Consider the following 57,671-nt stretch of genomic DNA (forward strand, 5'->3'; position numbering starts at 1 on the left):
ATGGCAAGCTGACCTTTGACCGTTTATCTTCAGTATTCGTATCCAATACGGTGCATGAAGAAAACCAGCCTGCTCACTTGAAACTGACAGATGCGTCTATTCCTGTAGATGTAAACCTGCCGAAATGGGATGAGCCTGCACAGCGCTACTGCCCAGCTGGTGTGTATGAAATCATGGAAAATGATGACGGTTCGAAGCGTTTCCAAATCAACGCGGCCAACTGTGTGCACTGCAAAACCTGTGACATCAAAGATCCGTCTCAGAATATCACTTGGGTAACGCCGGAAGGCGGCGGTGGTCCGAACTATCCAAATATGTAATTTGGAACATCCTCACAGAGCGGGCAGCACATTGCATAGCCGGCTCTGCTGAAGAATGACTGAACTACGGTCATAAAAAAATCCCTGCTTGATGAAGGGATTTTTTTATTTGAGCAAACGGTTTAACCTTTCTGCACCAAATAATGAAATTCTTTATTGCCGTTTTCATCTAAGCGTTCTTCCTGCAGCAAAAGTTCATGGCCCAAATGCATACAGAATTTTGGAATATCCCAAGAGGTTGAGTTATCGGTTGCAAAAACTTCAACCACATCGCCCGATTTAGACTTGCGAATCGCCTGATGCAACATCATCACAGGCTCAGGACAGCGCAGGCCGCGGGTGTTTAATTGAATGCTCGGCGTAATTGCAGGTTCAGACATTACATAACTCAGAAGATAAAAACCCTGCTAGTTTAACATGCCTCCCCTGATGCCGCATCTTCGGCGCTTTTGTATTATAGCCAGTGCTTGCCGCATCCAAACGATGACGCTGCCGCTTAAAAAGATCACTGTAAAGATGAGTCTGCAACCCTCAAGATGCGCCCGATGGCTATACATCAAATATGCTTTTGATCTGATCATTCAATTTTCACCGCGCAAAGGACATAGACAACTGTATTTTCTGCGGTATGATAAAATCCTATTTTTTAGATATTAAGAGTCTTCAGGAAACATCATGCACGAGGAATCAGGCCCGTCGTGGGGCATGCGCGGCTTACGAAAATGGTTAGGCACTGCGCCAGAAACCCGCGACGAACTGTTAAAATTAGTACAAGATTCACGTCGTTTCTTAGAACCCGATACTGTTGCCATGCTTGAAGGCGTTCTTGACCTTCCGGCAACAAAAATCCGTGAAGTGATGACCCCGCGCACTGCAATGATCAGCCTGCAGGAAGATGATGAACTGCTGGATATTTTGCATGTTCTGATTGAATCTGCGCATTCGCGCTTCCCTGTTTTCTCTTCAGACCAGCCGGATAACGTGGTCGGCATTTTACTGGCCAAAGACCTGTTGCCATTTTTGACAGACCGGACAGCGAAAGTAGATATCCGCGCTTTAATGCGTCAGCCGCTGTTTGTCCCGGAAAGCGCGCGTTCAGACCAAGTGCTGCGCATGCTGAAAAACACCCAGACTCACATTGCCATTGTCATTGATGAATACGGCACAACCTCAGGTTTAGTGACGCTTGAAGACATTTTGGAAGAAATTGTCGGTGAAATTGAAGACGAGCACGACAATGTCGATGAAGAAGCTGAGTTCATTGTGCTGGATGCTGACCCGAAAACCGCAAATACATGGCTGGTTCAAGCGCTTACACCAATTGAACATTTCAACAATGTTTTAGATGCAGACTTTTCTGATGATGAAGTAGAAACTGTGGGCGGCCTTTTGCTTCAGGAAATTGGTTTAGTAAGCGATTTGCAAGGTCAAGTGATTGAAATTGGAGATTGGGAATTTACGATTCTAGAAGCAGATGCGCGCACTATTCATCTGATTCGAGCTGTCCGTAAATGAGAACCTATTTTGACAAGCTGTTAAATTCCGCAGAACAACAAAAACAGCTGCCTTTAATTTTTCCTTTGCTGATTGCGCTATTTTCCGGCGCAATCTTCAGTTTTGCCTTAGCGCCTTATCATTACTGGTGGCTGGCAATCCTTTCACCGGCTTTGCTGTATGCCTGCCTGCGCAAACGCAGCGCTAAACAGGCCTTTGGCATTGGCTGGGCTTATGGCATCGGCCTGTGGTTTGTCGGCGCATTTTGGCTGTATACCTCAATTCATGTCTATGGTGATACCAATTCATTTTTAAGCGTCTTGATGATTGCCATCATGGCCCTAGTAATGGGGCTGTTTACTGCCGTGCAAACATGGCTTTACCGCCGCTTTTTTCCAGAAACACCGCTGACCTTTGCCCCGCTTTGGGTGCTGTTTGAATGGTCTAAAACTTGGGTGTTCACCGGCTTCCCGTGGCTGTTTGCAGGCTATGCCTTTACTGAACGCTTTTTGGATGGCTACGCGCCGCTGTTTGGCGTGTTCGGCGTATCCTTTGCAGTCATTCTGCTGGCTTGCGCGCTGGTCGAAATTCTCAATAAAAAAGTCTTTTGGATTGTTCCTGCTGCTGTAATGCTGCTGGGCGCATGGGGCGCCGCTCAGCTGGATTTTGTCGAACCCAAAGCAACTAAACCGCTGTCCGTTTCCCTCATTCAGGGCAATATTCCGCAAGATTTAAAATGGCTGACCGAATATCAAACCAAAACCTTGATGATATATGCCCAGCTCAGCCGCACAGAATGGGGCCGTGATCTGATTGTTTGGCCTGAATCTTCCATTCCGCTGTTTCAAACCGATATCGAACCCTTTTTAGACGCCATGAATGCACAAGCGGAAAAAACCGGTACGGCTTGGGTGACTGGCATTCCCTACTGGGACTTGGCAGAATCCAGCCGTGCAGGCTACCCGATGTATTACAACAGCATTATGGCCAGCGGCGATGAATCTGAAGGCTTATACAAAAAGCAACGCTTAGTGCCCTTTGGTGAATATATTCCATTATCAGGTTTGCTGAGCTGGGTGCTACCCGCACTGCAGAATGATCCGTCAATGAGCGGGTTTTCCCGCGGCGCCAGCGACCAGAAGCCTTTATCAATCAAAAATCATGATCTAGGCGCAGCGATTTGCTACGAAGTGGCCTATCCGAATCTGACACGGCGCAATGCGCAGCAAAGCGATTTTTTAGTGACCGTATCCAATGATGCATGGTTCACAGGTACTGCAGGCCCATTGCAGCATCTGCAAATGGTGCAGATGCGCGCAAAAGAAAACGGCCGCTGGTTTATCCGTGCGACCAATACAGGTGTAACTGCATTTATTGACCATAATGGCCATATCGTCAAACAGGCGCCGATGGATAAAGAAGCGGTACTGCGCGGCAATCTGCCGGCAATGCAGGGCGAAACGCTGTATACCCGCCTCAGTGACTGGCCTGTACTCGGGTTCTCCGTATTGCTGCTGATTTTGGGCTGGGTTTACCGTCCACGCAAAGTCGACATATCGTTTAAATCACGCCGTTAAATGCCGTCTTTAAAATTCAAATAATGCAATAAAAAACCGAGCCGATGCTCGGTTTTTTATTGCAGGTCAAGAACGCTTCACATTTTATTTGACCATTCAGATTAAAGCAGTTTGGTGCCCAAAGGCACGTCTCTATCTGGCACACACAATGCCACCTGCCCTGATGCGTTATGAAAACCCGTCACAAGGCACTCGGACTGAATCGGCCCAATCTGTTTTTTAGGAAAATTCACAACAGCTGCCACCAGCTTGCCAATTAATTGCTCTGGCTGATACAGCTCGGTAATTTGCGCACTGGATTTTTTGATGCCCAGCTCCTCCCCAAAATCCACATGTAAAATATAGGCTGGGTTTCTGGCTTCTTTGAAAATTTCTGCCTGAACAATCCGTCCAACACGGATCTCTACTTTAAAAAAGTCATTCCATTCAATCTGCTGCATGGTGCCGCACGCTCCTATTTATTTTTCATGATCAGTATAGAAAAAGAAAAACCGATTGCGCTGCGCTGAAATAGACAACACGTGCTGTAATTCAGACAATTCATGCTGCCTGCATAGCAAGGGTCAACGGAGTTCAGAGGCAATAAAAAACCGAAGTGATGACTTCGGTTTTGAATATTTTACTGCAAGTTCTAATCTGTGCAGTTTTAGAACTTGCCCAGATTAAAACTGGCTGACGATATATGACATCATTGCCGCTAGGGACAGCATAGGAATATAGCGGTAGACTTTCACCACTGCCTGCTCAAACACAGACTCATGCGCCTGTTTTAATTTGGCTACAGTGGCTTGCAACGCGGACCAGAAACTGAGAACCAATAACGTGCTCATCATACTCAAAGCAAAGAAACCCACCATAATTTGGCTGCTGCCTTCAGTGCTTTGCCATAAATGCACAATGCCTTGGCTCACGGGAAGAATGCTGAGAATTAAAAGAACAGATTTCAGCATAGCCCAATGAAATTGATTGATTTCATCGTTTAACATTAATGCTTTCATACTATCCTCCTAAAATAAATAAGCGCCATAAGAAGTATTATGCAAGGTTTTATTTAAATTAAAAGCTTATATTTCTTCATCTTTTACGATTATTGTAATCAATAATCTTGGGAATAATTCTTATTATAACTATCAAATAGAAATATTATTTAAATTTTATATTTTTCAGTCATTTATATTATAAAAGATAATTAAGAAAGATTATCACTTCACTCAATATTGAAACAACCTATTAAGTGAAGTGTTTATTTCCATCAAAGCCGAATAAATAATTATTCTCAATTAATGCTGATAAAAAATATCGGCGTCATTGCCTTCACCGCCAGACTGGCCATCTGCGCCAAATGAATACAGGTCATAAGGACGGCCTTCAGAGCCTGGAATCACATATTGAATGTCATTTTCCCAGCTGTCTTTTGGATAGCCGCCTTTCACATAGCCGCCCGGCAGCCAGTTCTTCGCTGATTCAGGCTTATTCACTAAAGCGCCTAAGCCGCCATCCTGCATTGAAGGATATTTGCCGTTGTCCATTTTGTACTGATCCAAAGCGCCAGCTACGCTTTTCAGGGTGATCGCACTGGTATCCACTTTGGCTTTTTCGCCGCGGCCCATGACGTTCGGCACAATCAGCGCAGCCAATACGCCTAAAATCACAATCACCACCATGACTTCAATTAAAGTGAAACCATTCTGCCTGCTGTTTAATCCATTTGATTGCATCTATTTAATCTCGTGTTCTATAGCACTGAAAAAGTTTGTTTAAATCATATTATTCATATTGACGATCGGCAGCATCACTGCAATCACAATCACTAAAACAATGCTCGCCATCAGCACCAGCATGAGCGGTTCCAATAGCGCCAGCAAGGTTGAAATAAGCGTTGTGACTTCCCGATCCTGCATGTCTGATGCACGCTCCAGCATTCGGTCCAATTCGCCTGAAGCTTCACCGCTTCGGATCATTTGTACCATCATTGGTGGGAAATATCCACTGCGCTCCAGCTGCGTCGCCAGATTGCCGCCTTCAGTCACTTTTTCCGCAGCCAAATTCACAGAATCGCGGATCACCCAGTTATTGCTGACCGCCGCGCCAATTTTTAAGGCATCCACCAGCGGCACGCCGGATTTGGTTAGAATAGACAGGGTACTGGCAAAACGCGCAGCATTAATGCCCTTGGACAATTTACTGAAAAGGGGCAGCTTTAAGGTTAAGCGGTCAAAGGCATAGTGCCCCGCCGCTGTTCTTAAAAACCGCGCCAGCAGAAAAATGCCGACAGCCGTTCCAGCCAGCAAAAAAGGCCAGGCCACGCGGATAAAATCGCTGGCATTCATCAGCGCCACAGTAATCCAAGGCAATGCGCCTTTATCCTGATCAAAGGTTTTAACAATATCCGGCACGACATAGGTCATCAGCCCCATCACAATCGCGAAAGACATCAGCATTAAAATAACCGGATAAATCATCGCGCCCTGCACTTTCTTCTGCATGGCAAAACGGTTTTCGGTGTAATCCGCCAATTGATCTAAAATTAAATCCAAATGGCCTGAGCGTTCGCCTGCGGCAATGGTTGCAATATACAGTTCAGGAAAGCGGCCGGATTGACTCAGCGCATTGGCTAAGGAATGGCCTTCCAGTACTTTTGAACGCACAGACATCAATAAATTCTGCACATGGGCTTTTTCATTTTGCTTGCCGACTGCGCGGATGGCTTCTTCCAAAGGAATCGCGGCGGCCACCAAAACTGACAGCTGTCGGGTCAGCAGGGCCAAATCATAAGAGGTGATGCTTTTTTGAAACCAGCTGTTTTGCGCATGCTTGTCCTTTTGCTCTACAGGGTCCACTGTGACTGGGATCAGCGACTGGTCACGCAGCTGCTGACGGATTTGACGCGCGGAATCCCCTTCAAGTACACCCTTTTGCTGCTTCCCTGAAGCATCTATGGCCGTAAACTGATATGCTGGCATTGGTATGCTCTAATTGTCCAAAAAATTAACTCGCGCTGTTGCGCCCAACCTATAAAATCATTCATATTCTTAGATATAAATTATCTAATTACTCTACCACAACTCCCGTTCGATCACGACGACTTTAAAATAGGATCAGATCGCTTTTTTATGCAAGTTTCCAACCCTGTTTCACATGCTGTATACCGCGTTCGCGTTGCCGTTCCAGTTTATCTGTATGACTGCTTTGATTACAGCCTCAGCGCTGAACAATATCAGCAAGCTGAAGCAGGCGCTCGGGTCGCGGTATCGTTTGGGCGGCAGAACTTGGTCGGGGTCATTACTGAAAAACTGGCGCCTGATGCTCCGCTTGATCCTAAAATAAAACTCAAAGCCATTACTGAACTGCTGGATGATCAGGCGATTTTAGACAGCAAAGTTTTAAGTTTGCTGACATGGGCTGCGCAATATTATCAATTTCCCATTGGCGAAGTCATTCAAGGCGCCTTACCGGGCTTACTGCGCCAAGGAAAACCCTATAACTTACTGGCGCGCACATGGAATCTGCTGGATCAGCAGGCCGAAGATAAGCTCAAGCGTTCAGAGCGCCAGCAAGAAGCCTATAAAGTGCTGAAACTGCATCCTTCAGGCACATCAGAAAACCTGCTGAATCTCGCAGGAGTTGAAACTGCAACCTTAAAGGCGTTGGAAAAAAAAGGCATTTGTGAATGTGTGCTGGAAGCACAGGATTTCAGCCCCATGCCGGTCAGCATGGCGCAGATGCCTTTAATAGCCAATCATGAACAGAAAAAAGCCATCGATACCGTCATAAAAGCGCAAAAAAAATATCAAGCTTTTCTGCTCGATGGCCTGACAGGCAGCGGTAAAACGGAAGTCTATCTGCAGATCATGCAGGATGTATTGAAACACGGTAAGCAAGTTTTGGTGCTGGTGCCTGAGATTGGACTGACGCCGCAAACAATTAGCCGTTTCCAATCCCGCTTTCACTGCAATATCGCGCTGCTGCATTCCGGATTAAATGATTCCAAACGCCTGCAGGCATGGCAAGCGGCACAAACAGGCAAAGCCTCGATTATTTTGGGCACACGCTCTGCTATTTTTTGCCCGCTGCCAAATTTAGGCTTAATCGTTTTAGATGAAGAGCACGATCTGTCATTTAAACAGCAGGAAGGTTTCCGTTATCATGCGCGCGATATTGCCCTATACCGCGGACATTTAGAACAGTGTCCCGTGGTTCTGGGATCTGCCACGCCCAGCATAGACAGTTACGCCCTAGTGCAAAACGGTAAAATGAGCGTACTGGAGCTGAATCAACGGGCAGGCTCAGCATTGATGCCGAAAATTCATATTCTAGATTTAAAAATTGCGCAAAAGCAACACGGCATCAGCCAAATGCTGCTGGACGAAATGAAAAGACGCTTGGAGAAAAAAGAACAGGTTTTGGTCTTTTTAAACCGCCGCGGCTATGCGCCTGTGCTGATTTGCGAAAGCTGCGCATGGCAAGCCAAATGCCCGCATTGTGATGCCAATTTCACTGTGCACCGCACACCTTATCAGCACCTGCACTGCCACCACTGCGGCACCATTCACCGCATGCCGGATCATTGCCCGCAGTGCAATCATACTGAGTTAAAATCAATAGGCATGGGCACAGCCAAAGTTGAAGACAGCCTCAATGAACTGTTCCCAGATTTTGAAGTGATCCGGGTTGACCGGGATTCAACCAGCCGGGTGGGCAGCTGGCAGAAAATTTACGATAAAATTCAAAAGAGCGAACCGGTAATTTTACTGGGAACACAAATGCTGGCCAAAGGCCATCATTTTCCCTATGTTACTTTAGTGGCTATTCTGGATATTGATTCTGGATTGCTCAGTGTCGATTTCCGCGCGACAGAACGCACGGCGCAGCTGGTGGTGCAAGTCTCTGGACGCGCAGGACGCGGTGAACGCAAAGGCGATGTGTATCTGCAAACCCTGCGCCCTGAACATCCGCTGCTCAATACGCTGGTGCAGGAAGATTACCGCCAGTTTGCCAAACTGACATTGAAGGAACGCCAAGCCGCGCTGATGCCGCCTTTCCGATATGCTGCGCTGATCCGCTGCGAATCAAAAGATCAAAAAATCAATACAGATTTTTTACAGCAGCATGCACAGTATTTAAGGCAAAATTCTGAAAATACCGTGGATATCTGGGGGCCGATCCCCGCACCGATGGAACGCAAAGCGGGACGCTATCAGTCGCATATGGTACTGCTGTCCGCAGACCGCGCCAGACTGCACTTCTATATTCGGCACTGGTGGCTGAACATGCTGCAGCAGAAGCCCTCCAGTATGAAACTCAGTTTGGATATAGATCCGCAAGAACTCAGCTAAGGCGCTGCCTTCGACACGCCTTGCAGCCCTGCTGCACAAAACGCAATCAATTAGGACGGACGCATGTCACTACTGCTGCAAATCACCATTTTTTTAGGCGCCTCACTGCTGCTGGTGCCCTTGCTGAAGCGTTTTGGCATTGCAACCGTTTTGGGCTATTTGTTCACGGGCATGCTGCTCGGCCCCAACGTGCTGAATATTGCCAGCGATGCAGTAGCCATTCAGGAATTGGCAGAATTTGGCGTTATTTTATTAATGTTTATTATCGGCTTAGAGCTCCGTCCGCAGCGCCTGTGGCAAATGCGCCATTCCATTTTTGTGATGGGCAGCCTGCAGGTCGGCATTGCAGGCATCCTGCTGGCGGTTATCAGCTTCTTCGCCCTGCAGCAGGGCATTGCAGCCAGTGCGGTCATTGGTTTTGCCCTTGCGCTTTCTTCAACCGCTTTTATCCTGCAATTGCTCAATGAAAAACAGCAGCTGAACAGCACCTTTGGCCAGCAGTCTTTTTCCATTCTGCTGTTTCAGGACATGGCCGCCATTCCGCTGATCGCCATTATTCCCATGCTGGCCGGCTCTGAATCCACACATCACGGCATCGCCTATTTTGCTGCCATCGTCGCGACCTTTAGCGGACTGTTCCTGTTCAGCCGCTACTTAATGCGCCCTTTTTTCCGCTTTGTAGCCAAAAGCGGCGCGCATGAGCTGATCACTGCTGTCGGACTGTTCATTGTGCTTGGCGTGGTTGGGCTGATGGATATACTCGGCATCAGCACTACCTTGGGCGCTTTCTTAACTGGCGTACTGCTGGCGGATTCTGAATTCCGCCATGAACTGGAAGCCAGTATTGCGCCTTTTAAAGGCCTTCTGCTCGGCCTGTTCTTTATGACCGTCGGCATGACCACCAAGCTGTCCTTATTTATAGATATGCCAGCGCTGATTATTGGCGGCGCTTTGACACTGTTGCTGGTCAAGCTGCTGTCTTTGACCGCTATTGCCCGCTATTTTCAGCAATCATGGCGCAATAGCCTGATGCTGGGCGCCTGCTTGGCGCAAGGCGGTGAATTTGCCTTTGTCGTCTTCAGTGTTGCAGTGAGTGAGAAAGTGCTGACCCAAGCCATGATGGAGCCGCTGACTTTAATGGTCACCCTATCGATGGTGTTGACACCTGTGCTGTACTGGCTGATGAGCGCTGTGATTCTGCCGCACTTTCAAAAATCCGACACAGCGCCGCAATATGACGATATTCCAGATCATCATCCACCCATTATCATTGCCGGCTTTGGCCGTTTTGGACAGATCATTGCCCGTGTGGCGCATATTCAGCATCAGCCTTTTACCGCAATTGACAGCAATTTAGATAAGGTCGATTTTGTCCGCACCTATGGCGGCCAGCTGTATTATGGCGATGCTGCACAGCCGGATATTCTGCGGGCGGCAGGCATTGAACATGCCAAAGCCTTTGTTTTGGCCATTGATGATATTGAAGACTCAATGAATATCGCGCGCCATATCCGTCTGAATTATCCCAACTTAAAACTGCTGGTTCGCGCACGCGACCGCCATCATGTACATCTGCTGCGCGATATTGGCGTAGAGCATATCTGGCGCGAAACCTATTTATCGTCACTGGGCATGGCCTACCACCTGCTGCGTGATGTAGGTGTAAATGAAGACGATGCCTATAAAAGCATCGAGCTGTTCCGCAACTTTGATGAAGAACTGCTGTCGCAGCAGCAGCAGATTTATACCGATGAGCAGAAAGTTTACGAAACACATCGTAACGCTTTAGCTGAGCTGGAACATTTATTTGAAAGCGATACGCAAATCCGCCAATCCGCAACAGGCGTTGATTTACAGCGCGGTTTGCAGCGCAGCCGCATTGATGTCACAAGAGATGATCTTGAATGACTTGTGTTTTACAATAGTGTCACCATTAATGCAGGGTTATGGAGAATTTTATGTCTGATTTACGCCAACGTTTTTTTATTGAAAATAGCCCTGTGCGCGGTGAAGTTGTTCACCTTGAAGAAGCTCTGCAGACTATTCTTGCGCAGCGTAGCTACGCCCCTGCTGTGCAGATTTTATTAGGCGAAATGCTGAGCGCAACTGCGCTGCTGGCCAGTACACTAAAAATCAAAGGCCGTATCAGCTTGCAAATTCAGGCATCAGGCACTTTTAAATGGGGCATGGCGGAATGCAATCACTTAGGTGAAGTTCGGGCTTTGGCAGACTATGAAGAAGATCCGCACTTTCTTCAAGCCGAAAACAGCAGCACCGTGCTAAAAACGCTGCAGAACCCTGTGCTGTTTATTAATATTGAACCGGAACACGGCGAACGCTACCAAGGCATCGTGCCTTTTGATCAGCCCACTTTAGCCGGCTGTTTGATGCAGTATTATGATCTTTCAGCACAGATTCCGACACGCATTGTGCTGGCGAGCACAGCACAGCGCTCTGGCGGCCTGCTGATCCAGCTGCTGCCGCGCAATAGCGAAGAAGAGCAGCGCTTTGTAGACGAAGACCTTTGGCCGCGTTTAACCATGCTGACTGAAACATTAAAAACAGAAGAACTGACTGAGCTGAACAGCAATGAAATTCTGTACCGCTTATACAATGAAGAAGAAGTCCGTTTACCTGAAGTTGAAAAACTGCATTTCGGCTGCACCTGTTCTAAAGAACGCTGCGCCAATGCTTTGATTCAGATTGGCGCCGCTGCCGTACGCGAAACGCTGGAACATCAGAATCCAATCACCATGGACTGCCAGTTCTGCAATACGCAATACTCTTTTACTGCGGAAGAGGCTTTAAGCTTATTTGGCGAGCATCTCAGCTAAGCAGATTGATTTTTTTGAAAGCATCCTTCGGGATGCTTTTTTATGCGTGGAGGAAGCATAAAAAAACCATCTGAAATTCACATAAATGAGCACTTAACAAATAGATGAATAAACTTGCTATCTCAAATTGATCTTGTAAAATCTGCGCGGAACTAAAGCGACAACAGTAATAACAGCTTTGTTTTGAACAATACAAAAAATTAAAAAATACATGGAACCTCCAAATGAATAAGACTCTTATCTTCAGCCTATTCGCCTTTTTTGCCCTCAATTTTCAGACTTATGCCGCAGATATTGCAGGCACATGGAAAACAATTGATGATCAAACAGGTTACGCGCGCGCTGAAGTCAAAATCAGCAAACTTAAAGATGGCCGCTATGCAGGGAAAATTATTAAAATTCATGCCATTCCCAACCGTCCAGCCATTTCTAAGTGTGAAAAATGCGAAGGTAATTTAAAGAATACGCCTCTGCTGGGCTTGGCCATTCTTTCGGGATTTGAAAAAAGTGCTGAAAAGGCGAATGAATACATCAATGGCAGAATTATTGATCCACTTTCAGGCAATACCTATCAAAGTAAAGGCCAGCTGAATGCCCGCGGCAATGTCCTGACTATTCGAGGCTATGTCGGCACCACCTTGCTGGGCCGAACAGTTTCTTGGATTCGTATCGACTGATCAGCCATTTCTTGTTGACGCTTAGGCTGCTGCATTTTTTGCAGCGCTTAGGCAAGCAGTCAACAGATTCATCTCAATCCATGAATAGCATGTTACACATTCGCCCCATTGCTATTTTTTAGCCATGCATTTTCTGCCTAAGCATATACAGCGATTTACTCCACCTTTACACTAATAAGGCGCAATACATTGAAATAATTTAGCTTTATTTAAAACGAGCACTAGAAATCAAACTATATTTCACTATATATTAAATCCTTATTTTTTTTATGACTTTTAATTTAACGGTTTATAGTTTGAGCTTATTTTCATGAAATTTAATTTAATTACTGCCCTCTTTCTCAGTCTTTGCAGCTTCGGTCATTACGCCTCAGCTGGAACCGATCCACTGCTTGGAACATGGAAAACTATAGACGAACGGACAGGATATTCACTGGCAGATGTCGCCATCAGCAAAGATAAAGATCAGCATTACACTGCAAAAGTGATTCGCACACGGGCCATTCCAGGGACAGCTCTGCAGGAAACCTGCATCAAATGCAGCGGCGCGCAAAAGAATATGCCCATTGTCGGCATGGCAATGCTGACAGGATTAAACGCAGATCCAGCCCATCAGCGTGAATATATTGACGGCAAAATGATTGATCCGCTGTCCGGCCAGCGCTCAGTTGCACGCGCGCGCTTAATGAACAGCGGTAAACATTTACTGATTCATAGCCGACCAGAAGGTTCAGCTGTAGGGCGCAATCTGACGTGGGTCAAATACTGATTGCCGCCGAATGTTTGAATTATTTTTGGCAAAAAATAAATTTAATATGAATAACATCACATAAAAAAATCTATTTTTGTAAAAAAAATCGTATCAAACATTTGAATTTAAATACTTTTATCTATATTTTAGTGCGCTTACTCTAAAATTAATTATAAAGTTGCTACGGGGAAAAGCATGAAAAGTATTTTGAAAAATGTATTTGCAGCATTACTGCTGTCTTCGATTTCGATTTGCAGTTTTGCTGCCAATGAAGATCTGCTGGTCGGCAAATGGAAAACCATTGATGACCAAACTGGATACTCACGTGCAGATGTCGAAATCCGAAAAAAAGCAGATGGCACTTATGAGGGAATTATTGTAGAAACCCGCAGTATTCCTGGTTCAGATAAGTTAGGAGTTTGCACACACTGCCCAGGCGCTTTAAAAAATAAACCATTTTTAGGCTTGCCGTTTATTTGGGACTTCAAAGCCACCAGCAATCCGCGTGAATTCGTGAATGGCAAAGTGCTCGATCCGATCAGCGGCAAAGTATATAAAGGCAAAGCCAAAATCAATGCCACTGGCAAGCGTTTAACTTTACGCGGCTACATTGGCGTATCGGTGATCGGACGCAGTGTGACTTGGGTTAAGTATTAATCTATACAGTATTTTCAAAGGCCTCGAATTGAGGCCTTTTTTATTGTCATAATTTGAAACAATATGCTTCAAATAAATACTGTTTCATTTAGGAGAAGACTCATATATTGAATAAAACATGATCAAATTTTAAGCAGAGTCCCTATCAAGAATATGGCAAAAAATTATTATGATGTGCTGGGTGTATCTCGCGATGCGTCACCCGATCAACTGAAAAAGGCCTATCGGAAATTTGCGCGCAAATACCACCCGGATATCAGCAGGGAAAGCAATGCTGAAGCCCAGATGCAGGAACTGAATACTGCTTACGACACCTTAAGCCATGCAGATAAAAAACAAGAATATGATTTTCAATTAGACCATCCTGAAGGTTTTGGACATTCGGCTGGCAATGGCGGCTTTGATGGAACTCAATTCCGCCAATACAGCACAGGTAAGGGGCAGGATTTCAGCGGATTTGAAGACTTATTTGGCCGATTCGGCACTGGCTTTGGCGGCGGACAGCAGCATTATCAGCAAAACCGCAGAAGCGCTCAGCCTTATAAAGGTGAAGATCAGCATGCCAGTATTGAAGTCGGTTTAGACATTGCTTACAGCGGCTCTACACAGAATATTACCCTGCAGATTCCTACACTGAATGCCTATGGCGAAGCAGAAGTACAGCGTAAAACATTGCAGGTCAAAATCCCGAAAGGGCTTAAAGACGGACAGCAAATCCGCCTCAGCGGCCAAGGTCAATCCGGTATTAATGGAGGTGCAAACGGCGATCTGTATCTTGAGGTGCATTACCGCAGCACTCCCCGCCTATATGCAGACGGCGCAGATATCTATATGACTGTAGACATCAGCCCTTGGGAGGCCGCGCTGGGGCAAAGTATTCAGCTGCGAACTATAGATGGCGGCACCGTGCAAGTGAATGTGCCAAAGAATGCAAAGAATGGACAGCAGCTGCGCCTGAAAGATAAAGGGATACCAAATAAAACACTCGGACATTTGTATTTGGTATTAAATATAGTTAACCCTCCTGCTCACAGCGCAGAAGAGCAGCAGGCATATCAAGCATTTGCTGAAGCATTTCAGCAATTTAAGCCTAGACAGCCTTAAGGAGTACTCACATGACAACAATTTATTATCGAGAAATTGTATCAAACGGCTGTGATCACCCGGAAGTGGTCGATGAACAGCGCAGTTTTGATTTGCAGCATTTTGCCCAAGCCTGCGGACAAAGTCCTGAGTGGGTATTGCAGCTGTTGGAATATGATATTTTGCCTAATCGGCCGGATAGCCGAGTGCATCAGTTTTTTGGCGATGATATATCCCGCGCCCGCCGCGCTTACCGTTTACAGCGCGACTTCGACGCCAGCTTTACAGCTGTAGCGATGATGCTGGATTTAATTGATGAAGTGCAAAATTTACGGCGCCAAGTCAAACATCAACAATTCCAATCTCACTAATCTGCATATATCTCTTCCCAGCAGTGCATCTGCAGGGAAGCAGAGTATTTTTTTCTTTTCATTGAGAGAACTGTTCAAGCGTATGAAAACCAAAGAATGCAATAAGAAAATTAAAAATATGTTTCCAGAATTCCGGGAATTGATTCAACAGCTTCGCGCAGATAATCCGCACTTCGCCCACCTCTTCGAGAAGCATGAAGAACTGGATCAGGAAATTTGCCTGCTGGAACAGGATCCCGTCAATCAAATTAATATTGATATTGAAAGTTTAAAGCGTAAAAAGCTGAAATTAAAAGATGAGATTTACCGCCTTCTCAGGCTGACGCAAAATGATACACCCGCTGTTTAGCCCAGCTGTGCTGATCTTTGCCTGTTTACTCCAATGAATATTTGGTTGCAATGCCATCGTTAGTTAAAATCATGTCGCATCGCACTTGGCAAAATCAGTGAAACTCACCTTCTGCGCACTAAGCCGCGGATCTTTACTTGCACAAAATTAACGATGACTTTGAATAATGCGCCACATCTTGGCCTTAAAATGATCACAGGCCTAAAGCAGTCTGCCGATAGCTTCCTGTTATCTTAAAGGATAGGTCTTAGATCCGCTTTCTAGCAGGCTCATAAAAGGCAAAAGATAATTAAACCGCAATGATCAGGTCTGACTGCGTGCGGCTATATCGGCCTCTCTAAACTGGATTATTTGATGCGCGTCAGTTTTTCGACTTCTTTTAAAGTCCCTTTAACCGTTTGCTTTAACGGCGCATAATCTAAAAACCAAAACAGCCCAAGATGCTGTTCCTGATTCTGCTGCGCCAGCATATCAATCACGCTTTTTTCACCGCGCCCCACCATATGGCGGCGGTAAAAATAATAAATCAGCAATGCCGTCGTCATCAGCATAATGCCGAGCATAATCCAAAATCCCTGCTGTGATTTCAGCCCCGGAATAAACTCAAAGTTCATGCCGTAAACCCCTGTCAATAACGTCAGAGGCGCAAACACAGCAGTAATAATGGCTAAAATCCGCATGTTTTCGTTGGTTTGGTTGGCTATAGCGGAAAAATGCAGGTCCATCGCCGCCTGAACCGCGCTGCGCAGACGAATGGTATGCTTTTGTATGCGCTCAATATGGCTGCTTAAATCATCCATACGCACCAGCATAATATCGCGGCGTTCAGACTTCTTTTTGCCTTTTAAATGCGGATAATTTTCCACGATTTCATCACGCAGTTCTTGAAGGCTTTCGATCTGCTCTTCACACAGGTTTTCCACTTGCTGAAATGCCATATTTTCCTGCAGCAGCTGCTGCCACTGGGTAAATCTGCGATGCCCTTGCAGCAGCTCCTGCTGCCAGAATTCCACTCTGCGTGTTAAGGGCATACGTAAATCCAAATAACCATCAATCATGCTGTTCAGCAACCGCAGGCTTAAATCTAAAGATGTCGAGGGCAATTTTCGATTTTTGTTCTGCTCATCTAGATTGCGGTTCATCAGGTTTTCTATCCGCTGCAGATAATTTTCTACCGCTTTATTTCCCTTTTCTCGCACTGTCACCAATAATTGCGGCGTAATAATAAAACTGATGGGTGTTGTGGCCAATCCAAACACGCGCTCATGCTGCTCTAGCGCTTTTTCACCAGTTTTAATTTCATCATCAGGTGTAATCAGCTTGCGGAAAATCAGCAGATCATAGTCATCCATGGCATCAAAAACACAAGGGTGTTCTAAATTCAAAATATCTTTAAGATGAAACTCGTTCAGCCAGACCCCAGTCTGTTCGGCGATTTCATGCTGCCACGCTTCTGCCCGGTTCACCACATCTTCACGCGTACAGTCTACCCAAATAAATTCGGGTTCAAGCGCTTCATCCAAACGGCCTTTTTGCACGCAGACACTTGCCTCAGCACTCGGCTGAAAAAAAGAATAAATTTGCATTGCCCTGATATTTTTATGTTTACTTCTCTGCATCATGCCATAAAAAAAGCCTGCATCAAGCAGGCTTTTTTTTTACAAATTCAGATCTTCAAACAATTATGCTTGTTCGATGTCTTTCATTGTCAATTTAATACGGCCACGGTTATCAACATCCGCAACTTGTACTTTCACTTCTTGGCCTTCAGTCAATACATCTGAAACGTTCGCGATGCGTTCGTTAGAGATTTGAGAGATGTGAAGCAAGCCGTCAGTTCCTGGAAGGATGTTTACGAATGCGCCAAATTCAACGATACGGATCACTTTACCCATATAGATTGTACCTGGTTCAATTTCAGCCGTAAGCGCTTGGATTTTTGCAACCGCCGCAGCTGCAGCCGCTTTAGTTTCACCAAATACGCGAACTGTACCGTTATCTTCAATATCGATCGCAGCTTTAGTTTCTTCAGTAATCGCACGAATTGTTGCGCCGCCTTTACCGATCACATCACGGATTTTGTCCGGGTTGATGTTGATCACTTGGAATGTTGGCGCATGCATAGAGATTTCAGAACGGGCACGTGAAATCACTTGATTCATTTCGTTCAAGATGTGCATACGACCCGCATAAGCTTGGTTCAATGCAGATTCCATGATCTCTTCAGTGATCCCTTCGATCTTGATGTCCATTTGAAGTGCAGTAATACCGTTTGCAGAACCTGCTACTTTAAAGTCCATGTCGCCAAGGTGATCTTCGTCACCCAAGATGTCAGAAAGAACTGCGAAACGCTCGCCTTCTTTTACTAGACCCATTGCGATACCCGCAACTGGCGCTTTAAGCGGAACACCTGCGTCCATAAGTGATAGTGATGCACCACATACAGAAGCCATTGAAGATGAACCGTTAGATTCAGTAATGTCAGATACGATACGAATCACGTACGGGAAGCGATCAGCTGCAGGAAGAACAGCTTGAACACCACGACGTGCAAGACGACCGTGACCGATTTCACGACGTTTAGGACCAGATTCACGACCAGTTTCACCTACAGAGTATGCAGGGAAGTTGTAGTGAAGCATGAAGTTATCAGTTTTAGTACCAGCTAGGGTATCAACCATTAAAGCATCACGTGTATTACCCAAAGTCGTTGTTACCAACGCTTGCGTTTCACCACGTGTGAACAATGCAGAACCGTGCGCACGACCTAATACGCCCACTTGTACGTCAATTGCACGTACAGTTTTAGTGTCACGGCCATCAATACGCGGCTTACCAGACAAGATGTTGTCACGTACAGTGCGGTATTTAAGATCTTCGAATAATTCGTTCACTTCGTCAGCAATGCCAGTTTCGTCATTTTCTGGAACGAATTGAGCAACCGCTTCCGCATAAAGTGCATCAAGCGCTGCATAACGGTCTTGCTTAACCGCAATTGTGTACGCTTCAGAGATTTTCGCTTCGAAAGCTTCTTTCAATTTAGCTAGAAGTTCTTCGTTTTTAACTGGAGCAACCCAAGTTGACTCAACTGCGCCAGCAGCTGCAGCAAATTCTTTGATTGCTTGGATCGCGATTTGCATTTCGTCATGACCGAACAATACAGCGCCCAGCATTTGGTCTTCAGAAAGCTCTTTCGCTTCAGATTCAACCATCAATACTGCAGATTCTGTACCCGCAACAACAAGATCAAGATCAGACTCTTTCAATTGTTCGTGGTTCGGGTTCAGAATGTATTCGCCATTGATCAAGCCAACGCGCGCGCCGCCGATTGGACCGCGGAACGGTGTGCCAGCAATAGACATTGCTGCAGATGTACCTAACATTGCAGCAATGTCAGCATCCATAGTCTTGTCAGAAGAAATAACAGTTGCTGTAACTTGGATTTCGTTGAAGTAACCTTCTGGGAACAGCGGACGGATTGGACGGTCAATCAGACGTGAAATTAAAGTTTCAGCTTCAGAGGCACGGCCTTCACGCTTGCCATAACCGCCAGGGATACGGCCTGCTGCATATTGTTTTTCTTGGTAGTTAACAGTCAATGGGAAGAAATCTTGGCCTGCTTTTGCTTTAGGCTGAGCCACAACAGCAACAAGAACCTGAACACCGCCCATTGTAATCACAACAGTGTTTGCTTGACGAGCAACACGGCCTGTTTCAAGCACGACATTGTGCTGACCGAATTGGAATTCTTTACGAATAATATTAAACATCGACATGTTTTATTTTTTCCTAGTTCTTGTGAACAATTATTCTAGTGGAGACCCCTAAGGTTTGGCATTCACTCGGCTGTACATGAGCCTGCGGAATAAATGACAAAGCTTAGAAGCCGACCTCACCAGACAATTCATACTCGTAATGAGTAAAACACTAATTTAAGACACAAAGAAGGAGCGAAACATCGCCCCTTCCCCATTATCCAGCCGAGGCCGGATAGACTTCAGTTTTCAGCAATACAGCACTTAGCATGCAATAATCCGAAAATAAAGTTTAAATCGAATTAACGACGTAAACCTAAAGCAGCAATCAATGCGCTGTAACGAGTAGCATCTTTACCTTTAAGGTAGTCAAGAAGCTTACGACGTTGGTTAACCATGCGGATAAGACCGCGACGGCTATGGTGGTCGTGTTTGTGTTCTTTAAAGTGACCTTGCAAATCATTGATTTGCGCAGTTAAAAGAGCTACTTGAACTTCTGGTGAACCAGTGTCGTTTTCAGCGCGAGCAAATTTAGCGATGATCTCTGCGCGATCTGCGTTTGTTAAAGCCATTCGATTTCTCCGAGATGCTTAATAAATTACATTTGATACAAATCAAATTGATTCTTCAAAACCAATTTGACTGCCGTGCATCACTACAGCAAGTGCATTATATTAAGGGAAAAACGCCCCGATTGCAAAAATAGATCATCAGTTTTAATGAATGCTTCATCCGCATTTCACATAAATCTTGCTGCATATGATTGATCAAACTCTGTTCATGTTTTTTATTTAATAAATTTCAACTGGCTGCAAATTTTACATGGCTCCCTATATACCGTATGGACTGGTCAAATATTCCACTTTCAACTTTTTGAATGAAAATAGTGCATTGTTCTGTACAGATGAAAGATTATGCCAATCCCGCCCAGCTGTCTTAAGCCCGAAAAGAAAAAAGCCCGAGCAAGCTCGGGCTTTTTTTGCGCTGTAGTTTCTTCTCTTTTCATTATAATTTTATTATTTATTGTGTTTTCAATGCGCTTTCCGCGTCTTCTAGCCAAACATTCCATGTTTAAACTTAACACTTCCTTATGCGATAAATTTTGCCACAATAGCAGTGTGAATAAAGTCGCCTTTATCTGATCTATATGTAAGCCATTTCGTACAATAAATCATCAGCTTCTTGAACTTTCATCTATTTATAAAACAATCAGGTATAAAAAAGCCCTGCAGTCTCTCCCAAAACTGCAAGGCTTAGCGGCTGTAAGTTTCCTCTTTTACTTACGTCTCTGTAAGTTCGCTGTCTATATGACGTTATTATTATATTTTTGCGATTGTACTCAACATTCCATATTGAGCGTTTTATTGTGTGATGCAATCTTCTCAAAAACTGAATAAAAGCTCTATGCGCAAATATCTTGAAATGATGTAAGCAAAAACTTACACGATCAGTTCTCATTATTGGCATAAAGTATCATTTTTTGTGACAATCTGACCAATTAAGCCGCTGGTTCTCACTGTTTTTACCGTCATCGCAGAAGCCAAAGCAGCAGGTGCCGCCAAAATGCTGACTGCTTTTTTAGCCCGAGTAATCGCGGTATAAATCAATTCTTTACTCAATAGCTGCTCTGCATTGGCATCCAGCACTACTGCCGTATGTCTAAATTCAGAGCCTTGCGACTTATGAATGGTCATGGCATAAGCGGTTTCCATGCTTTTGGGCAGGCGCGCTGCGGCCACCCATTTCTGCAGGCTTGGGAAATACACAGAATAGTTTATTTTTCCTGCCTGCCTGCGTCCAAAGCAAATTCCAATATCCCCGTTGGACAGCCCCAGCTGATAATCGTTATAAGTCATCATGACAGGCCGCCCTGTATACCAATCCCCAGCTTTGGACTGCTGAGTCTGCTTAAGAATGCGTTCTTCCATGTGCTGATTTAATGCCGTCAGCCCGAGACCGCCATGCCGTACCGCAGCCAGAATCCGGTAATCATCAAAGTGATGCACAATATTTTTGATGGACGGTTCATCCTGCTCAGCCGCCAAATAGACATCTAATGCAGATGCATAATCTTTAAACCCCAGCATCAGCTGATCATAATAAGCAGATAATGCAGTACTGCCGTGATCGCGCTGAAGATCTTCCTGCAAATACTGAAGCTGCACCACATCCTGCATATCTGCGGCTAACGCAACAGCTTGCAGCAAGCCTGCAGGTGCAATCCTTTGCTCAAAACGCATCAACACTTGCTGCGCAGTTTCATTCTGCTGAATAAAATCCGCCATGCGGCCAATCAATTTTTCACCATCAAAACGGTGACTGGTGATTAAATTCACTCGGTTTTCCGCCAGCAATGGTACCTGCTGTAAATCAGCCAGTACCGAACCGACATCGACTGAAGCCAACTGATTGGCGTCTCCCAATAAGATTAAGCGTGTCGATGGCGCTATGGCTGAAAATAAAAGTTTCGCCAGCGTCAAGTCCAGCATCGAGGCTTCATCCACCACAATAACGTCGTAAGGCAAGGGACGCTTGGCATGAAAACGCGGACGCTGATCTTCCCCCAAACCCAGCAAACGGTGAATGGTAATCGGCGTTAGGCGGGTTAAGTTGTCACTGACCAAATCCTGCAATTTGACGTCATTAAATGAATTCTGCAGCGCCTCTTTCATACGCTGCGCGGCTTTCCCTGTGGGTGCAGCCATGGCAATGCGGATATCGGGTATAGCCTGATTCAGCACGGCAATAATCCGCGCCAGCGTATAAGTTTTGCCTGTGCCCGGACCGCCGGTAATAATACTGAGCCCTTGTTCTGCCACCATCTGCAATGCCAGCTGCTGCTGGCCGTCGCTTAACAAGGCCAAATGCTGCGCGGTTAAATTTACCGACTGCACACGCTGCTGCTTCAATTGCAGCAGCGCCTGCGCCAACTGATGCTCTAAAGCCCAATAGCGGTATAAATACAAAAGCCGCCCATCAAAAACAAAGGGCGCAATGATTTGAGCTGCCGCCTGCTCAGCAGAAATGCTCACACCTTGCAGCTGCTGCGCTTGCTCTGCACTGCACATGATACAGCTGTCACCTTGTTCAATGGCTTGAAAAACCTGCTGCAGCAAAGCCTCAGATGATTCGCGCGCATCCGCTGCAAGATGCAAAGAAATCAAGTTCTTGATCCAAGCCTGCATATTCAAGCGTTTGGGTAAATTTTCCACACGGTTATCCTCAAACTTATCCACAGGATAATAGATTGTTTCGCTGTTCTTTTTTAAAAATCTCAGGCAGTTTCATCGTACTTATCCGCATGCGCATAACCCAAAATACGGTCCAGCTGCAGGATAAATTCTGCATCTGGCTGCCAATGGCACGTGCCTGAGTTGGACTGGCTGCTCATGCCTCTCAGATATAAATAACTGGCGCCACCCAAGTGCTGATTGATATTGTAGCTTTGCAAATTAACCTTTAAATAACGGTGCAGCGCGACCAGATATAATGCCGCCTGCAGCCAATAACTGGATTGACTCATGCTGTTCTTCACTTCATCCAGCGCATAATGCTGTTCGGTTTTTCCCAAGAAATTACTTTTGTAATCTGCAATGTGATAACGCTCGCCATCAAAATAGACCAAATCAACTGCGCCAACCAAATAACGGGCAGAATTGGCCTCATTTAAAGCTTCAATCTGAATCCGGTGCTCTTTAAACAGCTGCTGAATTTTGCGGATTTGCACTGGCTGATCATGCAATGCCAGATGAAATGGAAACTCAGGCAAATGACTGTTCAACGGCATGCAGCTCAAACTGAATGGACCATGCAATGGCGCCTGCACCACGTCCTGCATCCACTGAGTCATAAGCGCGTAGAGCATTTCATTTTGCATGCTTTCAACCAAAGCGCCAAACCCCATATCCACATAAGCATCGATATTTTTTGCCTCATAGGCAGGCGCATCTTTAGGCTGCAGTTTTGCTTGCTGCGCATTTATTGCAGTCACGGCCTGCTGCAAACAATCGCGAATTTCTGTCGAATCTGCCGCCTGAAAACCTGTGCTCAACTGCCGCAGTAAGGTTAAAAGCTGATCTGGCTGATAGCGCACTGTACTTTGAAAAATACTCGCCCATTGCGATGAAGACTGGACATCGGCACTCAGGGCTTGCATCAGCATATGGTTAAAATCCATAAATGCGCTGCGCAGCAGTTTATGCTGTTCATGTGAAACCAGCTGTGCGCCAAAGAGCTGCTGGGCTTGGTGATGCAAAGGCTGTACCGCTTGGATATAGCTGGATTTCCATGCCTGTGCAAACGTTTTCCAGACCGCAAAACTTTCCTGCATTTTTAGTCGCAGCTCGATCAGCAGCTGCGGACCGTCATTCTTAAAACGCCGCAGCACTTCTAGTTTCCAGCCGGCCGCACCCTGAAAGTCAATCTGTTCATAAATGCTGTGCAGAAATGTTCCCGCCACGGTGCCTTTCGGAAATTGCTGCTTAATCCAGTCAATTTCATCAGCCGGCAACTCCGCTTCAGCAACCTGATCCGTTTCATCATCGGCACTGTCTTCAGCAACGGTTTGAATGGCCAACTGATCCTGCGGCAGCTGACGATAAGCCAAATGCTGCGACAGCCCAGTAAAACTGGTATTGCTGCGCGGATAAAAACGCGCTTCAGGCAAAGGCAAAGCGTCTAGAACCAGTTCAGCCTGCGCCAAAGTATGTATTGCCGCTGAAGGCTCAGTAATCAATCTTTCTACTGCACATTGCGGATGCTGAAAACTGAACTCACCTTGCCCCGCCCAAAATGGCAGGCTGTAGAGGGATTTATGGTCCTGTGTACGCAGGACAGCATATATGCGGTGACTGGCACGGGTCAGCGCGACATACCATAAACGATGCTGCTCAGCATAACGGCGTTCATCATGCTGCTGTTTTTTCAGCTCATCAGAAGTACCGCCAATATCAATGACACGGCGCTTTTCACTGTGCTCGTCCTGCTGCACATTTTCATAAGAAAAAATCAGCGTGTTATCCGCTTTTGGACCGCCATCGGCATTCAGTAAAAACACCACTTTAAATTCCAGCCCTTTCGACTGGTGAATGGTCATCAGCTTCACGCCTTCGGCATTGGTCAAAGGCCGTTCCAACTCCCATTCATGGCTTTTAGGCGCTTTCAGCTGTTTTAAATACCAATGAAATAAATGTTGTGCGCCCTGCAGCTGCTCACTCTGATCGCTTAAAATCTCAGTTAAATGCCGCAGATTCACCACATCGCGTTCATTTTCACGGCTATGCAGCGCAACAATACGTTCCCAAATTTTGAAATAATTTAAGCAATAATGCCATGCTGGCAAAAAGCCCTGATTCAGCCATAACTCACGAATATGATCAAACTGTGCAATATAGTGGCTCAGATCAAATGTTTGTGAATCTGCGCGCCACAAATCATTCAGCTTCAAACCCAGCAAGCGTCCCAGCAAAGCGCGTTTAACTTTCGCTTCCTGATAAGGTGACAGCACTGCTGCCAGTACCGCACCGACATCCTGCGCAATGGCGCTGCTGAATACGCTGCGCTTAGCCGCCCGATTCACACGGATGCCTAAAGACAGCAGAGCCTGCTGCACCGCATTCAACGCACTATGTCCGCTGGATAGAACCGCAATATCACTATCCATTAAAGGCTGTTTTTCAGCGTCAGATGCATCGGGTTCAGTCAAATACAGCTGGCCTTGTGCAGACTGCTGCAGCAGATGCTGAATTTTCCATGCAACCTGCTCAGCTTCCTGATCTTTATGCTCCAGCTGCAACCAGCGCAGCGGCACAGGATTAATCTGTTCTTGATCATGCAAATCCGCATGTTCCGCGCCCGCAGTAATGGGCACATACAGCACATCTTCCCCAAAATCCATCTGCTGCTGGAACAGCGCATCTACCGCTTCCACCAATGGCGCGATGGAACGGAAATTTTTCTTCAGCTGATAAAAACTGCCTTGTTTACGGTAAACATCATCACGCGCTTTGATGAAGGTCAGCATATCGCCGCCGCGGAAACCATAAATCGCCTGTTTACGGTCACCGACCATAATCATGCAACCCTGTTTCAGGCGTGAAGGATGACGCCAGATTTCCGCCAGCATGGTGTCCTGATCGAGGTTGGTGTCCTGAAATTCATCCACTAAAATCAGCGGATAGCGCGCATGTACAAAAGTGGCAAATTGATTGCCCTGCTCGCCTTGCAGCGCCTCAGACAAGGTCCGAATCTGCTGTGAAAAGGTCGTTTCACCTTTGCTTTGCAGCATCTGCGGCAAGCGGTTTTTGACTTCTATCGCAATGTGGTATTGCAGATAACGATCTAGAGCTTCTAAGTCTTCAGAAGCCTGCTGCACCGCAGCCAATACATTTTGCACCGCGCTGAACACAGGATGGTGCTGCAGGGTGTTCACGTCGGCATCGTCAATTTTCTTTTTACCGCTGGCGCTGCGCGGTTCAGATTTTTTGATAAATGCCTGCAGCTGCTGCAAGGCTTCTGGCAGCTGACCATTCACCAAAATCTGCACGCCCTGCTGCTGAATTTGTTCCAGCGATTCGGGCAGTTTTCTTAAGACTTCAACAATCGAAGTTTTAGACCACGGCTGATTGATCAGTTTGGCGTATGCGCCATTGGGCGTAAAATTTTCAAAAGCGCTGAAATCATCCAGCGGCTGCTGCGCCAGCACCTCCACGGCCTGCTGTATAGCGCTGAGGGAAAATTCAGGCGCTGTTACTGCATTGAGTTTTGCCGAACTGAAATTCAGGCTTTTTTCCATGACATCGGCATAGCCCGCGACCGATTTTAGCTTCTTATGCTGCAGTAAACTCGTGACGGCATCTTGAGGCTGTTCTTGCACCCATTCACGTAAAATATCGTGCACCAGCTGCTGCACATACTGTTTATCATCACTGGTAATGTCAGCGCGCTCTATTTTTCCGCTCTCAAAAGCAAACTCACGCAGCAAGGTTTGACTAAAGCTGTCCAGCGTACCGACAAACAGTTCATCCAGCTGATCCAGCACCAGCTGCAAACGTTCACAGGCATACCCAATTTGTGCAGGATTGCGTGTTAAAACCACTTGCACCAGCTCGTCTTTTTCGGTCTTTGCTCTAGCTTCAATATCAGATGGCAGCTCTGTGCGCAGACTGTCCAGCAATTGCAACATACTGTATAAACGCTGGCGGATACGGCTTTTTAATTCAGCTGCGGCTTTACGGGTAAAGGTGGTGGCAATGACTTGGCGCGGCAGATATTTTTCCAGCAGAATGCGCACCATAAGGCTGGATAAGGTAAAGGTCTTGCCCGTCCCAGCCGAAGCTTCAATCCAATGCAGCCCTTGAAACTGCATGCTGCTGATTGGGTTTTCAATTTCCTTAATCTGCATGCACTTACTCCGCTGTTTGATTGCTGTAAATTGGCGCATACAGCGCATAGGCAAACTGCTCACAACTTTGTGTCAGCAGCTGTAGGCTATTTTGATCACGTAAAATGAATGCCCAGTCTGCATGTGCCTGGTTGGCTTCATCTTGGCGGACATCAAATGCCGCGTAGTCACCAGGGTCTGTCCATTTGGCAATTAACTTATCAAACTGCTGCAGCACCTGAACACCGTGCTCATTTTCCTGCCATTTCACGTCTAAATCTTCGCCTTTCTTGCCTTCTTGCAGCAGTAAAATACTTTTAGGATTTGTTGCCAACATAAGCGCAGCTGGCAGAACCAAAGGCTGCTGCTGACCATAGCGCCATGCCTGCATCCAGCGCGCCAAATGCACACGCGCATCTTCTGGACTGATACCCGAGCAGCGGATGGTCACATCATTGCAAACTTCGATACGCTCATAATTCAAAGCGGATGCATCTGCAGGCAAAGATGCTAGCCAGAGCAAATATTCCAGCCAAATTTGCGCACGGCGTCTGCCCCGCGCGCTCGATGGCGTCATGCTCAGCCACTGCCTTACAGGATGTGCTGGTACAGTAATTTGCATCAAAGTCTGATCATCTACTTTGAGCTGGCGCTGCGTCACTGCGGTCAGTTTCGGTGGATTAGGCTGCATTAAGGCTTGTACACGCTGCCACAGCTGCTCATGCTGCAGCTGACCGACCGACCACGCCGCATCTTTAAACTTGCCGACCGGCAATTGATCCAGCAGCAATTCAGGCTGGGCTGCCTGCGAAGATTCATTTTTAACAGATTGATCCTGCAAAAAATGACGCACGGCATACTGCTCCAAACCATCCAGCAGTAAAGGCTCATCGGTTGCCAAACCATCCTCTATCTTTAAATTGCTGATGCCTAAGCTTTTTAAATATAGCTCTGCGGGGAAGGTGACTTGTTTAATCCACTGTGCGCTGTCCAATAGTGTTTCTGCAGGCGCCTGCAGAGTTACCGCCTGAGCCGCCCACGGCTGGCGCGCACCTTGCGCCTGCTGCAGCTGCCGCGCCACATAAAACCAATGATCCTGATAGCGGATTTTTCTGCTCGATCTATGGGCATCAAAACCATGCAGTTCAAAAGGCTGCAGTTCATGCACACTATAAATAGACTGCAAATTGGCTGGCACCGCCACATCGCCTTCTATTTTTGCCAATTGCGGCAAGTTCGGATTGGCACTGCTGCCTTGCACAATCAGCGCCAAATGACGGATAAATTCCTGCAGCACACTGGAAGGTTCCCGAATTTCGCCATCATTAATGTCAAAGCCATTATAAAATAGCCATAAATTATCTTTGGCCAACAGCAGCGCATCCAAAAATGCGCCTTGGTCATCTTCTAAACGTGAACGGTCGCCTAAATGCGGTTTCAGGACATCCATCAAATCAAAGGGCAAGTGAGACTTGCGGCTTGGGAACTGACCGCTGTCCAAATTCAGCATGACAATCAGCTTATAGGGCACAGGTCGGATTTGCCCAATTTGGCTAAACGTAATCTGCCCTGAAGGTATAGCCTGATCCATTTGACTGTCAAGCGTGCTTTGAATTTCCTGCAAGACATAAGGCAGTGGCAGCTGCATGTCTTTCAGCACATCACTATGCTCTGCGGCGCTGGCATCTTCCTCTTGATAGTAAGATAAGGTCAGCATAGTGATCTGCTTACGAATCGCATCACGGACAGATTTTAGTACTGTCACGCCCTGCTTTTGATAACGCTCCAAATCACGCAGCAGCAAATGCAGCCATTCTTCCACGTTGCGCAGCTGGCCCATTTCATGCTCTACAATCCAATGCCTGCGCTCTGCAAAATCCTGATAAATTTCAATCAGGATATTAACCAGTTCAAAATCATCACGGCGCACGAAAGCATAACTCAGGGTGTCCTGCCACATCGCATGTTCAGATACTGCAATGCCCAGCGCCAGACGATATAAAGCGAACTTAAAGCTGTAGCGGTAGTCGGTATCGTTGGGCGCCAAAGTACGGCGAAAATGATCTTCGTCCAGTCCGCGTTTGAATTTAGCTTCGCTTAACAGCTCAATCATCCGCGCACTCTGATCTGCATTAATGCCATAGCGGGTTTGCGCAGCGCTTAAATTCAGCCAGTCGGCAAAATCTTCTAAAGTAAAGCGCCCTTGCGGCAGCTGAATAGGTCCCAGCACCGCCTGCCAAGCATTTTGCACATCCAGCGGCGCGACCCCTGCAATTTTGACAGGCAGATACACGCTGTCTTTACGGGCAGCATCTGCCTGCGCCTGATCATCAAAAAACTGCTCTCTGGGCGGCGGCGCAAATACACTGCGGATTAAAGGTTCTAAATCTTTTAAATTCGGGCTTAGCACCAAAATATCGCTGGGCGAGCGCGGCGCATCGGCCGTAGCTTCGGATAGCCAAAAGGTCAGCTGATCTTTCAGCACTTCCAGCTGGCGCAGCGCCGAATGGCAAACATGTATACGGATGGAATCATCCTGCTCAGCCAAAGCAAAACTGTCCGCTTCGGGTTCTGCCAAATTCAAAATGTCGTATTGCACTTTGCCCAGCAAATGATATTCATAATCCGCAGGAAACTGGTCATCCCACTGCTCGCCGTTCTCTCCTGCAGCCAAGTTCACCAGCAGCGAAAAATGGTCGCGCGCCTGCTTGCCAAATCGGGTCAGCAGCGGATGCCGCGATTCTTTTAGCTGACCATATTCCAGCGTATATTTTTCAAAGAAGGCATCTATTTGTTGGTCATCTGCCTGTGGGTGCTGATCTTTAAAACGCTGCTTGAGCTTGACGTCATACTGTTTTTTCCAGTTGGCATCGACCGTATCTGCCCAATATTCCTGCGAAGGGTTAAAATGCAAAATCAGCACATCCATGTACTGCCCCAAACGGCGCAAAAAGGCCAGCTGACTGGGCGGCAAATCCAAAACAGTAAACAGCGTGACTTGCTTGGGCAATTTGGCTAAAGCGGCACTGCGGGTTGCAGGATCATCCATAATGGCCCAGAAATCATCATCAATGCCTTGCATCAACTCAAAATCGGCATGAAATTCACGATGCCACAGCCAGCGCTGCCAATGCTCCAGCTGCTCGGCCTGATCTTTGGCAAAATCTGAAACCTGCCGCTGCTGCGCCAGCTGCTCTTTAGAATCTAGCCCTGGGAAACCTGTCTGCACACTAAAAAACTGCTGATCCAAATCTAAGGGCTGATCCTTGCCCCAGCTCTGCAGCCAATTGCTGCTGCAGTCACAGGCTTGCCCAAATGCATGCTGTTTAAAACAATGTCCACGGTATTCCATATAGTTGCTGAATAACCGCGAAACCTGCTCCGACACCCAATACAGCATGCCCTGCTTTTTCAGCTGCTGCTCTGTACCTGATCTTAAACGTGAGGCGCTGTCATAAATACGCTGAATAATACTGTGCAGCGGATGCTCCAATCCCAGCGGGTTGTCTGCCGCCTGAATATAGGGTTTGAGCACTTGGTACGTCCGCCATTTAATAATCATGCGCGGAATGTTGGCTTTACGGACTTTTTCTTTATTGTCCAGCACTGCCTGATAGGCAAACCACTGAAAGGCACGGATACGCTGATGAAATAAACGGTTGGCGCTGATCCCTTGATGTTCAGATAATTTGACGGTCAGCCACGCCTGCACAGCGGGTGACGGCACAATAAAGTGCTGCGTTTTCAAGGCTTCAAAAGGATTGGCAGATGGCTGATGTCCAGCGTGTAGCATTTCTTCCAGCAAGATTTCAACACGCTGACTCTGAATCACATGAATGGCCATCTTTTCTTTATTTCCTTGCGCTCAAACTACAAAACCACAAAGATTATTGACTATACTTCTATGCCTGTCTATGCGAATTTGACAGATAAATGCAGTTCAAAAAATACTTTGAAACAAGTATCTTAATGATCCTTTACGAAAAAAATCAGCAGAAAACTGAAGGTATGTGCAGATGAAAATAGATAATATTCCTGATTCAATCGATCTGAGTTTAAACCTAGAAGCCATCCGCGAAGAGTGCCTGGATTTAGCAAAAAAACGGGCATATTTCTCTGCGGGCGCAGCGGTCGTTCCGGTACCCTTTTTTGATGTGGTGATTGATGTCGGCATCTTATCGCAGCTGATTCCTGAAATTAATGCACGCTTCGGACTCTCTCCAGAGCAGATCAGCGTCTATGACCCAGCCACAAAACAGGTTCACTGGCAAGAACTGCGCAAACGCGGTGTAGAATTTTCTGGGCTGGTGGTTGCCCGCACCGCCGTCAAAAAATCGATTAATAATGTTGCGGCCAAATACATTACCAAGCAAGTGACGAAATTTATCCCGCTGGGCGGTCAAGCCATCGCAGCCAGCCTCGGCTATTTTGTGATGAAAAAAGTCGCCGAAGCGCATATTGAAGAGACCTACAAACTGGCTAAAAGCATTCAGCAAAAGCAGACTGCGCAAACCGTTGCCGCGCAGTAAGGGTGTTTTTCAAATAAGGCTTAGGCCGCAATATGCAGCCTAAGCCTTAAATTTATTCAGCCTTCAGCTGCTTTAAAATTGCGCGCAGCACTTCAAGGCGTGCTGTACTTTTATCATTGGTCGAAATCACATGCCACGGCGCATACGCTGTATTGGTGCGCTCCAGCATATCGGCTGCGGCATTTAAATAGTCATCCCAGCGGCCGCGGTTGCGCCAATCATCTTCTGTAATTTTAAAGCGCTTATGCGGTGTTTCTTCCCGCGCTTGAAAACGCGCTTCCTGCTCATCCTTGCTGATCGCCAGCCAAAATTTAATTACCAGCGTCTGGCTGTCATACAAATCTTTTTCAAAACGGTTGATTTCATCGTAAGCGCGCTGCCATTCCACGGCGTTAGCAAAGCCCTCAACCCGTTCAACCAGTACACGGCCATACCAGCTGCGGTCAAAAATGCTGATTTTTTCTTCGGGCAGGATTTTGCTCCAAAACCGCCACAGATACGGCCTGCGCAGTTCATATTTTTCTGGCGCCGCAATGGTATAAATTTCATATTCACGCGGATCAAGTTTTTTCACAATGCGCTTGATCGCGCCGCCTTTCCCTGCCGCATCCATCCCTTCAAAAGCAATGACGATGTTGCGTGTATCAAAGCGTAAAGCCTCCGCCACTTTTTTAGTGAGTTTTTTCAGTTCATCTTTATAGTCGCCGTTTTCTAATCCGCCCTCATTCGGATTCAGCAGCAGTTCAGGAACTTTACTCTGCTTCCAACGCCCCTTCGCTTTGCTTAGATGTGCTGGGCAATGCTGCAGCGTCTGCAAAACCAGCTGCGCAAACTGCTGATCCCTTTCCGTCTCGTCTTCGCAGTCAATAATTTCCCAGTCATCCGTAAAGCGCTGGCGCAGTTTCTGCAGACTGTCATACTGTTTTTTGCTGCGCCAGTCCAAACCGTGCAGCTTATGCCAGCGCGCTTCCCCTGGATCAATTGTATCTAAACGCTTTTGCAGCGATTTCCACGACAGGTCAAACCACACTTTAATGACATCAACATGGTTATTTTTCAGATCCTGCTCATACGCGCGCATTTGTTCGATATAAGTTTCAAACATCGTTTCATCAATAGGCTTAGACACGTGCATGGCCGTGGTCAGCAAATCGCTGTACCAGTTGCCGAACATCACCATAATCTGCCCTTCGGCTGGAATAAACCGCGCATAGGGCTGCCAAAACGTCTGCTGATGATTAAAGCTTTGCGGCGCATCCGCTTTCACCCGCAAATAGCGCGGATCAACCCATTCGCGCAGCTGCTTGACCGCTTCGCCTTTACCGGCCAGCTCAATGCCGCTGACCAGCACCAATACACTTTTAGCATTGGCCTTGTCTTTGCTATCTTTTAAAGCATATTGCGCTTCAATTAATTTCACAGAGAGCTGATCTTCATCCATCAGCTGAAAACTCGAATCCTGAATTTGATTATCCTGCGCCGCCATATTGTTCTCTATTGTTCTGCTCTTCATTGCAGTATAACCAAGCTAGCCAGCTGACTAAATCACCCGAGTCCATATTTATGCTGCATTTTTATTGTGTAAAAGCTCGGCAGACTGACTGTCTAAATTGCATTTTTATTTCAATTTGTCATAGCAGGCGCGTATAACTGCCGATAATATTTAAGCAACTCTGAAATTATTGAGACACCTAATGTCGAAACTTGCAGTTTTAGATGATCTGTTAGATCTGTATTACCAGCTGAACTATCATAAAAATCCAGAAATTTTTCAGCGCCTGCAAGATGTACAAGCATGGCAAAAACAGCGCATGCAGCGCACCCATGCCAAACAGTTTGCCGAAAAGCACAATGTGCTGATGGCGGAATATTTCTTAAACCGCCTGTATGGCGGGCCAGACTTTGATGCGCTGGCGCAGCAGATTGCTCGCTTAAGCAAATATGCGCACAAAGCGGAAAAACTGATTCCAGACAATGCCATTAAAACCGGCACTGCTGGCGTCGAACTGGCAATTTTAGCCGTTCAGCTGGATGAGCAGGTCGCCATGCAGCTGCTGCAGGATTATCATCCCTATGAAAAGCTGACAGATGAGATGATGCGCCTGACCTACCTTAAGCTGGATCAGGGCTCAAACCGCCTGAAACAGCTGGATTTACTGGATCTGCTCGGAAAAAGCCTCGATAAATATATGCGCTCATTTGTGGTGTATGCAGCCTTCAAAATGTGTAAAGGCGCCGCGGCCAAATACAATTTTGAGGTCATGTATGAATTTATGCAGGACGGTTTTTTAGCGATGAAACCCTTAAAGTCAGCAGAGAAATTTGTCAAAGATTTTACTGCCGTTGAACGCCAGATTATTGATAAAGTGCATGCAGGCGAACCGCAGCCCTTTGCCTGAAGCATGGCCGCGCCCTACAGCGCGCTTCTGCTCAAATCCATCCAGGTTTTGAGGAATTCTGTATATTATTCATAACAATTTGCATGATGATTGCTGTATAACATCAAAGAATCTGTCATCATGCATGCAATACAGCATTCACCCTATTTTTCTGTTAGGAGCGACCCTATGTCTAATGAAAATCAAACGCCAGCCAACGTTACAGAGCCGGCTCAAAACAAAGACACAGCGAGTCCTTTCTTAACCGAACCCCTTCCGCAAGGCGCACCGCAAGGCCAGCAGCAGTCATTAGAACAGCGCTTGACCGATACGCCAGTGACGGGTTCTGTACCCAAATACAATCTGCCTCGCGGCGCCAATACCGGCAATGTGGGCGCAACTACGCACTTCGGCTATCAAACGGTCAGCAGTGAAGATAAGGCGCAAAAAGTGGCAGAAGTATTCCACTCTGTTGCCAGCAAATACGACATCATGAATGACTTGATGTCTTTCGGCATCCACCGCCTCTGGAAGCGATTTGCCATCAACATGTCAGGTGTGCGCCGCGGCCAGCATGTGCTGGATATTGCTGGCGGTACAGGCGACTTAGCCAAAGTTTTCAGCCGTGAAGTGGGCCCAACAGGCCATGTGGTCTTGTCAGATATTAACGAGTCGATGCTCAACGTTGGCCGTGACCGCCTCATTGACGCGGGCTGCACCAATGTCGATTTTGTTTTGGCCAATGCTGAAACCTTAGAACCTTTTGCCGACAACAGCTTTGACCTTTTGACCATTTCATTTGGTCTGCGTAACGTGACAGACAAAGATGCCGCGCTTGCAGCCATGTACCGCGTACTGAAGCCAGGCGGCCGCCTATTGGTTTTAGAGTTCTCTAAACCAGTATTTGAGCCATTCTCAAAACTTTATGATTTGTACTCATTCACCGCTTTACCAATCATGGGCAAAATCATTGCCAACGACTCAGAAAGCTATAAATATTTAGCTGAATCGATCCGCATGCACCCAGACCAGCGCACGCTGAAAGGCATGATGGAAAATGCAGGCTTCCAAAACTGCGACTACCACAACCTCACGGGCGGCATTGTAGCGGTGCATCGCGGCTTTAAACTTTAATCGGTTCAGGTCAAAATTATGTGGTCAATTCTTGCACTGGGTGCAGCTGAACGATTAATTCATCATGTGATTGATTTGGATGCCATCACCCGCATCCAGCTCAATCAGCTGCAAGGCAAAATGCTGCGGGTCGTCATTGATGCACCGCAGCTGTCTGTAGATGTCTTCTTCGATGACGCCAAAGTCCGCTTAGAGCCTACAGTCACAGGTCATAGCGAAAAGCCTTCCATCTTTGAACAGCGCCCTTTTGATTCTGAACATGCCGCAGCAGAAGCGACAGCAACTCTGCATGTTAAAAATACCATCGAGCTGCTGAAACTACTGCTGTCCGATGATATTGGCAATATTCCAGTACAAGGCGACTATCACCTGCTGCAGGATATTCAGCGCATTATTGCTCAAGCTGAACCCGATTTAGCAGCGCATTTATCGCCGTGGATAGGCCCTGCGCTGGCGCATGAACTCGGCAAAATTCAGCTGGCGCCGGAACATCTTAAGCGCAGCCTGCAAAGCCATTTATTCTTTGCCGAAGATGCCTTAAAAGAAGACACCGGACTGCTGGCGCCGCGCTGGCAAATGGATGACTTAAATCAAGACACCCGCCTGCTTAATCAAAATTTAGACCGCGCAGAAGCCAAAATTCAGCAGCTGCAGGCTAAAATTGATGCTCTACACGATACAACTCAAAACTAGGTATTTGCTCATATGATTCCGCACATTACACGTTTACTCGACCTTTGGCGCATTGCCGCGCACTATAGACTCGACACGTTGTTTCCTGCGGAAGAGCTGCCAGAAAAAGCGCGCCATGTGCTGAGTTTGATCCGCATGCACCCTGCTGCATGGTCCAGCCGTGAGCGTAAAAACCCGCTGAAATTAAAGCAGGCGCTGGAAGACATGGGGCCGCTGGCGATTAAACTCGGACAGTTGCTGTCGACCCGCCGTGATTTAATTCCGCCTGAAGTGCTGCAGCAGCTGGTGCTATTGCAGGACCGCGTGAAGCCATTTGGTTCTGATGTTGCCAAAATGCGCATTCAGGAGTCATTAAAAGCTGATATCAACACACTCTTCGCGCGTTTTGACGAACAGCCATTAGCAGCGGCATCCATTGCCCAAGTGCATACGGCTGCACTGCACGATGGCCGTGAAGTGGTGGTCAAAGTGACCCGTCCAGATATCCGCAGCCAAATTCTGCAAGATTTTGAAATTTTAGAATGGCTGGGCAACTATTTAGAAAAGCGCCTTGAAGCTGCCCGCGCACTGCACCTTTCTGAAATTATTCAAGACTACCGCCAAATCATTCTCAAAGAATTAGATTTGACACTTGAAGCAGACAATACACGCCGCATGCGCCATTATTTTACTGGCTCAAGCATGATGTATGTGCCCGAAGTCTATATGGACAGCAAAGATGTGATGGTGGCGGAGCGCATCACAGGTGTACCGATTTCTGACATTGCTACTTTTGACCGCTTGGGCATGGACCGTAAAGACTTATCAGAAAAAGGTTTAACCATTTTCTTTACGCAAGTCTTCCGCGACAATTTTTTCCATGCCGATATGCATCCCGGCAATGTCTTTGTAGAAACCATTAATCCTGCTAATCCACGCTTTATTGCACTGGACTGCGCGATTATGGGCGAGCTGTCCAAACATGACCAAATGACCGTAGCGCGCATGCTGCTGTCGGTCATGAACAGCGACTTTATGCAGCTGATTCAGATTGTGCATCAAGCGGGCTGGATTCCACCAGGTACAGATCAAGATGCTTTGGCACGTGAAATGCGCCGAACGGTTGGCCCGATGGTTTCCAAGCCCATGCATGAGCTGGACTTTGCCGGCATTCTGATTGAAGTCATGGATATTGCCCGCCGTTTTCATTTGGAAATTCCGCCGCAGCTAATGCTGCTGCTGAAAACTTTGGTGCATGTCGAAGGCCTTGGCACAGACCTGTATCCTGAGCTGGACATTTGGAGCTTGGCGAAACCAATTCTGACGGATTGGATTAAAGCGCAAATGAATCCGCAGAAAAATCTCAAAGAATTAGGTCAAAAAATTCCTGATTTACTGCTCGGTGCGCAGGACTTTCCAACTATGCTGATTGATAGCTTGAATGGGTTGAAAAATCAATCTGCATGGCATGCCAAACAGCTGAATGAGCTGCAAAGCATGCGCCTGCAAATGGAACACCAGCAAAAACGCAGCTGGATCTTCGGCAGCATGATGGCAATTTTCTTATCCATTGCCGTTATTGCGCCTTGGTATGTATCAATTGTATTGATTATATTTTCCAGCCTGCTGGCGCTCTGGCGTATAACGAAATAACCTTCCCCGAATATCATGCATGTTTAAAAACCCCGAATAGGGGTTTTTTGTTTGCTTTAAAAATCACATCACCATTCATCAAACATATTAAAACAACTTTCGTTTAATTAAACAAAAAACAACAATCGCACACCAATTAATGCTTTAAAATAAATATTTATTTAATTTACATTTAACACTAAAATCACATTACATTAAAAATTAATATCCCTATTTTAAGGGATATTAATAATTTTATTAGAAATAATAATTAAAATACTTTTCAATAATTATTAAAATATATTAAAATTTCATAAAAAACATACACATTATTCCAGATATTGATATTTTTTTACCTTCTGGTACAAGATGTTTATTATTTAAACTAATTATTTTAAAATAAATCAAAAATATTAAATGAAAAATAAAGCTTAATTCTTTTTAAATATTTAATTTGCTATAAGAGATAAAAAATCGCTATTATTTTTCCTGGGGAAATTAATGTTATTCAATACAACTGCAAAACAAACACTGCTGGTCACTTCAATTGTTGCATTACTTACAGCATGCGGAGGAGGAGGCGGTAATTCTGGCTCTTCGACTACTACACCTTTTGCGCCTAAAACTGTTTCTGGCGCAGCGGTTGACTTTTATTTGGCCAATGCAGATGTTCAATTGGATGACTGTAAAGATTCTTCAGGCAATGTTATCAGCTTCAAAACGGACACTGCCGGAAAATTTAATTTCCAAACCACGGCCAACTGCACCAGTTCAGCAATGACCATTACTGGCGGTACAGACATTGTCACCAACTTGCCATTTACAGGCACATTAAAGCTGAAGAAAACTGATTTGCAAAACCTCAGCAGCGGCAGCGTAGCAGTCACTCCATTGACATCTTTGCAATATTACTTTGAAAAATCAGGCAATTCAGCAGGCTTAAGCACAGTACTGGCGAATCTTGGCCTGAATATTTCTGGTGACCTGTCACAGTATGATCCAATTCAAAGCGGAACTGCGCATGACATGGCCGTCATCTTTGTCTTACAGCAGCTGATCACACAAATTGAAGACAATCTGCAAGCAATCAGCAAAGACGACGGTTCAAATGCACTGACACAAGAACAAGCAACAGCCATTGCATTTAATGCATTGATCAGCCATGCCAGCACACAGCCGCTTTTCAGCAGCACATCTGCCCAAATCGATACCGCTGCGCTTGCTAATATTGTGAATAATGCTGTTACAACTGCCGCTGCGACAATTAATGATCCTAACGTGGCCATCGATTCATCTTTGGCTTCTCAAGTCACGTCAAGCATTGAAAATGTATCAACGGCAATTACTGCCCTTGTGGCGAATGGCGGCAGTGCAGCACACCTGCAAGAAGCTTTATCAAATTCACCGGCTGCACTTGAAGAAATTAGCAATAATTTAAAAGCCCCGCTATATGACACTTTTAATCTTGCAGGCTACAGCGTTGCAGAAGTGCAAAGCTCCTCAAGCACTGCACCATTAGGCCTTGAACTCAGCAATATTGATCAGGCTTTATCTCTGCGTTTTAAATTAATAAATGGCAAATCAGATCTAAGAGATACATTTAAAGTAGCATTTAAAGTGACGGGTTCTCGCGGTTCAAAACAAGAAACTTTTGACGTTCTCGTCAACAACATTCAAGTTCATTTTGGTGATACTGGCGAAATTCTGGATGCAACAATTCCTGCAGGAACAGTGATTAAATTTGCAACCACGCTGAGCGGCGTACAAAGCTCATCGTTCACAACAACAAGTGATATTGACATCCAATCTGCAGGTGAAATTTCTTTGCTGGATTTAATTCAAAGCAATCCTGCTTTTGAAACCTTCTATAGCCAATACGAAAACGCGCTATCAGTAGGTGATCTAGTTCAAATCACCAGCTATGTGTCACCTACAACCTATACGCTTGCACCATCTTTTGGACTAGATACAGCAACCGTGAGTATTGGCGGCAGCAGTTTTAAAGGTAATGCGCTGACCGGCTATTTCAAATTGAATTAATACATTCATAAACAAAGCCAGTGCCCGCACTGGCTTTTTTCATGTCAATTCATTGAAGCAGTGATATTTATTTATGAACCACCGTGCTCTTATTTTGGGAATTGGCATCTGCAGCGCCAGTTCAATTTATGCCGCTCCCGAAGATCTTTTCTTGCAAGCCAAATCATTTTCAAACTCCCCCCCTGCCAGCATTTCCATTGGAATTGATGCGGTAAACGAGACCATTGATGTATTCGATCTCCGCGCAAAAGAAGGCGTATCTTCTGGTGCGGGTGACTACTTGGGCGGGCATATCAGCGCAGCATACCAGTTCGCACCACAATGGACGCTGCAAGGCGCTTATTGGTACCGTGAGATTGACTACACTCAGGACACCAATGCTATTCATAGCCCTTTGCTGGGCGTGCGCTATTTTCCCGATTTAAACTTAGACGCTAAAGATGCGCTGTTTTTCCGCTTAAGCATTTGGGGCAATCGTGCAGATGAGCTGCGAAAATCCACAGCAACACTCGTAAATAAACGCCGCCTAGAACAAGTAACGGTCAATAAACCCCAAGATTGGCAACTTCAGTTTGATGCTGTTTTTTCACGCCAGTTAGATCATATGAATATACTCAATGCCTTCGCCAGCGTAGGCTATAGTCAAGTCAAAGTTGATCAGCTCAAGATTCAAGCGACTGCCAACGGCTGCTTAATGGATATTTCCATCCATTCAAATAATCAGTTTGATGGTCAATTGAGTAAGCCTTGCACTTCTGGCAATCTGTTGCTGACAGAGTTAACAGTCACAGGCAATGCCAGCGAGTACGGCATCGATATGCAAAAAGATCTGAACTATGACGCCTATTTTGCAAGCATTGGCGGGTCTTGGAACTGGCGTTATAAACAGTTTGAAAGTCAGCTTGCCTATCAATATCAGCACTTATGGCGCAATGATATTGATGACCGCATCAGCAGTTTTGGCAACGCCGCGATTGAAGACAACCATAGCCTTGGTCTTAAATTCAGCTACGACTTTCATCCTCAAGTCCGTGGATTTTTACAAGGTGAAATTTATCAAAATAATTTTGTCGGGACTATCCCTTTTATCTACAACGGCGTGACAGCATCACGGCTAGACAAGCGCTATGGATTAGCCTCAATAGGAGTGACTTTCCATAACTTTTAGCGGCAGTTAAAAATACATTCAAATGACTCAGCAGTCACGGACTGAGTCATCTCGCCATTGCTGTCCTGACGTTCTCTTTTAAAATTTATGCACAAGTGTATAGCGGCGAAGAAACATGATCCAAATTCTGCAAAAGCGGCCTCCCACCCTTAGCCTCCGCGCTGGCGCCATCGCTCAGCAGCTGATTTCAAAAGAAGGTTTACAGGCCAGCCAAGTCGATATGATCCCGGGCGCGGCCGGCGGTCCAAAAGGCATTGGGCTGACAGGATTGGATTTGGCAATATTCGGTAAATTTCTGCCTCAAGCCAAGCAGCGCCGCTTCTTAATTGGTTCTTCTGTTGGCGCATGGCGCTTTGCAGGCATTGTCGCGCAAGGTGAAAATATTGGCCCTGCACAATTGGCAGACCTTTACATTAATCTGCCTTTTCATCAAAAAATGAAAATTGCCGAGATTGAAAAAATTTCCAGAGATATGCTCTCTGGCATTTTGGGCAATCAATCACAAAAATTAGTTGAACACCCTGATTATCACTTAACGATCATCGCGGCGAAAGCGGAGCACCTCTTCCAAAGCGATCAGCGCTTAGCATTATACAGTTCGCTATTAGGCATAATCGGCAGCAATGCGCTGTCCCGCAATCATTTGAATAAGTTTATGCAGCGGGTGATTTGCCAGCCCGAACATTTCCCGCAATTTAAAGTTCAAGAAGATGCCTTTAAAACCCATTATCTGAATTTTAATCAAGATAATGTGGCGGATTGGCTGATGGCTTCAGGCTCGATTCCGGGCGTCACGCCTGCCGTCAAAAATATTTCAAATGCACCGCAAGGCGCCTACCGTGACGGCGGCTTAATCGACTATCACATTGACTTACCCTTTGAAAGCCAAGGAATTGTTTTATACCCCCATTTTAGCGACAGCATTATTCCTGGATGGTTTGACAAAATGTTTAAATCACGAACAGCCAATCCTGAAAATCAAGCGCGCACGCTATTGATTTCGCCCTCTCAGGACTATTTAAATACTTTGCCTTTAGGCCGTTTACCAGACCGTAAAGACTTTATTTTGAAAGGATTAGATACACAGCAGCGCATTAAAATGTGGAAGCAGTCCGTCGATGAAAGCCAGCGTTTGGGTGATGAATTTTTGGAGATGGTGCAAAAGCAGAATTTTCCGCAATTTATGCAGCCTATGTAAGGATTAATGCAGCAGGCGCAATTGGCTTGTATAATCGAACCACTTTTGAATATTTAAGATACTTATGCGGATTTTTCTCCTGATTTTGCAGTTTGCCTGCGTCGCTTTTGCGCTGTTCCTTTGCTATCAGCTGGGTATGACGCTTAGTACACCGCATTATGACTTAATGGAAGTTGTCGCAGATGTCGGCACCATTTTAATCTGCATCGATTTATCCACGTTCTTATTCAGCAGTAAAAAGCAGCAAGGCATGAGTTTGGAAGATTATGCGAAACAGCTGGAACAGCCTCCGAATAAGCTGGTTTATGTGACCCGAAAATTGGGTCATTTGGGCATTATGCTGATTTTAGTCAGCTGGATTGTGCCAATGATTCATTCATAAACCTAGACAATAAAAAACCTCCCAATCGGGAGGTTTTTTATTAGAACTTAAAGATTACTTCGAACCTTTAATCCCTGCTTGCAATAATAACGCACCTAAACCGCCAATTTTTTGCTCTTGCGGTTTAGCAGACTGCGGTTTTTTACCTTGTGGACGCTCACTCTGAGGACGCTCACCACGCGCTTGTTGCGGACGTTTTCCGTGAGGCTTGCGTTCACCGCGCTGCTCATTGCTGTGCTCACGGCGCGGCTGACGCGGCGCTTTAGCTGGCGCTTCTGAACCTTCAGGACGCATCGACAAATTCACACGGTTGCGTTCAGCATCCACAGTCAGTACACGTACTTGCACAATTTGACCCGGTTTCACCACTTTATGCGGATCAGACACAAACTCATTGGCCAACTCAGAAATATGCACTAAGCCATCCTGATGTACACCTACGTCGACAAATGCGCCGAAATTAGTGACATTGGTAATCACGCCTTCCAGCTGCATGCCTTCAGTCAATTGAGATACGTCTGTAATGTCTTCACGGAACTTCGCTGTGCGGAATTCTGGACGCGGGTCACGGCCTGGTTTTTCCAGCTCAGATAATACGTCCTGAATGGTTGGCAAACCAAATTTTTCATCAGCAAAAGCTGATGCATCCACTTGGCGGATAATTTCGCTGTTGCCAATAATGTCTTTGACTGTTGTTGCTTTCGCTTCAACAATTTTATTGACCAAACCATACGATTCAGGATGCACTGCAGAAGCATCCAATGGCTCAGAACCGTCTTGAATGCGCAGGAAGCCTGCTGCCTGTTCAAAAGTACGTTCGCCCAAACGCGGCACATTTTTCAACGCTTGACGGTTGTCAAAACGGCCATTTTCTTTACGGAAATCGACAATTTGCTGCGCGATTGATTTATTCAAGCCTGCAATGTAGCCCAAAATAGCTGCTGATGCTGTATTTACATCAACTCCGACTGAGTTCACACAGTCTTCAACCACAGCTTCAAGTGTCTGTGCCAAGCCCGTCTGGTTCACATCGTGCTGATATTGACCCACACCAATCGATTTCGGATCAATCTTCACAAGTTCCGCAAGTGGGTCTTGTAAACGGCGTGCAATCGATACTGCACCACGAATTGAAACGTCAAGCTCAGGCAACTCTTGAGATGCCAATTCAGATGCTGAGTACACCGATGCCCCTGCTTCAGAAACAGACACACGTGTTAAATTCAAATCCGTATTTGCAGCCATCATTTCAGCCACAAGCGCTTCAGTTTCACGGCTGGCAGTGCCATTACCCACTGCAATTAAATCAACATTGAATTCACGGCAAAGACGATTCAACTCAGCAATTGAACCTGCTTTATCATCTTTAGGTGCAAATGGGTAAATCGTGCTGTGAGCCAGCACATCACCTGATGCGTTTACCACTGCCAATTTCACACCCGTACGAATCCCTGGATCCATACCTAAAGTGGTGCGTGCGCCCGCTGGTGCAGAAAGCAATAAATGACGTAAGTTTTCCGCAAATACATTCATTGCTTCAGTTTCAGCAGCCAAACGTTTTTCAGTCAGCAACGAATGTTCAATGCTTGGGCGAACTTTGCCGAGCCAGAACAATTTTGCTGTTTGCTTTAAGAAATCTTGACGTGCTTGCGGCTGAACCGTTTCCAGATCATATTCAGTTTCAATACGTGTAATTGGTGCTGTATCTTCACCATCCACTTTTAAACCTAATACGTTTTCTTGACGGCCGCGCAGCATCGCCAATAGGCGGTGTGAAGGCACTTTGTTCAGATTTTCAGAAAAATCGAAGTAATCACGGAATTTTTTGCCGACTTCTTTTTTCTCATCTGACGCTACTAAGCTTTTCAGCACAGCAGTTTTAGCAAATGCTGATTTTAAATCCGCTGTCAGCGCGATATTTTGCGCCCAGCCATCAATTAAGATGTGCTGAATAGCATCCAGCTGGCTTTCTGCATCTGGATAGTCTTCATGGCTAAAGCCCGCTAAAGCTTCTGTTGGATCGACTGCTTCCGCAAAGATTTTTTCTGCAATTGCGCCAAGACCGGCTTCTTTTGCTTTAAATGATTTGCTGGTGCGTTTTGGACGGTAAGGCGCGTAGATTTCTTCTAATGCATTTTTTGTTTCCGCACCGTTCACGCGCGCCAGCAGATCGTCTGATAATTTATCTTGTTCTTTCAGTGACTCAATGACTTTTTCACGGCGCTCATATAAATCACGTAAGTATGACAAGCGCGTGTCAAGCTGGCGCAACTGCGTATCGTCTAAGCCTTGAGTTACTTCTTTACGGTAACGCGCAATAAATGGAACGCTGGCACCTTCATCAATTAATTTAATGGCAGCTTCAACTTGATTTGGACGTACGGCAATTTCTTTTGCCAACTGCTGAACTAAGTCAGTCATCGTATGTGATCCCACAAGGATAAGTTCTAAAAGCCATGATTATAAAGACCAAGACCATAAAATCCACAATTGTTTTTATAAATTTACAGGCGGTTTTTATTGCCAATTCACTGCAAATTCACATTTTTGCCTTAAAGTTTTACGGAAACATGAATTTAGCGCTGCAAACACACGCAAAATACACGCCAAACCCTGTATACATTTGGTATCTATGTCTTGATTTTATCTGCAATATTTGTTGCTTTAGAGCATAGTCAACAGATACAAATGAATCGTATACTCAAGTGTATTAACTTTTGTTACGACGACAATAAAGAATAAGGAGCACATCATGAGTTTAGTGGTACCTGCTGAAAAGACTGATGCCGTACACACCGACACCGACCGTGTAGAACGCATTCTTGTGGTGGATGATGATGTGCGTCTGCGTACGCTCTTGCAGCGTTTTCTAGAAGATAAAGGCTTTGTGGTCAAAACAGCGCATGATGCGACTCAAATGGACCGCCTGCTGCAGCGTGAACTGTTCTCGCTGATCGTGCTGGATTTTATGCTGCCAGTCGAAGACGGCTTAAGTATTTGCCGCCGCTTGCGCCAATCCAACATCGATACGCCGATTATCATGCTGACTGCCCGCGGAAGCGACTCAGACCGAATTGCGGGCCTTGAAGCCGGCGCAGATGATTATCTGCCAAAACCATTTAACCCAAATGAGTTGCTGGCACGTATTCGTGCAGTACTGCGCCGCCAAGTCCGTGAAGTGCCTGGAGCGCCTAGCCAGCAAATGGAAGTGGTGTCTTTTGGCCCATGGTCATTGGACTTATCTACCCGCACCCTGACCCGTGAAGGCCAAGTAGTTACCTTAACCACAGGCGAATTTGCCGTATTGAAGGCGCTGGTGCAGCACCCGCGTGAACCTTTAACCCGCGACAAGCTGATGAATTTAGCCCGCGGCCGTGAATGGGGCGCCATGGAGCGTTCAATCGATGTTCAGGTGTCTCGCCTGCGCCGCCTAGTGGAAGAAAACCCTGCGCGCGCACGCTACATTCAAACTGTATGGGGCGTAGGCTATGTCTTTGTTCCAGATGGTGCGGAGTAAGCCACAACTAAATGGTACATTGAAGTTCATTCACTTCATCTAATGTCCGGACACACCATTCGCTGCTGTTGGAGCTACTTGCTTTTGAATTTATAAATAAAAGTGCAAGTAGCTCAGCGAATGGCAAAAGTTACTTGCGTAACAGTGTTACTCATTTTTTAAAAAGTAACATAACGAACTCCTCCCAATGAATGTTCAAGCAGTAAGATTCCATCACAAAGAATAAAAAACTGCATTTTCAGAAAATTTGCTTTTTAAAGGATTTCTGCGTGAAACTTGAACCCACCAACCCGCAAGAATTTACAGACTACGAAGCTTACCAAGAAAAAAAACGCACACCTTGGGAACGCTTTCTCGACAAAATCAAACCTCGTTCCGCCGCTATGCGCACCACGGTTTTGGTGCTTTTTATTGTGTTTTTCAGCCTGTTTATGTCGCTGTGGTTTTTTTGGCGCACACTCTATTTGCCTGAAATCCAGCAGCATGCGCGCTATTTGGCTGTCGAGCTGGAGATCATTAACAATCCTGACCTGCGCATTTTCCACAACAATGCTGAAGTCGATGTCGATACCTGGATGAAAAACCGTGTAGGTATTGAATACATTACCAATCCGAAAGAATTTCCCAACGTCAAAGACAAAGTCATTGCAGAATTTTTTACCAATCAAATTGAAAAAAAACTGGCCAATGAAATGCGCATTGACAATGCTACCGTCTATTTCCAATTTAAGCCCGACCCGCGCATTTGGATTCAAACTCCAGAAATGAACGGCAACTGGGTGCGTGAACCGTTAAAAACCTATGCCAACTACAGTGCTGAACTTATTTTTGGATGGCTGCTGGGCGTTCCCCTTATTGCCGCAATCATTATTTTAACGCTGGTGCGCCAGCTGAACCGCCCCCTAGCGCGCTTGCAGCATGCCGCCAACAGCTACAGCAAAACTGGCACGGCCCCCTATTTGGAAACCAATCACGGGCCGCAGGAAATCCGTGAAGTGAACCAAGCCTTCAATCATATGATTTACACGCTGGATCAAACTGAACGAGACCGCCGCATTATGCTGGCAGGTATTTCGCATGATTTGCGCACCCCGTTGACCCGCATCCGGCTCAGTGCGGAAATGATGCCGGATGATGATTTTCTGAAAGAAGGCCTCATTTACGATGTAGAAGATATGGATGCCATCCTAGATCAATTTATTTCCTTCATGCGTGACGGCTCTGATGAAGTGCCGCAAGATACGGACATCAATATGCTGCTTCAGGAATTGATTATTCAATTCAAGCCATTAGACATCCGTTTTGAAGCGCAGGAACTGCCGATTATTCAAGCCCGCAGCCTGTCTCTCAAGCGTTTGATTGGCAACCTCATCAATAACTCCAAACGGTATGGCGCAGAGCCGATTGAACTTTCCGCGCATGTCGAAGCAGAAAAACTGATGATCAGCGTGGCAGACCATGGTGAAGGTATTCCTAATGATCAGATTGCAGATCTGATGCAGCCGTTTGTGCGCGGCAATGATGCCCGCACTGTGCAAGGCAGCGGCTTAGGCCTCGCTATTGTGAAACGGATTGTCGATATTCATGAAGGTGAACTGTTAATTCATAACCGCCCGCAAGGCGGCTTAGAAGCCATCATTTCCCTCCCTCTCGCAAAAAATGAAATTGACGAAGTTTTAAACAGCAGCCCATTGGGAAAAATCAAGCAAACTTTCAGTGAACGCTTTTAGCAAGTGTTCACTTTTTAGACAAACAGTTTCGTTCAAGGATTAAACAGCCTTAGTTTTTGTTTTTTAAAACAATATCTTAAAAACCATAAAAATATCTTATACCCGCATTTTTGCAAAAAATTAGACCTTAGCCTAACAGGTATGCAAAATGGCTTTTTGATCGGTACAATCCGTATCAGTTTTGAGATTTCCCAGAGAGTAAAACATGTCTTTAGATCGCATTCGTTTAGCATCACTTCACGATAAAGTCATCAGCGCTGAACAAGCTGCTGCATTTATCAAAGATGGCATGACGGTAGGTATGAGCGGATTCACGCGCGCAGGCGAGGCCAAAGCGGTTCCTCTTGCATTAGTGAAACAAGCGAAAGAAAACCCATTGAAAATCACGTTGATCACGGGTGCGTCTTTAGGTAATGACCTCGACAAGCAATTGACTGAAGCTGGCGTTCTTGCACGCCGTCTGCCTTTCCAAGTAGACAACACTTTGCGTAAAGCCATCAACAAAGGCGAAGTGATGTTCATCGATCAGCACTTATCTGAAACTGTTGAACAAATGCGCAACCTGCAGCTGAAAAAGCCAGACGTTGCAGTGATTGAAGCTGTTGCAATTACAGAAGACGGCGGCATCATCCCGACTACTTCTGTCGGCAACTCTGCAAGCTTTGCTATTTTTGCAAAAGAAGTGATTGTAGAAATCAACACCAACTTAAGCCCTGCTTTTGAAGGCCTGCACGATATCTACATCCCGTCTTACCGCCCGACTCGCCAGCCAATTCCATTGACTCAAGTGGATGAGCGCATTGGCACAAGCGCAATCAATATCGATCCGTCTAAAATTGTCGGCATCGTTTTCAACAGCGAATACCACGATTCTCCATCTACAGTGACTGAACCTGATGACGAGACTCAAGGCATTGCTAACCATCTGATCGCTTTCTTTGAAAAAGAAGTTGAAGAAGGCCGCCTGCCAAAAGACCTTGGCCCGCTGCAAGCAGGTATCGGTTCAATTGCAAACGCTGTATTGACTGGCTTGAAAGAATCAAACTTTGAAGATCTTGTAATGTACTCAGAAGTGCTTCAAGACTGCACATTTGAATTGATTGATGCAGGCAAAATGAAATTTGCTTCAGGTTCTTCAATTACGCTTTCTGCTAAATACGGCGAAAAAGTATTTAACAACCTTGAACAGTACAAAGACAAATTGGTTCTTCGTCCGCAAGAAATTTCGAACCACCCTGAATTGGTTCGCCGCTTAGGCATTATCGGCATCAATACTGCGCTTGAGTTCGACATTTACGGCAACGTAAACTCAACTCACGTTTGCGGTACAAAAATGATGAACGGTATTGGCGGTTCAGGTGACTTCGCGCGTAATGCTCACCTTGCAATCTTCGTGACTAAATCAATTGCGAAAGGCGGCGACATTTCTTCTGTTGTGCCATTTGCATCGCATATTGACCACGCAGAGCATGACGTCGATATCCTTGTAACAGAACAGGGCTTAGCTGACCTGCGCGGTTTAGCGCCACGCGAACGCGCCCGCGCTGTCATCGACAACTGTGCTCACCCTATGTACCGTGATGCATTGAACGATTACTTTGACCGTGCATGCGAAAAAGGCGGTCAAACGCCGCACGTTCTTCGTGAAGCACTGTCTTGGCACATCAACTTCGAAGAAACTGGCCACATGCTAGCTGAACAAAAAGAAGCGAAATCTGCTTAATTGACAGTAAAATCAAAACGCTCTTCGGAGCGTTTTTTTATGACCATTATTTTTAAATCGGGTTGATCAAATGTGAAAAACACGGCTCATCCAAATTGATCAAAATAAATTCTAAAACAAAAACGGTGTTGATGAGCCGACCTGATCTCAAACCTGACTTCAGATGATGTGATTGCACTTTTGAACGGTATGCTCTGCCACATCCATGAAATAATCTTGAGATTGATATTTTTCTAAAACGGGTATACCGAGATCGATTATTTTTATACGCGTTGAAGAAGTTAAGACGATGTGTTTAGGTAAATTCTTGATTACAGATTGAAGGCCTGACGGATCATCTTTCACTGTTTTAAACGTCATTAAAAATTTCAACTTGCAGAGTTGTAGACAAAAAATGGATTGCATTGCTTGGCTTTAAATTTTAGGATTTGCCCCCATAAACTTTGCAGAAGATAGAAAAGAGATTTCCCATGCGTGTAGATATCTGGTCAGACGTGGTTTGCCCATTTTGTTATATTGCGAAAAAACGCCTTGAAGCTGCAGCAGAAGAATCAGGTGTAGAACTTGAGGTATTTTGGCACAGCTATCAACTTGATGCAGATGCACCTGCCCGCTTAGAAATTTCCAACACTGAACGCTTAGCTCAAAAATATGGGCGCAGCATTGACGAAGTTGAAGAAATGCAGCGCAATATTGCAGAAATGGCAAAAGCTGAAGGCATTGAATTTAATTGGCAAAAAGCCAATTCAGGCAATACATTGAACGCACACCGCTTAATTCACCTTGCACAAAGCAAAGGCTTAGGCAGTGAAGCCGAAGAAGCTTTCTTCTATAGCTATATGACGCAAGGTTTGCCGATTGGTGAGCGTGAGACTTTAGAAGACGTTGCATCCCGTATTGGCTTAAACCCAGTTGAAGTGGATGACCTGCTTGACTCAGATGAATTTGCCGATTTTGTTAAATATGATGAAGAAGTGGCACGTGATCAACTCAAAGTGACAGGTGTACCCTTCTTTGTTTTTGAACAGCGTATTGCATTGGCAGGCGCTCAGCCTAAAGATGTGTTCAAACAGGTGATGGATAAAGCAGCTGAACTTCCTGAGCTTGCGCCAACCCCTGTATGCAAAGATGAAAGTTGCGAAACACCAGAAAAATAAATTTCACGTGCAAAAAAAATCCCCAAACTGGGGATTTTTTTATGTGAAATTTTAATGATTCTGCCTTAGTCCACCAGAAAACTGATTTTTAAATTGACCCGGTATTCTGAAATTTTATTGTCTTTCACAATGACTTTTTGTTCATTGATCCACGCGCCTTGAACATTTTTAACAGTTTCAGTCACTTTAGCAATACCTGTCTGAATTGCATCCTCAAAACTTTTACTGCTGCTCGAATTTACTTCTACAATTTTTGCAATTGCCATGGATATGCTTCCTCAGTTTTTTGTTTTTGAGCATCTATATTAGTATAAAAAACAGACAATAATAGTGATATTAAAACATGCACAGCAAAAACTTACACAAGAGAACAGTTAAGATTATCTTAATATTATACTTTTTAATAAATGAATAATTTTTTCCCTAAATTAACAGCGATGCAATTCAAGATCTGCAGCAAGAAACCAAGCCTGCGTCAAATTTATAGATAAAAATGACTGCTTCTTTTCAGTTTGAAATGATGAAAAGCTTCACTTTCTCAAAAAAAAGTTCAGGAAATTGCGTTAAAAATTATATTTTAAGCACTGTGCTTGGCGTTGAGCGCTTAAGGATTGTGTAATTTTCTGCAATACAGCCAACGCTTTTTATTTTAACCAACATTCAAGATGCAGAGTCCTGCTTATCAAAAACAGCCTCATTTCAGTATTTCTTAAAACATCACACCAGAGAGAGAAAATCCTATACAAGCACATTGAAATGCTAGAATAATTACTCTAAATTATTGTTTTACATATGTAAAAATACTAAAAAAACGATATTCTTGCCGAAACGATCATTTTATAAAATAGCCTGTTTGCTATTATTTTATTCATTCTCGATAGAACTTTTATCTATCCATCTCCCGCACTTTATGGGTTTAATACCCTCTGGAAAAGCATTATGAATCTGTTTAAATCTGCAATTGCTGTTTCACTTTTTGCTATTTCTGCAACTGCCTCAGCCCAAATTGTCTACACGCTCGACTTTCCAGTAAAAAAAGCTGCGGCGGAGCAAATGGCCAACACTAATTCATCTGCGCCAACTTCAGAAGCTGCAGCACAAGATAAAGCGCAATCAGAAAAAGCGGCTTAAACTCTTTTTCTTCGTACATAAAATGGCAGTTCAATTTTTCTGAACTGCCATTTTTTTGATTTATTTTTCAATTTATCTTAACATGCAGCCTGTATAGCATTTGGCGCCTTTTTCCAGGCCTTTATATCGATACATGCCGTTTGGCTGCGCAATTCTCCCTCCCTTCTATGCGCGAAAAATCGGGTTATTTTTTAGCTTAAATGCACTTTTTAAGTCATTTTAGTCAACCATTCGTCAAAATGTGACCATTTTTTTCATGCACTTACTCAGCAATCCCCTATATAATCGAAACAACATTACTTTTTTTGTCAATTACATAGGTCTTCCTATGCAAAATCTTCAGGCGCTTATACAAGGTAAAATTTCACCGCAATCCATCAATATTGATGAATTGGTTGAAATGGCAAAAAAACATCAACAAGAAAATTCCGCAGAATACAAATTAATAGAAATGGCGGTAAATATTGTGTTAGCAAAACATTTAGAAAAAGCACAAAAATTTATCTAGGGGAATCACATCAATGAATGCGTTAGAAAAAGCGCTTCTCATTAAAGAGCTGCATCAGCTCACTTTAGATTTAGAGCATCGAACGCTTTCGTTTTATGAAATTGCGAGAGCCAAACAGCGCATTAAAGATATTTTTGCGCTGTGCGATGAACCTATTTTTCAAAAGCAGATTCTGTCCTATAGAGCCTTAATGGAACCCAAAACTGCCGCGCAGTTTTTTGCTTCAGACACGCCTTTTTCACTCAGTTTCCGTGGCTATTTTCAGGATGAATACGAATTAGAAGCGCAGCTCTATACCTTGCCTCATTCTGGCTGGGCTTTTTTGCACGACCGCAGCAAGGGCTGGCAAACATGGCTCATTCCTACCCCCAACCGCACTGCGCTCATCAGCGAATGGGGAACTTTTGAAGACAATTATGCATGGATGCTGGAAATGCAGCAGTATTATGATTGCTTGTATACCGACGCAGAACTTGAATCACAGTCTGTTTTACTTGAGCCTATCCCTTCAGCTGAACTTTCAAATCATGTGCCATCTTCTGCAAACGAGCCGCATGATGTGCCTGAAACAGCATTAGAAACATTGACGCCAAGTTCTGAAACATCCCAAATTGAAAAAAATACAATTACAGATTCAAATGCTTTAGATACCGCAGCGCTCAATCCAGATGCTGAATTGCAAATATTTGATCATCTGACGCCGGCACAGCTGTATAAACTGCCTTTGAATGCCAGTTCAAATCAGCAGCTCTATGCTGCGCACTTTCCAGATGCGCCAACAATTTCTCAGCTGCATGATATTGTACTGTATGGCGAAAAAATGGAAACATGGCATACCCAGCCGGTCTATATTGCAGAGCAGCTGAATCTGCAGGGCCGCTTTGAAAAACACCTGATTCTGCTTGGCGCATTCAATCCAATACAGGCAGTAGAGCTCTGCGGCCTATTCTGCCAGCACTCTGAACGTCAGTTGGCTTCTGTGCAGGAAGTCAGCCTGCATGCGCTGGGCACGGCTTATCAAAGCATTGATACGCTGTTCAAATGCTGTGTCGAACAGGCCAAGTTTGTCTGGAAAATGGAGCAATACCATAGCTATATTCCATCGGAAGCCATTAATACTCAAAAATTTATTCAATTTGATGAACAGGATGCAGATTTCAGCACACCTATCCTGCTGCTGGAAGAACGCCAAAAAATCCGCGTGATTCATGGCCATAAGCGCCTAGCGCTGGCTGATAATGAGACGGCTTATCCCTACCTGATTTTGCACCGCAGGCATGGGCTAAACTGGAAAATGATTCAATCTGCCATTTCCGTCCTTTCACAGCCTATCAATGTGCTTGAGCTGCATAAAGCCATTCAGGAGCAGCAGCCCATCTAGCCAAAGCCGCTGCATTTAAATGGTATTATTATTGCAGCAGTGCATTGCTTTTATGTGAAGATCAAACAAAACTAAAGCTAAATAAAAGATATATAAGAGCTTTAGAAGATGACAAAAAATAAAAACTGCACGGCTAAATTTGTTTTGATCTCTGCTGCTCTCGCAATGAACTGCTCTTTGGCCTTAGCCAACGATAGTGTGCAGCCCGCAGCAGATGGCGCTTCAGCAGTTAGCCCAGCAACGCAGGATGATCACGGCCTGCTGTTCTTCATTCCGCGCATGGTTGATGCCGTGCCGACATTTCTACCTGACCAGTCCAATGCGCCCAGCGTTCCAGTAACTGCAGAAACTGAAGACAGCACTTGGACCGACCGCCAGCAAAAATCCATCCGCAACTGGGCAGATAGAACAGCCAATAAAATTGATAATTGGTTTGGTGATCCCGATCCCAATCAGCCAGCATCTGCGACTTTACGCGTTATTTTAGACAGCAGCTGGAATAAACACGATGATTATGAATTTAAACCGCGCATACGCGGCAAAATTAAACTGCCGACGCTCGAACGCAAAGTCAGTCTCGTATTCGGTGACGACTCTTTAGATAATGAGCTGCAGAACAACAATGCCATTACCAATGAAAACACCCCAAGCACCTCCGATAAAAACTTTGATAAGGAACGTGCCCGTGAAGACAACAGCTCATTAGCGCTGCGCTGGTCCAATTTTTCCAAACGATTGCCCTTTGATACAGATTTTGACCTGGGTATCCGCTCCGGAGATGACATCTACGCCCGTTTCAAAGCGCAAAAAGATTGGCAGCTTGAAAATGATTTCAAGTTTCATGCAGAGCAAATCTACCGCTATGGCATAGACAGCGAGAATTATTTGCGGACCAATTTGGAACTTGTACATGCGCGTCCCAACCAAGCCTTTTTGTCTGATCAGTTCAGCCTAACCTATGCTGATTCACAGGATGATGACCTGACTTGGGACAATTTCACCTTCCGCCAGCATCAGTTTTTTTATGGCAACCGCTTTAACTACGGCGTCTATACAGGCGGCTATTACAATGATGGCAACCTAAGACTCAACAGCTGGGGCCCCTATATTTCATGGCGCCAGCCATTTTTAAGGGAATGGTTCTATATTCAGGGCGATCTCAATTATTTAAATAATCACCGTGATGACCGCAGCCATTTCATCGGTGCATTAGTCCGTTTAGAAGCCTTGTTCTAGCCAACTTTCTTTAAAAAAAGCCCCTAGAAAGGGGCTTTTTTTAGTTAAACAGCATGTTATTTCAGCAGCAAGCTATTAATCCGTTTGAGATAAGCAGCAGGATCTTCCGGCAGCCCGCCTTCTGCAATCAAAGCCTGATCAAATATCACATTGGCCAAATCATCAAACTGCACAGCACCATCCAATTTTTTCACTAAAGGATGCTCTGGGTTAATTTCCAGGATCGGTTTGATTTCCGGCACAGGCTGTCCCGCTTGTTTGAGCATACGGATCAATTGCGGTGAAAGCTCACCATCTCCCGTCACCAAACATGCAGGCGAATCCACCAAACGCGTTGTTACACGCACCTCTTTGGTTTTGCCTTTGAGAGCATCAGAAAGCTTATCAACGACTGGCTTAAATTGCTCTGCAGCCGCTTCCAGCGCTTTTTTCTCTTCAGCGTCCTGCAAATCGCCTAAATCTACTGCGCCTTTGGCAACATTTTGCATCGGCAAGCCATCAAATTCGTTGACGAATTCCATCGCCCACTCATCAACACGCTCAGACATCAATAAAACTTCAATGCCTTTTTTCTTAAACAGTTCGAGCTGCGGTGAGTTTTTAGCAGCCATTAAGCTATCCGCCGTCACATAGTAAATGGCTTTTTGGCCCTCTTTCATGCGCGCTTTATAATCCGCCAGCGAAGTGACAACCTCATCATTGACTGAGCTGGCAAAGCGCAGCAGCTTCAAAATGCGCTCACGGTTGCCCATGTCTTCGCCTAAGCCTTCTTTCAATACTGAACCGAATTCAGCATAGAAGGTTTTGAATTTGTCTTGATCCTGCTCATTTTCAGACTTTGCTAAGCCATCCAGCAAATTCAAGACACGGCGCGCATTACCCTCGCGAATGGTTTTCACATCACGGCTTTCCTGCAGCAGTTCACGGCTGACATTCAGCGGCAAATCTGCGCTATCGACCACACCCTGAACAAAGCGCAGATAATTTGGAATCAGGTTATCCGCATCATCCATAATATAGACGCGCTTTACATACAGCTTAATGCCGGCTTTCGCTTCACGGGTAAAGATGTTGCCAGGCGCTTTGCTCGGAATATACAAAAGCTGCGTATATTCAGTACTGCCCTCTACACGGTTATGTGCCCATGCCAAAGGCGCATCATAGTCATGCGTGGTATTTTTATAAAACTCGATATACTGCTCTTCACTCAGATCATTTTTGTTACGGGTCCACAGCGCGCTGGCAGAGTTAATCACCTCCCACTCATCCGTCTTCACATATTGGCCGCCTTGCGATGCTTCACCTTCTGCAGCCTCTTCTTCCTGCCAGACTTGTTTTTGCATTTCGATTGGCAAGCTGATGTGATCAGAATATTTATTTACGATCTGCTTAACTTTGTAGGAGTCCAAATAATCCAAAGCATCATCGCGTAAATGCAAAATAATATCGGTGCCGCGCGTAGGCTTATTGATTTGCTCCACTTCAAAGTCGCCTGTACCGCCGCTAATCCAGCGCACTCCTTCAGCGGCATCAGCGCCTGCGCGGCGCGAGTCCACCGTGATTTTGTCCGCAACAATAAAGCCCGAGTAAAAGCCCACACCAAACTGGCCAATCAGCTGCGCATCCGACTTCTGATCTCCAGTCAATTTAGACATAAAATCTTTGGTGCCTGACTTGGCAATCGTGCCTAAATTATCAATGGCTTCCTGCTCGTTCAAGCCAATGCCATTGTCCGAAATGGTCAGTGTTTTTTGTTCTTGATCAAAAAGAATTCGAACATGCAGCTCCGGATCGTTTTCATAATATTCAGCATGATTAATGCCTTCAAAGCGCAATTTATCACAGGCATCCGAAGCATTCGAAATCAATTCGCGCAGGAAAATTTCAGGATTAGAATATAAAGAATGGGTGACCAAGTGCAGCAGCTGCGCTACTTCTGCCTGAAAGCTGTGTTTTTTTGCGTTTTGTTCGCTCATCAGTTAATCCTCACATATGAACAGTCAATTTTTCTACTGCTATATGAATGGAGCAACTTGATAAATTTTCAATCCCAACTTCATGAAAAATTGCAGTTTTAAAATGGCCCTTGGCGATAAATACGATCCATATACAAATCCAGCTTTTGCTGACGCATTTTATAAACATCTCTCAGGCAATTGACGTTATCCCTGCATTGGTCACGCATGCTGAGCCATTTGACCTGTTCATCCTGAATGACTCCGCGCGTTCCCATAGGCACAAGCCGCTTAATAATGCTGTAGGTTGTCGCCATTTTGACATCTGCATCATTGAGCGCCCGATGATCACACACTGCATGTTCAGTAACAGTTTTCGCCTTCTGGCAATCATAAGAAGCGGCATTGGCGCAATAACTTGCGCTGCAAAGCAGAACTGCGGTCAAAATTTGCTGAATATTCATACCAGCCATCCTTTGCGGGTTAAAGTTTTAATGAAATTTTTTTAGAATTAATCACTGTACAGTACGTTGTATCAGCTTCTGCCTCAAGTGCATATGCATCTGCAATCGTTATCATTTTGTTCAGTGCAAATAAAAAAAACCTCATCCGAAAATGAGGTTTAAGCGCTGATTTATTATTATTTTTATTAGAACTTGTAGCTATAGCCCAATGTATAAACCATCGGATCGATGTCTAAATCGAATTTACCGCCGCCAGCAGCATCCGTTAAAGTGACTTCTGGGCTTAATTGCGCATAACGCGCATCAAAGAAAACGCCCCAATTTTTCGCATCTGCAGGCTGGAAGTTAAAACCGATTTGACCCGCAACACCAAAATCTTCTTTCACGTCTTTCGCTACACCAGACTCATCCCATGCAATAAATGCTGTACCGCCGACACCAATATACGGCGTAAAGCGAGTTGAGTTTTTAAAGTGATATTTAGCTGTAATTGTTGGCGGCAAATGCTTAATTTTTGCAGCTTTTTCACCATTCAGCAAAACATCATGGCCAATTGGCGTAGCTAAAAGCAACTCAGTAGACACGCTATCATTAAAAAAGTATTCAACTGAAGGCGTGAAAGCCAATTCATCATCCGCCTTAACAACTGCGCCTGGTGCAAGTGCATAATCGCCTGTAGGTGAAATTACCGAACCACCCACTTTTACTTGCCATTGACCTGCCATTGCAGAAGCAGACATCCCCAATAATGCAATTAGAACAGCTTGTTTCAACATTTTAAACAACCTACTAGAATGAATAATTAAATACTAACCAAATATTTAAATACTCTGCAACACTATTATTTTAAATAATTTTATTTATTTTATAATTATATGTTTTATAATGTTTTTTATTTTAAACCAAGCTCAAAGGTTGGTTTAAAAAATTTCAATTAAATAATATATAATTCATTTTATTAACCAACCTTTCTACTCAGAATTAAATAAATTTTTCACTATTTTATTCCAACATTTTTAGTCTGAATTAATAATAAAAAAAGGCGATATAAAATCGCCTTTTCCTGTATTTGCAAGATTACAGAACCATTGCTGCAACCCAGCCAAAAATTAAAAGTGGAATATTAAAGTGGATAAAAGTTGGGATTACCG

The 57,671-nt window shown here is 45.2% G+C and carries 47 protein-coding genes (1 of these 47 running past the window's edge); 29 read left to right on the forward strand and 18 right to left on the reverse strand.

The window, feature by feature from the left end; all coding sequences use genetic code 11:
• Positions 1-320, forward strand: a 320-nt coding sequence (locus tag B9T34_RS16860; RefSeq protein ID WP_171265233.1) for a 4Fe-4S dicluster domain-containing protein, incomplete at its 5' end; no start/stop codon positions are given.
• A 122-nt stretch (positions 321-442) separates the two neighbouring features.
• Here B9T34_RS16860 and tusA read toward each other — a convergent pair.
• The gene (gene tusA, locus B9T34_RS16865) at positions 443-700 is read right to left on the reverse strand and encodes a sulfurtransferase TusA (protein WP_086214297.1); all 258 of its coding nucleotides are present in this window, start codon (positions 698-700) and stop codon (positions 443-445) included.
• 295 nt (positions 701-995) lie between these two features.
• Between tusA and B9T34_RS16870 the strand changes: the two genes are divergently transcribed.
• Positions 996-1,835: an HlyC/CorC family transporter gene (locus B9T34_RS16870; protein WP_086214298.1), complete on the forward strand. Its 840-nt coding sequence runs from the start codon at positions 996-998 to the stop codon at positions 1,833-1,835.
• Complete coding sequence (lnt, locus tag B9T34_RS16875) at positions 1,832-3,391, forward strand: apolipoprotein N-acyltransferase (protein WP_086214299.1); 1,560 nt, start codon at positions 1,832-1,834, stop codon at positions 3,389-3,391. The genes B9T34_RS16870 and lnt overlap by 4 nt, the downstream gene beginning before the upstream one ends.
• 101 nt (positions 3,392-3,492) lie before the next feature.
• On the opposite strand, the gene B9T34_RS16880 is transcribed toward lnt, so the two are convergent.
• From B9T34_RS16880 to gspF, 4 genes are all read right to left on the reverse strand, one after another.
• Complete coding sequence (locus B9T34_RS16880) at positions 3,493-3,831, reverse strand: tRNA-binding protein (RefSeq protein ID WP_086214300.1); 339 nt, start codon at positions 3,829-3,831, stop codon at positions 3,493-3,495.
• A 222-nt stretch (positions 3,832-4,053) separates the two neighbouring features.
• Positions 4,054-4,389: a hypothetical protein gene (locus B9T34_RS16885; protein ID WP_086214301.1), complete on the reverse strand. Its 336-nt coding sequence runs from the start codon at positions 4,387-4,389 to the stop codon at positions 4,054-4,056.
• 282 nt (positions 4,390-4,671) lie between these two features.
• On the reverse strand, positions 4,672-5,109 hold the full coding sequence (gene gspG / locus B9T34_RS16890) for a type II secretion system major pseudopilin GspG (protein ID WP_086214302.1): 438 nt from the start codon (positions 5,107-5,109) through the stop codon (positions 4,672-4,674).
• Positions 5,110-5,148: 39 nt separating this feature from the next.
• Entirely contained in the window at positions 5,149-6,354 is a 1,206-nt protein-coding gene (gene gspF, locus B9T34_RS16895) for a type II secretion system inner membrane protein GspF (RefSeq protein ID WP_086214303.1), read from the reverse strand.
• A 150-nt stretch (positions 6,355-6,504) separates the two neighbouring features.
• On the opposite strand from gspF, the gene B9T34_RS16900 reads away from it, so the two are divergent.
• The 9 genes from B9T34_RS16900 (at position 6,505) to B9T34_RS16940 (ending at position 15,449) form a co-directional block, all read left to right on the forward strand.
• Complete coding sequence (locus B9T34_RS16900) at positions 6,505-8,727, forward strand: primosomal protein N' (RefSeq protein WP_086214304.1); 2,223 nt, start codon at positions 6,505-6,507, stop codon at positions 8,725-8,727.
• Between the two features lie 63 nt (positions 8,728-8,790).
• The gene (locus tag B9T34_RS16905) at positions 8,791-10,635 is read left to right on the forward strand and encodes a monovalent cation:proton antiporter-2 (CPA2) family protein (RefSeq protein ID WP_086214305.1); all 1,845 of its coding nucleotides are present in this window, start codon (positions 8,791-8,793) and stop codon (positions 10,633-10,635) included.
• A 50-nt stretch (positions 10,636-10,685) separates the two neighbouring features.
• Positions 10,686-11,561: an Hsp33 family molecular chaperone HslO gene (locus tag B9T34_RS16910; RefSeq protein ID WP_086214306.1), complete on the forward strand. Its 876-nt coding sequence runs from the start codon at positions 10,686-10,688 to the stop codon at positions 11,559-11,561.
• Between the two features lie 224 nt (positions 11,562-11,785).
• Complete coding sequence (locus B9T34_RS16915) at positions 11,786-12,238, forward strand: DUF2147 domain-containing protein (RefSeq protein ID WP_086214307.1); 453 nt, start codon at positions 11,786-11,788, stop codon at positions 12,236-12,238.
• 310 nt (positions 12,239-12,548) lie between these two features.
• Positions 12,549-13,007 carry a DUF2147 domain-containing protein gene (locus tag B9T34_RS16920; RefSeq protein ID WP_086214308.1) on the forward strand — a complete coding sequence of 153 codons (459 nt, stop codon included), beginning with the start codon at positions 12,549-12,551 and terminating at the stop codon, positions 13,005-13,007.
• 177 nt (positions 13,008-13,184) lie between these two features.
• Positions 13,185-13,646, forward strand: a complete 462-nt coding sequence (locus tag B9T34_RS16925; RefSeq protein ID WP_086214309.1) for a DUF2147 domain-containing protein — start codon at positions 13,185-13,187, stop codon at positions 13,644-13,646.
• Positions 13,647-13,799: 153 nt separating this feature from the next.
• On the forward strand, positions 13,800-14,750 hold the full coding sequence (locus B9T34_RS16930; protein ID WP_086214310.1) for a DnaJ C-terminal domain-containing protein: 951 nt from the start codon (positions 13,800-13,802) through the stop codon (positions 14,748-14,750).
• A gap of 11 nt (positions 14,751-14,761) precedes the next feature.
• Positions 14,762-15,100 (forward strand): chaperone modulator CbpM, encoded by a 339-nt coding sequence (locus tag B9T34_RS16935; protein WP_086214311.1) that lies wholly within the window; start codon positions 14,762-14,764, stop codon positions 15,098-15,100.
• An 82-nt stretch (positions 15,101-15,182) separates the two neighbouring features.
• Positions 15,183-15,449, forward strand: coding sequence for a YdcH family protein (locus B9T34_RS16940; protein ID WP_086214312.1), 267 nt, complete (start codon positions 15,183-15,185; stop codon positions 15,447-15,449).
• A gap of 347 nt (positions 15,450-15,796) precedes the next feature.
• On the opposite strand, the gene B9T34_RS16945 is transcribed toward B9T34_RS16940, so the two are convergent.
• From B9T34_RS16945 to B9T34_RS16975, 6 genes are all read right to left on the reverse strand, one after another.
• Positions 15,797-17,035, reverse strand: a complete 1,239-nt coding sequence (locus B9T34_RS16945) for a magnesium transporter CorA family protein (protein WP_086214313.1) — start codon at positions 17,033-17,035, stop codon at positions 15,797-15,799.
• Between the two features lie 96 nt (positions 17,036-17,131).
• Entirely contained in the window at positions 17,132-19,219 is a 2,088-nt protein-coding gene (pnp, locus tag B9T34_RS16950) for a polyribonucleotide nucleotidyltransferase (RefSeq protein ID WP_171265235.1), read from the reverse strand.
• A gap of 287 nt (positions 19,220-19,506) precedes the next feature.
• Positions 19,507-19,776 carry a 30S ribosomal protein S15 gene (gene rpsO / locus B9T34_RS16955; RefSeq protein ID WP_067761248.1) on the reverse strand — a complete coding sequence of 90 codons (270 nt, stop codon included), beginning with the start codon at positions 19,774-19,776 and terminating at the stop codon, positions 19,507-19,509.
• An 885-nt stretch (positions 19,777-20,661) separates the two neighbouring features.
• Positions 20,662-22,389 (reverse strand): exodeoxyribonuclease V subunit alpha, encoded by a 1,728-nt coding sequence (recD, locus tag B9T34_RS16965; protein WP_086214355.1) that lies wholly within the window; start codon positions 22,387-22,389, stop codon positions 20,662-20,664.
• A gap of 89 nt (positions 22,390-22,478) precedes the next feature.
• Complete coding sequence (locus B9T34_RS16970; protein ID WP_086214356.1) at positions 22,479-26,606, reverse strand: UvrD-helicase domain-containing protein; 4,128 nt, start codon at positions 26,604-26,606, stop codon at positions 22,479-22,481.
• 4 nt (positions 26,607-26,610) lie between these two features.
• Positions 26,611-30,429 (reverse strand): exodeoxyribonuclease V subunit gamma, encoded by a 3,819-nt coding sequence (locus tag B9T34_RS16975; RefSeq protein WP_086214316.1) that lies wholly within the window; start codon positions 30,427-30,429, stop codon positions 26,611-26,613.
• Positions 30,430-30,601: 172 nt separating this feature from the next.
• On the opposite strand from B9T34_RS16975, the gene B9T34_RS16980 reads away from it, so the two are divergent.
• On the forward strand, positions 30,602-31,114 hold the full coding sequence (locus tag B9T34_RS16980) for a hypothetical protein (RefSeq protein WP_086214317.1): 513 nt from the start codon (positions 30,602-30,604) through the stop codon (positions 31,112-31,114).
• Positions 31,115-31,166: 52 nt separating this feature from the next.
• Here the strand turns inward: B9T34_RS16980 and B9T34_RS16985 are convergent, their stop codons facing one another.
• Complete coding sequence (locus B9T34_RS16985; RefSeq protein WP_086214318.1) at positions 31,167-32,600, reverse strand: phosphate--AMP phosphotransferase; 1,434 nt, start codon at positions 32,598-32,600, stop codon at positions 31,167-31,169.
• A gap of 208 nt (positions 32,601-32,808) precedes the next feature.
• Between B9T34_RS16985 and B9T34_RS16990 the strand changes: the two genes are divergently transcribed.
• The 8 genes from B9T34_RS16990 (at position 32,809) to B9T34_RS17025 (ending at position 41,718) form a co-directional block, all read left to right on the forward strand.
• Entirely contained in the window at positions 32,809-33,513 is a 705-nt protein-coding gene (locus tag B9T34_RS16990) for an FFLEELY motif protein (RefSeq protein ID WP_086214319.1), read from the forward strand.
• A 168-nt stretch (positions 33,514-33,681) separates the two neighbouring features.
• A complete protein-coding gene (gene ubiE / locus B9T34_RS16995) occupies positions 33,682-34,626 on the forward strand; it encodes a bifunctional demethylmenaquinone methyltransferase/2-methoxy-6-polyprenyl-1,4-benzoquinol methylase UbiE (protein WP_086214320.1) in 945 nt (314 codons plus the stop codon).
• 18 nt (positions 34,627-34,644) lie between these two features.
• Complete coding sequence (locus tag B9T34_RS17000) at positions 34,645-35,319, forward strand: ubiquinone biosynthesis accessory factor UbiJ (RefSeq protein ID WP_086214321.1); 675 nt, start codon at positions 34,645-34,647, stop codon at positions 35,317-35,319.
• Between the two features lie 12 nt (positions 35,320-35,331).
• Positions 35,332-36,951: an ABC1 kinase family protein gene (locus B9T34_RS17005; protein WP_086214322.1), complete on the forward strand. Its 1,620-nt coding sequence runs from the start codon at positions 35,332-35,334 to the stop codon at positions 36,949-36,951.
• Positions 36,952-37,431: 480 nt separating this feature from the next.
• Entirely contained in the window at positions 37,432-38,970 is a 1,539-nt protein-coding gene (locus tag B9T34_RS17010) for a hypothetical protein (protein ID WP_086214323.1), read from the forward strand.
• Positions 38,971-39,043: 73 nt separating this feature from the next.
• Positions 39,044-40,138 carry a hypothetical protein gene (locus B9T34_RS17015; RefSeq protein ID WP_086214324.1) on the forward strand — a complete coding sequence of 365 codons (1,095 nt, stop codon included), beginning with the start codon at positions 39,044-39,046 and terminating at the stop codon, positions 40,136-40,138.
• Between the two features lie 115 nt (positions 40,139-40,253).
• A complete protein-coding gene (locus B9T34_RS17020; protein WP_086214325.1) occupies positions 40,254-41,336 on the forward strand; it encodes a hypothetical protein in 1,083 nt (360 codons plus the stop codon).
• Between the two features lie 64 nt (positions 41,337-41,400).
• A complete protein-coding gene (locus B9T34_RS17025) occupies positions 41,401-41,718 on the forward strand; it encodes a hypothetical protein (RefSeq protein ID WP_086214326.1) in 318 nt (105 codons plus the stop codon).
• Between the two features lie 54 nt (positions 41,719-41,772).
• Here B9T34_RS17025 and B9T34_RS17030 read toward each other — a convergent pair whose 3' ends face one another.
• Positions 41,773-44,139, reverse strand: coding sequence for a Tex family protein (locus tag B9T34_RS17030; protein ID WP_086214327.1), 2,367 nt, complete (start codon positions 44,137-44,139; stop codon positions 41,773-41,775).
• 331 nt (positions 44,140-44,470) lie between these two features.
• Between B9T34_RS17030 and ompR the strand changes: the two genes are divergently transcribed.
• From ompR to B9T34_RS17055, 4 genes are all read left to right on the forward strand, one after another.
• Positions 44,471-45,235 (forward strand): two-component system response regulator OmpR, encoded by a 765-nt coding sequence (ompR, locus tag B9T34_RS17035; protein ID WP_086214328.1) that lies wholly within the window; start codon positions 44,471-44,473, stop codon positions 45,233-45,235.
• Positions 45,236-45,504: 269 nt separating this feature from the next.
• A complete protein-coding gene (locus B9T34_RS17040; RefSeq protein WP_086214329.1) occupies positions 45,505-46,965 on the forward strand; it encodes an ATP-binding protein in 1,461 nt (486 codons plus the stop codon).
• 205 nt (positions 46,966-47,170) lie between these two features.
• Positions 47,171-48,688, forward strand: coding sequence for an acetyl-CoA hydrolase/transferase family protein (locus B9T34_RS17045; protein WP_086214330.1), 1,518 nt, complete (start codon positions 47,171-47,173; stop codon positions 48,686-48,688).
• A 470-nt stretch (positions 48,689-49,158) separates the two neighbouring features.
• Positions 49,159-49,845, forward strand: a complete 687-nt coding sequence (locus tag B9T34_RS17055) for a DsbA family oxidoreductase (protein ID WP_086214332.1) — start codon at positions 49,159-49,161, stop codon at positions 49,843-49,845.
• A 65-nt stretch (positions 49,846-49,910) separates the two neighbouring features.
• Here the strand turns inward: B9T34_RS17055 and B9T34_RS17060 are convergent, their stop codons facing one another.
• Positions 49,911-50,111, reverse strand: a complete 201-nt coding sequence (locus B9T34_RS17060; RefSeq protein ID WP_086214333.1) for a dodecin family protein — start codon at positions 50,109-50,111, stop codon at positions 49,911-49,913.
• Positions 50,112-50,784: 673 nt separating this feature from the next.
• On the opposite strand from B9T34_RS17060, the gene B9T34_RS17065 reads away from it, so the two are divergent.
• From B9T34_RS17065 to B9T34_RS17080, 4 genes are all read left to right on the forward strand, one after another.
• Entirely contained in the window at positions 50,785-50,976 is a 192-nt protein-coding gene (locus B9T34_RS17065; protein WP_086214334.1) for a hypothetical protein, read from the forward strand.
• Positions 50,977-51,304: 328 nt separating this feature from the next.
• The gene (locus B9T34_RS17070; protein ID WP_086214335.1) at positions 51,305-51,484 is read left to right on the forward strand and encodes a hypothetical protein; all 180 of its coding nucleotides are present in this window, start codon (positions 51,305-51,307) and stop codon (positions 51,482-51,484) included.
• Between the two features lie 13 nt (positions 51,485-51,497).
• Positions 51,498-52,865: a hypothetical protein gene (locus B9T34_RS17075; RefSeq protein ID WP_086214336.1), complete on the forward strand. Its 1,368-nt coding sequence runs from the start codon at positions 51,498-51,500 to the stop codon at positions 52,863-52,865.
• Positions 52,866-52,973: 108 nt separating this feature from the next.
• A complete protein-coding gene (locus B9T34_RS17080; protein ID WP_086214337.1) occupies positions 52,974-54,101 on the forward strand; it encodes a hypothetical protein in 1,128 nt (375 codons plus the stop codon).
• Between the two features lie 56 nt (positions 54,102-54,157).
• Here B9T34_RS17080 and htpG read toward each other — a convergent pair whose 3' ends face one another.
• The 4 genes from htpG to B9T34_RS17100 form a co-directional block, all read right to left on the reverse strand.
• Positions 54,158-56,077 carry a molecular chaperone HtpG gene (htpG, locus tag B9T34_RS17085; protein WP_086214338.1) on the reverse strand — a complete coding sequence of 640 codons (1,920 nt, stop codon included), beginning with the start codon at positions 56,075-56,077 and terminating at the stop codon, positions 54,158-54,160.
• A gap of 98 nt (positions 56,078-56,175) precedes the next feature.
• Positions 56,176-56,520 carry a lysozyme inhibitor LprI family protein gene (locus tag B9T34_RS17090; RefSeq protein ID WP_086214339.1) on the reverse strand — a complete coding sequence of 115 codons (345 nt, stop codon included), beginning with the start codon at positions 56,518-56,520 and terminating at the stop codon, positions 56,176-56,178.
• A gap of 185 nt (positions 56,521-56,705) precedes the next feature.
• On the reverse strand, positions 56,706-57,296 hold the full coding sequence (locus B9T34_RS17095) for an OmpW/AlkL family protein (RefSeq protein WP_086214340.1): 591 nt from the start codon (positions 57,294-57,296) through the stop codon (positions 56,706-56,708).
• 301 nt (positions 57,297-57,597) lie between these two features.
• A protein-coding gene (locus B9T34_RS17100; RefSeq protein ID WP_086214341.1) for a Na+/H+ antiporter family protein crosses the window boundary here: on the reverse strand, positions 57,598-57,671 show its 3' portion. Its footprint extends 1,339 nt past the window's final position; only the last 74 of its 1,413 coding nucleotides appear in the window; its start codon lies off the right edge, out of view; the stop codon is at positions 57,598-57,600.

Source organism: Acinetobacter sp. ANC 3813, assembly GCF_002135435.1.
GTDB lineage: Bacteria > Pseudomonadota > Gammaproteobacteria > Pseudomonadales > Moraxellaceae > Acinetobacter.

Excerpts from the sequence above, each read along its gene's own strand:
- tusA (WP_086214297.1), bottom strand. The coding sequence starts at position 700 with ATGTCTGAACCTGCAATTACGCCGAGCATTCAATTAAACACCCGCGGC.
- B9T34_RS16870 (WP_086214298.1), top strand. The coding sequence starts at position 996 with ATGCACGAGGAATCAGGCCCGTCGTGGGGCATGCGCGGCTTACGAAAA.
- lnt (WP_086214299.1), top strand. The coding sequence starts at position 1,832 with ATGAGAACCTATTTTGACAAGCTGTTAAATTCCGCAGAACAACAAAAA.
- B9T34_RS16880 (WP_086214300.1), bottom strand. The coding sequence starts at position 3,831 with ATGCAGCAGATTGAATGGAATGACTTTTTTAAAGTAGAGATCCGTGTT.
- B9T34_RS16885 (WP_086214301.1), bottom strand. The coding sequence starts at position 4,389 with ATGAAAGCATTAATGTTAAACGATGAAATCAATCAATTTCATTGGGCT.
- gspG (WP_086214302.1), bottom strand. The coding sequence starts at position 5,109 with ATGCAATCAAATGGATTAAACAGCAGGCAGAATGGTTTCACTTTAATT.
- gspF (WP_086214303.1), bottom strand. The coding sequence starts at position 6,354 with ATGCCAGCATATCAGTTTACGGCCATAGATGCTTCAGGGAAGCAGCAA.
- B9T34_RS16900 (WP_086214304.1), top strand. The coding sequence starts at position 6,505 with ATGCAAGTTTCCAACCCTGTTTCACATGCTGTATACCGCGTTCGCGTT.
- B9T34_RS16905 (WP_086214305.1), top strand. The coding sequence starts at position 8,791 with ATGTCACTACTGCTGCAAATCACCATTTTTTTAGGCGCCTCACTGCTG.
- B9T34_RS16910 (WP_086214306.1), top strand. The coding sequence starts at position 10,686 with ATGTCTGATTTACGCCAACGTTTTTTTATTGAAAATAGCCCTGTGCGC.
- B9T34_RS16915 (WP_086214307.1), top strand. The coding sequence starts at position 11,786 with ATGAATAAGACTCTTATCTTCAGCCTATTCGCCTTTTTTGCCCTCAAT.
- B9T34_RS16920 (WP_086214308.1), top strand. The coding sequence starts at position 12,549 with ATGAAATTTAATTTAATTACTGCCCTCTTTCTCAGTCTTTGCAGCTTC.
- B9T34_RS16925 (WP_086214309.1), top strand. The coding sequence starts at position 13,185 with ATGAAAAGTATTTTGAAAAATGTATTTGCAGCATTACTGCTGTCTTCG.
- B9T34_RS16930 (WP_086214310.1), top strand. The coding sequence starts at position 13,800 with ATGGCAAAAAATTATTATGATGTGCTGGGTGTATCTCGCGATGCGTCA.
- B9T34_RS16935 (WP_086214311.1), top strand. The coding sequence starts at position 14,762 with ATGACAACAATTTATTATCGAGAAATTGTATCAAACGGCTGTGATCAC.
- B9T34_RS16940 (WP_086214312.1), top strand. The coding sequence starts at position 15,183 with ATGAAAACCAAAGAATGCAATAAGAAAATTAAAAATATGTTTCCAGAA.
- B9T34_RS16945 (WP_086214313.1), bottom strand. The coding sequence starts at position 17,035 with ATGCAAATTTATTCTTTTTTTCAGCCGAGTGCTGAGGCAAGTGTCTGC.
- pnp (WP_171265235.1), bottom strand. The coding sequence starts at position 19,219 with ATGTTTAATATTATTCGTAAAGAATTCCAATTCGGTCAGCACAATGTC.
- rpsO (WP_067761248.1), bottom strand. The coding sequence starts at position 19,776 with ATGGCTTTAACAAACGCAGATCGCGCAGAGATCATCGCTAAATTTGCT.
- recD (WP_086214355.1), bottom strand. The coding sequence starts at position 22,389 with ATGCAGGCTTGGATCAAGAACTTGATTTCTTTGCATCTTGCAGCGGAT.
- B9T34_RS16970 (WP_086214356.1), bottom strand. The coding sequence starts at position 26,606 with ATGCAGATTAAGGAAATTGAAAACCCAATCAGCAGCATGCAGTTTCAA.
- B9T34_RS16975 (WP_086214316.1), bottom strand. The coding sequence starts at position 30,429 with ATGGCCATTCATGTGATTCAGAGTCAGCGTGTTGAAATCTTGCTGGAA.
- B9T34_RS16980 (WP_086214317.1), top strand. The coding sequence starts at position 30,602 with ATGAAAATAGATAATATTCCTGATTCAATCGATCTGAGTTTAAACCTA.
- B9T34_RS16985 (WP_086214318.1), bottom strand. The coding sequence starts at position 32,600 with ATGGCGGCGCAGGATAATCAAATTCAGGATTCGAGTTTTCAGCTGATG.
- B9T34_RS16990 (WP_086214319.1), top strand. The coding sequence starts at position 32,809 with ATGTCGAAACTTGCAGTTTTAGATGATCTGTTAGATCTGTATTACCAG.
- ubiE (WP_086214320.1), top strand. The coding sequence starts at position 33,682 with ATGTCTAATGAAAATCAAACGCCAGCCAACGTTACAGAGCCGGCTCAA.
- B9T34_RS17000 (WP_086214321.1), top strand. The coding sequence starts at position 34,645 with ATGTGGTCAATTCTTGCACTGGGTGCAGCTGAACGATTAATTCATCAT.
- B9T34_RS17005 (WP_086214322.1), top strand. The coding sequence starts at position 35,332 with ATGATTCCGCACATTACACGTTTACTCGACCTTTGGCGCATTGCCGCG.
- B9T34_RS17010 (WP_086214323.1), top strand. The coding sequence starts at position 37,432 with ATGTTATTCAATACAACTGCAAAACAAACACTGCTGGTCACTTCAATT.
- B9T34_RS17015 (WP_086214324.1), top strand. The coding sequence starts at position 39,044 with ATGAACCACCGTGCTCTTATTTTGGGAATTGGCATCTGCAGCGCCAGT.
- B9T34_RS17020 (WP_086214325.1), top strand. The coding sequence starts at position 40,254 with ATGATCCAAATTCTGCAAAAGCGGCCTCCCACCCTTAGCCTCCGCGCT.
- B9T34_RS17025 (WP_086214326.1), top strand. The coding sequence starts at position 41,401 with ATGCGGATTTTTCTCCTGATTTTGCAGTTTGCCTGCGTCGCTTTTGCG.
- B9T34_RS17030 (WP_086214327.1), bottom strand. The coding sequence starts at position 44,139 with ATGACTGACTTAGTTCAGCAGTTGGCAAAAGAAATTGCCGTACGTCCA.
- ompR (WP_086214328.1), top strand. The coding sequence starts at position 44,471 with ATGAGTTTAGTGGTACCTGCTGAAAAGACTGATGCCGTACACACCGAC.
- B9T34_RS17045 (WP_086214330.1), top strand. The coding sequence starts at position 47,171 with ATGTCTTTAGATCGCATTCGTTTAGCATCACTTCACGATAAAGTCATC.
- B9T34_RS17055 (WP_086214332.1), top strand. The coding sequence starts at position 49,159 with ATGCGTGTAGATATCTGGTCAGACGTGGTTTGCCCATTTTGTTATATT.
- B9T34_RS17060 (WP_086214333.1), bottom strand. The coding sequence starts at position 50,111 with ATGGCAATTGCAAAAATTGTAGAAGTAAATTCGAGCAGCAGTAAAAGT.
- B9T34_RS17065 (WP_086214334.1), top strand. The coding sequence starts at position 50,785 with ATGAATCTGTTTAAATCTGCAATTGCTGTTTCACTTTTTGCTATTTCT.
- B9T34_RS17070 (WP_086214335.1), top strand. The coding sequence starts at position 51,305 with ATGCAAAATCTTCAGGCGCTTATACAAGGTAAAATTTCACCGCAATCC.
- B9T34_RS17075 (WP_086214336.1), top strand. The coding sequence starts at position 51,498 with ATGAATGCGTTAGAAAAAGCGCTTCTCATTAAAGAGCTGCATCAGCTC.
- B9T34_RS17080 (WP_086214337.1), top strand. The coding sequence starts at position 52,974 with ATGACAAAAAATAAAAACTGCACGGCTAAATTTGTTTTGATCTCTGCT.
- htpG (WP_086214338.1), bottom strand. The coding sequence starts at position 56,077 with ATGAGCGAACAAAACGCAAAAAAACACAGCTTTCAGGCAGAAGTAGCG.
- B9T34_RS17090 (WP_086214339.1), bottom strand. The coding sequence starts at position 56,520 with ATGAATATTCAGCAAATTTTGACCGCAGTTCTGCTTTGCAGCGCAAGT.
- B9T34_RS17095 (WP_086214340.1), bottom strand. The coding sequence starts at position 57,296 with ATGTTGAAACAAGCTGTTCTAATTGCATTATTGGGGATGTCTGCTTCT.